Below are 43090 nucleotides of genomic sequence, written 5' to 3'. Positions count from 1 at the left end.
ACTTTCCTTCTGGCCTCCCTCGCCCCGCGAATTGACGATGCCGTCCGCCCGGTTGGGCTCGCGCACATCTCCGCAAAGGCTTGACCGTAGCAACGACGGCCAGGACCACACGGTTTTGCCGTACGCGTTCAGCGTCGCTCGTCCGCACGCGGTTTCGGACTCACAGGGACTACCCGCCCTGCCCGCACCTCTCATGCCGACGCTGCCGCGTCCACCGCAAGCCCGGCTCGCGATCAAGACGACCTCGAGATCGCCCCTCCTGGATGAGCCGGGATGGGCGACACATACGATAAATCCGAATTTCGGTAAAGTGGAATATTTTTGCGCGAGCGGGTTGACGGCCTCGCAGCTGTTTTGCCCGTCGGGCAACGCGAGACCCGTAGCCCGGATGGAGCGAAGCGAAATCCGGGGAAGCATCACATATGGAAAGAGCTGTCCCGGATTGCGCTGCGCTCCATCCGGGCTACGGGACCTCGCCTACGCGTCTTCCACACCCGCTTCGTCCGGCGTGAACTGGTACACCGAGCTGCAGAATTCGCAGGTCACGACGACCTTGTCGTCCTTGACCATGGCGGCGCGGTCGTCGGACGAGAAGCTCTTCAGCATCGATGCGACCGCATCGCGCGAGCAGGAGCATTGCGCTTTCAGCGACAGCGGATTGAACACGCGGACGCCGCGCTCGTGGAAGAGACGGTAGAGCAGCCGCTCGCCGGACAGTTCCGGATCGATCAGCTCGACGTCCTCGACGGTCTCGATCAGCGAGCGCGCCTCGACCCAGGCGTCGTCCTCGGCGACAGCATGCACCTCGACGCCTTCGGGCACATCGCCGGGATGCAGATCGGCCTGCCGCGCGCGCTCGGGCGCCTTCGGCAGGAACTGCATCAGCATGCCGCCGGCGCGCCAGCGATGCTTGCCGCCGTCGTTCGAGCGCCATTCCTCGCCGACCGCGAGGCGCACCTTGGTCGGGATCTGCTCGGAGCGCAGGAAATATTCGTGGGCGGCGTCTTCCAGGCTACCGCCGTCGAGCGCGACCAGGCCCTGGTAGCGGCTCATGTCGGGGCCCTGGTCGATGGTCATGGCGAGATGGCCGCGGCCGAGCAGCGTGCCGGAATCCCTGGTGTCGCCGAGACGCTCGGCATCGAAGCGCGCATAGGCGCGCAGGCGATCCGGCGCCTGATAGTCCACCACCAGGAACGACACCGGGCCATCGGTCTGGGCCTGCAGGATGAAGCGGCCCTCGAATTTCAGCGCCGAACCGAGCAGCGTCGTCAGCACGATCGCCTCGCCGAGCAGCTTGCCGACCGGCGCAGGATAATCGTGCTTGGTCAGGATCTCGTCGAGCGCGGGCCCGAGCCGCACCAGGCGGCCGCGCACGTCGAGCGCGTCGACCTCGTAGGGCAGCACGGCGTCGTCGATCGGAACCGCGGATGGCGCGCGAACCGGGCCCTCGGGCCCGGTTTTCATGTCAGGGGATTGGGAAACCATGGCGCATTATCTGGGGTCGGAGGTGGGAAATGGAAGGGGTGGGACGCGGCCAGGATCGCACGAAAGCACGACGAACTCAGTGTCGTCCCGGGGCGCGCAAGGCGCGAGCCCGGGACCCATAACCACAGGATGACGTTGTAACCGGCGCTGACAACTCCGAGTCATCGCCAAACTCAATCCTGTGGTTATGGATCCCGGATCTGCCCGCCGCTGCGCGGCGCTTGTCCGGGATGACAGCGGAGAATGGGGGCATCGACGCGACCCCATGACCGCGATCACTTCACCGCGTCAAAGCACCAGGCCAGAATGCCCTTTTGCGCGTGCAGGCGGTTTTCGGCCTCGTCGAACACCACCGATTGCGGGCCGTCGATCACCTCGTCCGTGACTTCCTCGCCGCGATGGGCGGGCAGGCAGTGCATGAACAACGCATCGGGCTTGGCCAGCGACATCAGCTGGGAATTGACCTGATAGGGCTTGAGCACGTTGTGGCGGTGCTCGCCTTCCTTGTCGCCCATCGACACCCAGGTGTCGGTGACGACGCAGTCGGCGCCCTTCACCGCGGCCTCGGGATCGGTGCCGAGCATGATCGGCGCGCCGGTGGCCTTGATGAAGTCGCGCATCACCTTTTTCGGCGCGAGCTCCGGCGGGGTCGCGACATTAAGCTGGAACTTGAAGCGCTCGGCCGCATGGGCCCAGGACGCCAGGACGTTGTTGTCATCGCCGGTCCAGGCCACCGTCTTGCCCTCGATCGGGCCGCGATGCTCCTCGAAGGTCATGAGGTCGGCCATCACCTGGCAAGGGTGCGAACGCCGCGTCAGGCCGTTGATCACGGGCACGGTGGCGTTCGCCGCCAGCTCGAGCAGCGCATCGTGGTTGAGGATGCGGATCATGATGGCGTCGACATAGCGCGACAGCACCCGCGCGGTGTCGGCGATGGTCTCGCCGCGGCCGAGCTGCATCTCGGCGCCTGTGAGCATGATGGGCTCGCCACCGAGCTGGCGCATGGCGACGTCGAACGAGACACGCGTACGGGTCGAGGGACGCTCGAAGATCATCGCCAGCGTCTTGCCTTCGAGCGGCCTCACCGGCTGATGCGCCTTCTGCTTCGCCTTCATGGCAGAGGAGGCCGCGAGCATGCTCTTGAGCTCCGACAGCGGCAGCTCGTTGATGTCCAGAAAGTGCTTCGGGGACTTGCTCATCAGCTTGCCGCCCGCTTGGTCTGGCTGGAGGAGATCGCCGCGCAGGCGCGCTCCAGCCGGGTGACGCTGTCCTCGATCTCGGCTTCGGTGACGATCAGAGGCGGCAGGAAACGCACGACGTTGTCGCCGGCGCCGACCGTGAGCAGTTTTTCGTTGCGCAGCGCCGCGCCGAGATCGCCCGAGGGCACCACGGCCTTGATGCCGATCAGAAGACCTTCGCCGCGCACCTCGCTGACGACGTCGGGATAGCGGTCGATCACGGAGGCGAGCTTCTGCTTGAGCAGCAGCGACATCTTCTGCACATGGTCGAAGAAGCCGGGCTTGAGCATGACGTCGAGTACGGCGTTGGCCGCCGCGATCGCGAGCGGATTGCCGCCGAAGGTCGAGCCGTGCGAGCCGGGGCCCATGCCGGCCGCCGCATCCGCGGTCGCCAGGATCGCGCCGATCGGGAAACCGCCGCCGAGCGCCTTGGCCAGCGACATCACGTCCGGCGTGACGCCGGTGCGCCGGTGCGCGAACAGATCGCCGGTGCGGCCCATGCCGGTCTGCACCTCGTCGAAGGCGAGCAGCAGGCCCTTCTCGTCGCAGAGCTGGCGCAGCGCCCTCAGGAACGCGGGCGTTGCCGAGCGCACGCCGCCCTCGCCCTGGATCGGCTCGATCAGGATGCCGGCGGTCTGCGGACCGATCGCCTTCTTCACGGCCTCGATGTCGCCATGCGGGACCTGGTCGAAACCGTCCATCGGCGGACCGAAACCTTCGAGATATTTTGGCGAGCCGGTCGCGGCCAGCGTCGCCAGCGTGCGGCCATGGAAGGCGCCTTCGAAGGTGATGATGCGATAGCGCTCCGGATGCCCCTTGGAGAAGTGATGATGGCGGACCAGCTTGATCACGCCTTCCAGCGCTTCGGCGCCGGAATTGCAGAAGAACACGAAGTCCGCAAAGCTCTCGTTGCAGAGGCGCGCGGCGAGCTTCTCGCCGTCAGGGCTCTGGAACAGGTTCGACATATGCCAGAGTTTCGTCGCCTGCTCCTGCAGCGCCTGGACCAGCGCGGGATGGGCATGGCCGAGCGCGTTCACGGCGACGCCGGAGGTGAAATCGAGATAGCGATCGCCATTGGTCGCAATCAGCCAGCAGCCTTCGCCGCGCTCGAAACCGAGGTCGGACCTGGCGAAAACGGGGAGCAAATGCGGCGCTGCGCGGTTAGTCATGACGGTCACTTGATGTTGCGGACGGTGTGAGCGTGCATTGCGCAACGCACCATTGACCGGCCCGGAAAACGAAACGTGCCGCCTTTTAAGGGCGGCACGTGACACTATCTTATGCCGCGGAAAACGGGTGTCAATGCCGCCCGAAAGCCTCGCGAAACGCAGATTCCGTAGTCTTGCGGTGCCGAATTTGCGGGGTTTTGGCCACGGAACATGTGGAAGCGAGTCGGCGGACTCTTGCGCGTGAGTCACGCCATATTGTAGCGTTTGGCTTGTCAGATACGACATCTCGTGCAGTGTTTCTGATCCTCTAAGTCCTCATGTACCGGCGTAAACGTTCGGGCGTTCCAGCTACGCCCGGCGAGCCTTAAGGGATTCTGGCGGCACGGGTTTTTCGAGGCTTAGGCATTCGCCGCGAGGCGCCAGGATGGCAGCCGCACGGCGAGGGAAAGGGTGCAATGACGGTTTTGACCTGGTCCGACGATCGCGTCGAGCAGTTGAAAAAGCTCTGGGAGGCCGGACTATCGGCCAGCCAGATCGCGGCTGAGCTCGGCAACGTGACCCGTAATGCCGTGATCGGCAAGGTGCACAGGCTCGGCCTGTCCGGCCGCGCCAAGAGCCCTTCATCGGCAGCTCCACGGCCGCGCAAGGCGCGTCCCGCGCAGCACATGATGCGGGTCAGCCGCCCCATTGCACGCGGCAACACCGCGCTGGCCCAGGCCTTCGAGGTCGAGGTCGAGGCCGAACCGGTTACCTACGACAACGTGGTGCCGATGAGCCAGCGGCTGTCGCTGCTGGAGCTGAACGAGGCGACCTGCCACTGGCCGGTCGGCGATCCCTCGAGCCCCGATTTCTTCTTCTGCGGCGGCAAGGCGCTCTCCGGCCTGCCCTACTGCGCCCAGCACTCGCGGGTGGCGTATCAGCCGGCGGCGGATCGCCGGCGCGCACCGGCAAAGCCGTCGCGCTGAGTTAGGGATTTCGTTTCTTGAAGACGGCAGCCGTCACAGGACGACGGCTCGAATCACTCGGTGTCATCCCCGCGAAGGCGGGGATCCATAACCACGGGGCGCAATTGTTGCGCGAGATGGTCACTCCGAGTCTTCGCATAACCACGTCCTGTGGTTATGGATCCCGGGCTCGCGCTGCGCGCGCCCCGGGATGACGGCGGAGATTGTTGCCGCAGCTCGTTAAGCCAACGGCCGCTAAACCACCTTACGTCTGCTCCGCCTTCGCGAACCGATCGTCGAGGGCATAACCGGCGCCGCGGACGGTGCGGATCGGGTCCTGCTCGCGGCCGAGATTGAGCAGCTTGCGCAGGCGGCCGATATGAACGTCGACGGTGCGCTCGTCGATGTAGATGTCGCGGCCCCAGACGCTGTCGAGCAGCTGCTCGCGCGAGAACACGCGGCCGGGATGCTCCAGGAAGAACTCCAGCAGCCGATATTCAGTCGGGCCGAGATCGATCGGCCGGCCCGAGCGCGCCACGCGGCGCTTGTCGCGGTCGAGCTCGATGTCGCCATAGGCCAGCACCGTCGCGAGCCGCTCAGGACTGGCGCGCCGCAGCAGGCCCTTCACCCGCGCCAGCAGCTCCGGCACCGAGAACGGCTTGACGATGTAGTCGTCGGCGCCGGTCGCAAGGCCCCGCACCCGCTCGCTCTCCTCGCCGCGCGCAGTCAGCATGATGATCGGGAGCTGCTTGGTCTCGGGGCGGGTGCGCAGCCGCCGGCACAGCTCGATGCCCGACAGCCCCGGCAGCATCCAGTCGAGCACGATCAGATCGGGGATGTGCTCCTTGAGGCGGGTGTCGGCGTCGTCGCCGCGCATGACCGTCTCGACGTCGTAGCCGTCGCCTTCGAGGTTGTAGCGGAGCAGCTCGGTGAGAGCTTCCTCGTCCTCAACCACCATAATGCGTGCGCCCATCAGGTCGTCGCTCCTTAAGTCTTCAGGTATTCGGGACCGTCGTGGCGAAGGTCGTCATGTCGCCCTTCGGCCGCTTGTCGGTGATCGCCTGGCCCTCGATCATGTAGAACACGGTCTCGGCGATGTTGGTGGCGTGGTCGCCGATCCGCTCGATGTTCTTGGCGCAGAACATCAGATGGATGCAGAACGAGATATTGCGCGGATCCTCCATCATGTAGGTGAGGAGCTCGCGGAACAGCGAGGTGCAGATGGCGTCGACTTCCTCGTCGCCCTTCCACACCGCCATCGCCGCCGGCAGATCGTGCGCGGCGTAGGCGTCCAGCACCGACTTGACCTGCTGCTGCACGAGGTCGGTCATGTGCTCGAGGCCGCGGAACAGCTTGAGCGGATGGAAATCCGTCTCCAGCGCCGCCACGCGCTTGCCCATGTTCTTGGCGAGGTCGCCGATCCGCTCGAGATCGGTCGCGACGCGCATGGCGCCGACGATCTCGCGCAGATCGACCGCCATCGGCTGGCGGCGCGCGATGGTGAGCACGGCGCGCTCCTCGATCTTCTTCTGCAGCGCGTCGAGCTCGGTGTCGATGGCGACGACGCGCTGGCCGAGCGCGACGTCGCGGCGGATCAGCGCGTCGACGGAATCGACGATCATGCGCTCGGCGATGCCACCCATCTCGGCGACCAGGCGCGTGAGTTCCTGGAGGTCGGTGTCGAAGGCCTTTGCGGTATGTTCAGAACCCATGTCCCGTCTCCTCAGCCGAACCGGCCGGTGATGTAATCCTGCGTGCGCCGGTCGCTCGGCGACGTGAAGATCTTGCTGGTGTCGTCGAACTCGATCAACTCGCCGAGATACATGAAGGCGGTCTTGTCGGAGACGCGCGCCGCCTGCTGCATGTTGTGGGTGACGATCGCGATCGTGTAGTTCTCGGACAGCTCCTGGATCAGCTCCTCGACCTTGGCGGTCGAGATCGGGTCGAGCGCCGAGCAGGGCTCGTCGAACAGGATCACTTCGGGCCGCACCGCGACGGTGCGGGCGATGCAGAGACGCTGCTGCTGGCCGCCCGAGAGCGACAGGCCGGAGGCGTTGAGCTTGTCCTTGACCTCGTTCCACAGCGCGCCGCCGCGCAGCGCCTTCTCGACGCGGTCGTCCATCTCGGACTTCGAGATCTTCTCGTAGAGACGGATGCCGAAGGCGATGTTCTCGTAGATCGTCATCGGGAACGGCGTCGGCTTCTGGAACACCATGCCGACGCGGGCGCGCAGCAAATTGAGGTCGAGCCTGGGGTCGAGGATGTTGGTCTGGTCGAGCATCAGCTGACCGGTGACGCGCTGGCCCGGATAGAGGTCGTACATCCGGTTGAAGATGCGCAGCAGGGTCGACTTGCCGCAGCCGGACGGGCCGATGAACGCCGTGACGCGGTTGGTGCCGAGCGCCAGATTGATGTTCTTCAGCGCGTGGTGCTCGCCGTAATAGAAGTTGAGGTTGCGCACGGTCACCTTGGCCGGCGCTTCGGGCAGCACCGGCGCCTGCGGCAAACCACCGGCCGCGCTCATCGATACGGAAAGCTCACTCATTTTGCGGTCCTCTCGGCGCCGAGGATGCGTGCGCCAATATTCAGGGCAAGAACGGTCAGGGTGATCAGCAGCGCGCCGCTCCAGGCAAGCTGCTTCCAATAGGCGTAGGGGCTCTGCACGAAGTTGTTGATGGTGACCGGCAGGTTCGCCATCGTCTTGTTCAGGCCGAGGCTGAAGAACTGGTTCGACAGCGCAGTGAAGAGCAGCGGCGCGGTCTCGCCGGCGACGCGGGCGGTGGCGAGCAGCACGCCGGTGATGAGACCCGACCGGGCGGCACGATAGGCGATGCGCTTGATCACCAGCGAGCGCGGCAGGCCGAGGGCGGAGGCCGCCTCGCGCAGCGCGTTCGGCACCAGCAGCAGCATGTCCTCGGTGGTGCGCAGCACGACCGGAATGACGATGACGGCCAGCGCCAGCGCGCCTGCGATCGCCGAGAAGCCGCGCATCGGCACCACCACCGCGCCATAGATGAACAGGCCGATGATGATCGAGGGCGCCGACAAGAGGATGTCGTTGATGAAGCGGATCACCGAGGTCAGGCGATCGTTGCGGCCGTATTCGGCGAGATAGGTGCCGGCGAACAGGCCGAGCGGCGCGCCGATGCCGACGCCGAGCACGGTCATGATGATCGAGCCGACGATGGCGTTGCGCAGGCCGCCTTCGGTCGAGCCCGGCGGCGGCGTGTCCGCGGTGAAGAGCTCCAGGTTCAGGCCGGCGATGCCGTTGTAGAGCAGCGTGATCAGGATCAGCGCGAGCCAGGTGACGCCGAAGGCGGCGGCGGCCATGCAGAGTCCGCGGATGACGAAGTCCTTGCGGCGGCGGCGTGCATAGATCGGGTTCATGGCGTCAGTTCCCCGCCTTCTTTTCCAGCCGCATCAGCATCAGCCGCGCCGCGGCGAGCACGAAGAACGTCAGCACGAACAGCAGCAGGCCGAGCAGGATCAGGCCGGACTGGTGCAGACCGTCGCTCTCGGCGAACTCGGAGGCGATCGCCGCCGAGATCGTGGTGCCCGGGGCAAAGATCGAGGACGAGATCCGGAACGAGTTGCCGATGATGAAGGTCACCGCCATGGTCTCGCCGAGCGCCCGGCCCAGCGCCAGCATGACGCCGCCGATGACGCCGACGCGGGTGTAGGGGATCACCACGCTGCGCACGACTTCCCAGGTGGTGCAGCCGACGCCGTAGGCGGCTTCCTTCAGCACCGGCGGCACCGTCTTGAACACGTCGACCGAGATCGAGGTGATGAAGGGCAGCACCATGATGGCGAGGATCAGCGCGGCGTTGAACAGGCTGAGATAGGACGGGGGACCTGCGAAGATCGCGCCCAGCACGGGCACGCCGTCGAAGATCTTGATCATGAAGGGCTGGAAGGTGTTGGCCAGGAACGGCCCCAGCACGAAGAAGCCCCACATGCCGTAGATGATCGAGGGGATGCCGGCGAGCAGCTCGATCGCCATGCCGATCGGGCGGCGCAGCCATTGCGGGCAGAGCTCGGTGAGGAAGATCGCAATGCCGAGGCCGACGGGAATGGCGATCAGCATCGCGATGAAGGAGGTGACGAGCGTGCCGTACATCGGGCCGAGCGCGCCGAGCACGGGCGGGTCTGCCGACGGCGCCCAGCGCTGCGTCCACAGGAAGGAGAGGCCGTATTCCTTCATCGCCGGGAAGGCGCCGACGATCAGCGAGATGATGATGCCGCCGAGGATCAGCAGCACCGAGATCGCGGAGAGCCGCGTGATCCAGTAGAAGGTGACGTCGCCGAGCTTGAAGGCGCTCAACGCCTTGGCGCGGTCATACGGTCCGGCGTCGTCGACGATATCGCTCTGAACGGCCATCTCTGCCACGCCGATCCCCTGTACCAGTTCATATACGCTTGTTTTTGGTCCCGCGCCCCGGATGCGGCGCGACGCTGATCCGGGGCCTGGTCTGTTGTGGGTCCCGGCTCTGCGGAGCAGCACTGCGTGCCGCACCGCGTCCAGGACACGAGAGAGATCGTCTCAGCTCTTGATCTCGGCCGCCCAGGTCTTCTCGACCAGACCGACGACGCCTTCCGGCATCGGGATGTAGTCGAGCTCTTCAGCCGCCTTGCCGCCGTTCTTGAAGGCCCAGCGGAAGAACTTGATGGCTTCCTGCGAGGCCGCCTTGTCGGTGGCATCCTTGTGCATGAGGATGAAGGTCGCCGCCGTGATCGGCCAGGACTTCTCGCCGGGCTGGTCGGTCAGGATGACGTAGTAGCCGGGCGCCTTGGCCCAGTCGGCATTGGACGCGGCCGCCTGGAAGGCTTCGACGGTCGGCTGCACCGGCTTGCCGGCCTTGTTGACGAGACCGGTGTAGGTCAGCTTGTTCTGCTTGGCATAGGCGTACTCGACATAGCCGATCGAGTTCTTGGTCTGGCTGATGTTGCCCGACACGCCTTCGTTGCCCTTGGCGCCGACGCCGACCGGCCACTCGACCGCGGTGCCCTCACCGACCTTGCTCTTCCAGTCCGCGCTGGCCTTGGAGAGGTAGTTGGTGAAGTTGAAGGTGGTGCCCGAACCGTCCGAGCGGCGGACCACGGTGATCGCGTCCGACGGCAGCTTCACGTTCGGATTGAGCTTCTTGATCGCGGCATCGTCCCATTTGGTGATCTTGCCGAGATAGATGCTGGCCAGGGTCTCGCCGTCGAACACCAGTTCGCCCGGCTTCACGCCCTCGATGTTGACGACGGGAACGATGGCACCCATCACCATCGGCCACTGGACGAGGCCGTCCTTCTCGAGCTGCTCGGCCTTGAGCGGCGCGTCGCTGGCGCCGAAGGTCACGGTCTTGGCCTGGATCTGCTTGATGCCGCCGCCGGAACCGATCGACTGGTAGTTGAGGCCGTTGCCGGTCTCCTTCTTGTAGGCGTCAGCCCATTTGGAATAGATCGGGAACGGGAAGGTCGCGCCGGCGCCGGTGATGTCGGCAGCAAAGGCCGCCGTCGTCGATGCGGCGACCAAGCCGGCAACGACGATCGTTTTGATGAAATTCATGCTGGTCTCCATACAGGGGAGCGAAGCGCCATCAGCGCCCGATCGCGCTCCCCGTGCCGCCCCTTTAGGAGCGGTCGGCTGTGCTTTTACGAAGGTTTCGTGACAGCTGGATGACACCCCCAAGCGATTGAAATCGCTTGAATTTCAGCTTTGTGTCAGGGTCTTCATCTGGGGAAAACAGGCGGTGAAAGTGGCACCCTGCTTGGGCACGCTTTCGATCAAAAGCCGGCCGCGATGGCGGTTAAGGATATGTTTCACCAGCGATAATCCGAGCCCGGTGCCGCCTTGCGAGCGGCTGTCGCCGACATCGACCCGGTAGAACCGCTCGGTGAGCCGCGGCAGGTGCTCGGGCGCGATGCCGGGGCCGAAATCGCGGACCATGATCCGGACTTCCTGGGTTCCGTCATTGGCCGTGCCCGAGGCGAGCGAGACAATGACGCGACCGCCCGAGGCGCCGTATTTGAGCGCGTTCTCGATCAGATTCTCGAACAGGCGGAGCAGTTCCTCGCGGTCGCCCGCGATCAGCACCGGCTGTTCCGGCAGATGGATCTCGACCTCGACCTGGCGCTCCCGCGCCAGCGGCTCGAGTCCGTCGGCGACCTGGCGGATGATCGGCAGCAGGTCGACGAGGGTGTCGGGCCGCACATGGGCCGACAGTTCGACCCGCGACAGCGAGAGCAGATCGTCGATCAGGCGCGCCATGCGGGTGGCCTGGTTGTGCATGATGCCGAGGAAGCGCTCGCGCGCCTTGGGATCGTCCTTGGCCTGGCCCTGCAGCGTGTCGATGAAGCCCGACAGCGCCGCCAGCGGCGTGCGCAGCTCGTGGCTGGCATTGGCAACGAAATCGGCGCGCATCTCCTCGACCCGGCGGAGCGGCGTCTGGTCGTGGAACGTCATCAGCATGCATTTGTCGGCGCCGCCAAAACTGGTCGGCACCGGCACCGGCGTGATGATCAGCTCCATCCAGCGGTCGACCGGGACGTGGTCGAGATAGGTCGCGCGTCGCGGCTCGGTGGTCGCAATGGACTCGCGCAGCGCCGTGATGATCTCCGGCGAGCGCAACGCGAACTGAGCGAGTTCGTTGCGGCGCAGCGCCGGCGCGAGCTGGGCGGCGGCGGCATTGAGATGGATGACGCGGCCGGCGCGGTCGAGCAGCACCGCCGGATCCGGCATGCCGGCGACCACCGCCGCCACCGCGGCACTCTCGACCGGATTGATGCGCCTGATATCGTCGCGCGAGGCGGCGGTATCGTGTAGACGCCAGGGGATCAGCGCCGCGGCGGCAATGCAGAAAAACACGGCAATGGCGTGCAGCACCGACAATTCGCCGAGCGAGACCACCACCGACAGCGCCAGCGCCGCGGCGATCAGAATGATCGTCGAGTGCCGCAGCCGGTCGGACCAGGGCTGCGCTGCTGGAGAAGAAGGGGCATCGATCGCCATCGGGGCGGACTTCTCCTAGGGGGCCTTACCCAGAAACGCTGGCCGGTTCAGGCGCCGCTGTCGCTGCGCTCTCTCACATAGGCGGCTTCAGGGGCCGGGCCGGGGTCGAGCTTGAGCGCCGCCTGCTGCAAACGCTTCGATCGAGCGCCGATGATAACTTCGCGAAACGTCAGCAAGATTACAGATATGACGAAGGGCGAGAGATAATAGAGGACGCGGAACAGAAGCATGCCGCCGAGCAGCTCCTCCCGGTCCATCTGCCAGAGGCCGACCAGCATGGCGGCGTCGAACACCCCGAGCCCGCCGGGCGAGTGGCTGGCAAAGCCGAGCAGCGTCGCCGAGACGAAGATGACCGCGACCACGACGAAGCCGAGATTGGGCTCGTCCGGAACCAGCACATACATCGCGAGCGCGCAGAAGCCGAGATCGATGATGCCGATCGCGATCTGGAGCAGCGTCAGCGGACCGCCCGGCAGCACCACCGTCCAGGGCCCGCGGCCGACCACGCGCGGCTGGGTCCAGACCCAGACCACATAGCCGATCAGCGCCACGATGATCATCAGCGCCAGCGTCCGGTTCAACCAGGCCGGAAGCTGGTCGATCGAGGCCGCCGCCTCCGGATGATAGGAGATGCCGAGGCCGAGCACGGCGGCATTGCCGAGCCAGAAGGTCAGGCCGGCCAGGAAGCAGATCTTCGCGACGTCGATGGCGTTCAACCCGTAGGCCGAATAGATCCGGTAGCGCACCGCGCCGCCGGTGAAGACGCTGGCACCGACATTGTGGCCGATCGAATAGCTGGTGAAGGCCGCGAGCGCGTTGATGCGGTAGGGCACATGGGTGTGGCCGATCGCGCGCACGGCGAACAGATCGTAGAAGGTCAGGGTGAAATAGCCCGCGGCCACGAACAGCGCCGCCATCGCAATCTGGCTCGGCTCGGTGCTCTTGATCGCCTCGATCACCTCATTGGTGTCGATGCCGCGCAGCATGTGGTAGAGCACATAGCAAGCGATACCGATGACCGCGACGCTGATCACAACTCCAAGCTTATGCAGGATTTGCTTCTGGCGCAGCAACGTCATCGCCCTGCGTATGGCTTCCAGCATCTAGACCTCGAACAACGTTTCAGCGGCCAGGTTGGCCGGCGAACGGGCAGACGACGCACAGGCACTCAACGAACAAGGAGTCGACGAATCCTTGCCGCCGGCTCCGGCCTCGCGCATGCCCCCTGCCCCTCCACTAGCGCGTTTTGCGGCCGAGTGGAATTCGCCAGTTCGAACAAAAACTCGTGCCTTCAATGTTTTAGGCAGGTTGCGGGCTCCTGATGCACGGTTTGACGCTTTCGGCGGCAGCACGTGACGCGAATCTCCATGGCAATCCTGCGCAGGCGCCATGAAGTTTTGATGATTTCGGCCGCACAATGTTCCGTCACGCCTTAAGCCGAAATCAATCTATGGCGCGCACCCGCCCGTTGAAAGAGGGCGAGGGGCTCCTTGTTCACGGTTTTCCGATGTACGAAAGGCCGTGGCGGCCAGGACCTGACTTGGTGGCCAGGTTGCATGGCAACATCACAGAGCGGCCGGCGGCGCGGTGCGCGCGACCACCCGGTCGCGCAGCCATGCGCCGATGGTGCAACCGACGAGGTAGCAGGCGAACATGATGAGGCCGAGGTCGAGCCAGTAGCCGAAGCGGCCGGGGACCACATGCGCGAACGAGGCCGCGACCAGAGCGACGGCAAGCGCCGCAAGCCAGTATGCGGTCACCTTCGAGGTGCCGTTGCCACGCTGGACCACCGAAATCCAGCCCATGCAAAAACCAAGCAGCACCGAGCCGATCAGCCAGCCCATATGAAACGAAACCAGATAGGGCATCGTCACCTCACCAGAAATTCGATGCGGCGGTTTTGCGCCTTGCCGTCGTCGGTATCGTTGCCGGCGACGGGCTGCGTGGCACCATAGCCGACCGCGGTGAAACGGGTAGCAGGCAGAGCGGCCTTGACCAGATAGTCGATCACCGCCTGCGCGCGCTTCTCCGAGAGCGCCTGATTGAACGTGTCGTCGCCGTCGGCGTCGGTGTGGCCTGCGACCTCGATATTGGTGGTGGGGCAGCGCAGCGCCGTCTCGATCAGATGATCGAGAATGCCCGCGGAGTCCGGATCGATGTCGGCGCGCTTGGTGGCGAAGCGGATCTTGCCCTTGGTCAGGAGCTCGGAGAACAATTGCTGGCAGACGGTGCCGTCGACCGGGCCTGCCGCGGGCTTCACCGTGATCTCCGGCTTGTACTGCCAGTTCTTGGGAAAGTCCTTGCCGAGGCTCGCGCGGATGTCGTTGGCGGCCCCTTCATAGAGTGCATCGCCCGACAGCTTCACCTCGCGGTCGGACACCACGAGCGTGCCGGTCGACAGCCGCGACAACGCGCCGAGCGCTGCGACCACGGCCGTGTTGAAGGAGGCGGGCGCGCCGACGCTGGCCTTGAGATTGTCGACGACCTTCTCGGTGAAGAACTTTCGCGACGCGCTGGTGGCGATCGCCGCATGAACGTTGTTATCGGGCACGTAGCCGGTCAGCGTCACCGTCGCCGCAACCGGATCCTTGTAGGCCTGGAAGATGTAGGGCGGTGCCTTGACGTCGTTGGCGGCGATCGAGAAGCCCTCGGGCAAATTCTTCACCGCGGCGGCAATCGCCTCGCGGCCGCCGAGGTCGCGCGCCATGCCCGACAGATTGACCTTGGTATCCGAGATCGTGATCTTGCCGTCCTTGAGCTTGCCGATCTGGTCGAGCAGCAGCATCGCGGCCGCCTCGAAGCGCGGCGGCGCGCCGCGGGCCAGACCCATCTGATCGGCCACCTCGACGCCGCCGACCTCCTTGCGGGCCGCCTCGGTCAGGCGGGCCTTCATCGACGGCAAAGGCGCCGAGCCGGACAGCGTCACCCGCACCACATCGCGCTCGGCATTCCAGACGAAGGGTTTTGCCTCGGGAACCAGGCGGGTGCGGTCGTCCACGAGGCGCACGCCCGGGACCATCTCGACCGCCACCACGGCGTCGCGGCGGCCTTCCTCGGAAAAGGCCTCGGCGGCCAGGCCGACGTCGCGGCCGTCCACGGCGATCCGGGTCTTGTCCAGGACGGTGTCCTTGAGGGCGGCCGAACTGCGGGCGGACAGGTCGGCCTCGACCGGCAAAGTGTTATTCCAGGCCGCAAATCCCCACATGACGGCCAGGGGGATCAACCCTGGCCACCATTTACTGGCCCACCTGAAAAGCTTTTGCATTCGACGACCCGAACTCTGGAACCGGAGACAAAACAAACCCTTGGCAGGCTGTCAAACCGGAAATGAGGCCCTTTCGGGCACCTTGCGTGAACAATTGGAATAACTTTTTCTTCAAGGGTCACACCCTAAGTTGAGGGCGGAATGCCAGGGGTCTGGCCAGGCGGTCATGAAACAACTCCGTAACAACGTCATCCGCGCCGGGCTGGGAGCACTCTATTTCAGCGGGGCGCACCACCTGCTGCGCCCGCTTTTGTCGGGCGTCGGCGCCATTTTCATGCTGCACCACGTGCGGCCGGCCCGCGAGGGCGCCTTCCAGCCGAACCGGCATCTCGAAGTCACCCCCGAATTCCTCCGCGCCACGCTCAACCATCTGCGCTCGCGCGACATCGACATCGTCAGCATGGACGAGCTGCACGAGCGGCTGGTGCAGGGCCGGTTCGAGCGCCGCTTCGCCGCCTTCACGCTCGACGACGGCTATCGCGATAATCTGGAGTTCGCACTCCCAGTGCTGCGCGAATTTGACGCGCCGCTGGCTGTGTATGTCGCCAGCGATTTCGCCGAAGGCACCGGACGCCTCTGGTGGACGGCACTGGAGGCCGTGATCGCCAAGGCCGAGCAGATCGAGGTGCAGATCGGCAATTCCGCACTGCGGCTCGATGCGACGACGCCGGCCGCAAAACAGGCGGCATTCGACCGTCTGCACGACTGGCTCCGCGCACTGCCGGGCGAGCACGATCTGAAGCGCGAGATCGAGGCGCTCTGCGCAAGACATGGCGTCGACATGGAAGCGCTGTGCCGCAGCCTCTGCCTGTCGTGGCACGAGGTGAAGGCATTTGCCGGCGATCCCCTGGTGACGATCGGCGCGCACAGCATCAGCCATTGCAATCTCGCCAAGCAGAGCGAGGAGATCGCCGCGCAGGAGATGGCGGTGAGCCGCGTGCGGATCGAGCACGCGCTGGAGCGTCCCGTGCTGCATTTCGCCTATCCTTATGGCGACCGCGAGGCGGCGGGCGAGCGCGAATTTGCCTTGGCCGCGTCCGCCGGCTTCAAGACAGCGGTGACGACGCGCCCCGGCATGCTGTTCGCCGAAAACGCCGGCCACATGACCGCATTGCCGCGTGTCTCGCTCAACGGCAATTACCAGGACGCGCGAATCCTGCCCGTGCTGACCTCGGGGGCTGCGACCGCGATGTGGAACGGCTTTCGCAGGTTTGCGGCGGCTTGATCTATCCGCACGCTCCCCTTCCTTGACTCCCCTCCCCGCTGCGCTCAAAACGTCGCCAAACAAGGGAGGCACCATGTTCAACGATCTGTTCTCGCTCAAAGGCCGCGTCGCGCTCGTGACCGGCGGCTCGCGCGGCATCGGCAAGATGATCGCGGCGGGATATCTCGCGCAGGGCGCGGCGAAGGTCTACATCACCGCGCGCAAGGCGGGACCTTGCGAGGCCACCGCGAAAGAGCTGTCAGCGCAATATGACGGCGAGTGCATCGCGCTGCCGATCGACATCTCGACGGTCGAAGGCTGCGACAGGCTCGCTTCCGAAATCATCAAGCTGGAGCCGAAGCTCGACATCCTCGTCAACAACGCAGGCGCGGCCTGGGGCGCCGAGTTCGACGAATTCCCCGAGAGCGGCTGGGACAAGGTGATGGACCTCAACGTCAAGTCGCTGTTCTTCCTGACCAAGGCGCTGGCCAAGCCGCTGCGCGCGGCGGCCTCGCACGAGCGGCCCGCAAAAGTCATCAACATCGCCTCGGTCGACGGCATCTTCGTCAATCCGAGCGAGACCTATTCCTACGCCGCAAGCAAGGCCGCCGTGATCCACCTGACGCGGCGCATGGCGACGAAGCTGATCAAGGACAACATCAACGTCACCGCGATCGCGCCGGGTGCGTTCAAGTCCGACATGAACCGGGCCGCGCGCGACCATGGCGATGACGTCGCCAAGCGGATTCCGGCGCGGCGGATCGGCACCGACGAGGACATGGCGGGCGTTGCGATCTATCTCGCCTCGCGCGCGGGCGATTACGTCGTCGGCAACACCATCGCGGTGGACGGCGGCGTGGTGTACGCGAATGCCGGGCTGGAGATTGCGGGGTAGATTGCGCGCTAAAGCGGCGCTCTCGCCTCACACTCAGCAGCCATGCCCCGGCTCGACCGGGGCATCCAGTACGCCGCGGCGTCTCGATTTATCCCTGCCGCCTCTAGAATACTGGATCACCCGCTTCCGCGGGTGATGACGCCATTTGTGGCGGCGCGGCCGTTGCGCCTCGCTGGCAGTCGTTACGACTCGATCTTCACATACTCGAAATCGCCGGGCTTGTTGTCGATGCCGACTTTCGGCGGCGAGATCCAGGAGGCGAACTGGCCGGTCTCGGTGACCGGCTGCATCAAGGAGGTGATGAAGTCGCCGTCGGCGGTCGAGGGCAGCCACTCGTCCTTGCGCTTGGCCCAGGTCACATCGTCGATCAAAATGCCGTCGGGCGTGGCGTGGATGTCCTTGAACTCGCCGATGTGGCGGTGGAAGGCGACGTTCGGCAGCTTGAGCTGGAAATTGTAGCCGGCGGTCGAGATGACCTTGTTCCAGCGCAGCATGCCCTTGACGCAATCCTGGCTGTAATCGTCGCGCAGGCGCATGTTGAGCGCGGTCAGCGCCGGCTCGTCCACCAGCTTGATCTCGCCGTCGATAAACTTGAGCACCGGATAGGTGGCGTTCTTGAGCTGGTGGTCATCATCGATTTGCGTCTCGTGATAGCGGCCCTTGATGCCGGTGTTGAAGGCGTTCGCCGCGTTGGTCGAGACTTCCGAGCCGAACAGATCCAGCGACAGCGTGTAGTGCAGGTTCAGCTTCTTCTGGATGGTCGGAAGATCGATCACGCCGAGCGCGCGGACCTTGGCGATATCAGTGGGATCGGTGATGCCGGCTTCGCGCATCGCATCGCAGGTGCGCTGCACGACGCGGGTGATGCCGGTCTCGCCGACGAACATGTGGTGCGCTTCCTCGGTCAGCATGAAGCGGCAGGTGCGCGACAAGGGATCGAAGCCCGACTGCGCGAGGCTGTGCAGCTGCATCTTGCCGTCGCGGTCGGTGAAGTAGGTGAACATGAAGAAGGACAGCCAGTCCGGCGTCGCCTCGTTGAAGGCACCGAGCATGCGCGGTGCGTCGGCATCGCCGGAGCGGCGGCGGAGCAAATCGTCGGCCTCTTCACGGCCGTCGCGCCCAAAGTACTTCTGCAGCAGATAGACCATCGCCCAGAGATGACGGCCTTCCTCGACGTTGACCTGGAACAGGTTGCGCATGTCGTAGAGCGAGGGCGCGGTCTTGCCGAGATGGCGCTGCTGCTCGACCGAGGCCGGCTCGGTGTCGCCCTGGATCACGATCAGACGGCGCAGCATGGCGCGATATTCGCCGGGGACTTCCTGCCAGGCCGGCTCGCCATAATGCTCGCCGAAGGGCACGACGCGGTTCTCTTCCTGCGGCGCAAGCAGGATGCCCCAGCGATAGTCGGGCATGCGGACGTAATCGAACTTGGCCCAGCCGCGCGGATCGACCGAATACGCAGTGCGCAAGTACACCAGCGACTCCTGGAAACCTTCCGGCCCCATGTCGCTCCACCAGTCCATGTAGCCGGGATGCCAGCCTTCCAGCGCCTTGAGCACCTGGCGGTCTTCAGCGAGGTTCACGTTGTTCGGAATCTTGGTCGAGTAGTCGACGTTCATGATGTTCATGTTCATGGCCGTGCTCTCCTTGATCGGTCTCGTGTCCCGGACGCAGTACGGCGCGAAGTGCTGCACTGCTGAGCCGGGACCCATTGTTCGGTCCCTGTGGGTCCCGGTTCTGCGCAGCGGCACTCCGTGCCGCAGCGCGCCCGGGACACGAGGGTCGTTAAACCCGCGTCATATCGAATTTTGGCTTCTGTCCGCTGCCGTAGCGGCGCAGCGCGCCTTCCTCGCCGACCGCGTTGGGGCGCTGGAAGATCCAGTTCTGCCAAGCGGTCAGGCGCGAAAAGATTTTTGATTCCATGGTCTCGGGTCCGACGAAGCGGAGGCTGGCTTCCATGCCGGTGAGGCTGTCGGGCGAGAAGCTGGCGCGCTCTTCGAGGAAGACGCGGACCTCGTCGTCCCAGTCGATGTCGTCGAGCGCGAAGGTGACGAGACCGAGCTCTTCGGCCTGCTCGGCATCGAGCGCGGTGCCCATCGTGGCTTCCGCGCGCTCCACATCGGCCGGATCGGCCTGGAAGCGCGATTCCAGCCGCGTCAGGCCATGGCTCATCGGATAGGGGCCGAAATTCATCGCCGACAATTCGATCGACGGCGGCGGCTGGTTGTCGCCCTGGCGCGTGCCGATCAGCATGTAGGAGCGGTCGGCGGCGAACACGAGCTCGGCGAGCGTGCCGGCAAAGCAGGAGCCGGGCTCGACCAGCGTCACCAGCGTGCGCGAGGTGACGTCGATGCGCTTGAGCACGCGCTTCCAGTAATGCCTGATCTCGTTGACCAGCCAGTGCGCCTTGTTGGCTTCGAGGAAGGCATCGGATGCCAGCACATGGGCGCGCTCGCCATGGCTCTTGAACACCAGCATGGCGATCTCGAGCTCGTTGATGCGCAGGTGCAGGATGGCGTCGTCGAGCTCGCGCGCCACTTGCAGCGGCCAGAACGACGCGCCCTGCGCCATCATGCCGTCGATGTCGGCGGGCGGCGCCGCCTCAGGCGCCTTGATCGAGATGGTGGCGATGCGGGCCGCGCGGTCGATATCGACATTGACAAAACCGTAGCGGATGCTGGCCTCGTCGATGACGCGCGTGAGCGGCGTCAGCGCGATGCCCTTGCCGCCGCCGGCGCGCTTTGACTTGCCGGCAAACTCCTTGGCGCGCTCTGCGACCTTGGCTTCGAGCTTCGAATTCGGCGCGATCTCGTCGACGAGGCGCCACTGTACGGCACGCTTGCCCTTCACGCCTTCCTCGATGGTGCAGAAGAAATCGGCGTGGTCGCGGCGCACCTTGCGCTTGTCGACGACGCGCGTGAGACCACCGGTGCCGGGCAGCACCGCGAGCAGCGGCACTTCGGGCAGCGCGACGGCCGAGGCGCCGTCGTCGGCGAGGATGATGTGGTCGGTCGCAAGCGCCAGCTCGTAGCCACCGCCGGCGGCCGAGCCGTTCACGACGGTGATGAAGCGCTGGCCGGAATTTTCCGAGGAGTCTTCCATGCCGTTGCGGGTCTCGTTGGTGAACTTGCAGAAGTTCACCTTGTGGGCGTGGGTCGAGCCCGCGAGCATGCGGATGTTGGCGCCGGCGCAGAACACGCGGTTCTTGGCCGAGCGCATCACAACGACCTTCACTTCCGGGTGCTCGAAGCGGAGGCGCTGGACCACATCGGCAAGCTCGATGTCGACGCCGAGATCGTACGAGTTCAGCTTGAGCAGATAGCCCTCGAACAGGCCGCCGTTCTCATCGACGTCCATGGTCAGCGTCGCGACGTCGCCGTCGACCGCCAGCTTCCAGTGCTTGTAGCGGGACGGTTCGGTCTGGAAATCGATGAATGTCGCGCCGCCTGCGAGGCGCCGATCTTCCCCGGCCATGGGCCACCCTTGAGCTCGTCTTGGTTTTACCGTTATATGCACAATAATGCACATTCTGGAGTGAGTCTAGTCCTTAACGGTCAATACATGCACTTTGTTTCATGAGGAGTCTAGGACCGCACGATGGCGCCCAGCGCGATCCAGTCGGCCTTGGAGAGCTGGGGACGGCCGAGCTTGGCCTGGAGCAAGGCCGTCAGCGCCGGAATCGGAAAACTCTCGACAAAGCCGTCGCCGGCCGGGGCCGCCTTGCGCGAGGTCAGCGACCGCAGCTCCGTCAGCGCCTCGCCGAACAGCCGCGCTGCCGAATGCGACTTCTGCATGCGCAGCCGCAAATTCGCGTTGGCGATGAGGATGCAGGCGCGCAGCAGAATGCGCTCGCGGCCGTTTTGCGGCGCCGCGGCCCACACCGCCTCCAGCACCTCCTGCGCCTCCCAGAAATAGCCGCGGTCGTTGAGCGCGAGGCCGTAGCGCAGCGCCGGATGGCGCGCCGGCACATGGCCGCGAAAGGCCGAGGGCACCAGCGCCTTGGCCATGTCGAGCGTCTGATAGTCGGCATCCAGCCCGGCGGCCTCGCCCGGCACATAGGCCCATTGCGGCCACGGCAATTGGCCGCTCGCATGTGACGGCACATTCATGGATGTGCCTCCACATGATCATGCGGCGCGTCCCTGGAGTCCCTGATCGTCGCGCAGGGCCGCTTTTGCAAATTGCTCAATTGCGTCAAGCGTCGCCCCCGGCGCTTCACGATGCGGGGAATGGCCCGCGTCTGAAATCATTTTTAAATCTACCGGACAGTAGCACTCTTCCTGCGCAATTTCGACCTGTCGCAATGTCCCATATTGGTCGCCCTCGCCCTGCACGACCAGGATGGGGACGCGGACATAGGCCAGATATTCGGAGATGTCCCAGTCGCGGAATTTCGGGTCGAGCCAGGCGCCGTTCCAGCCGTGGAAGGCGTTATCGACGTCCTTGTGCCAGCGCGCCAGTTTTGCCTTCAGGTCGGTGGTCTCGAAGGTGGTCCTGATCGCGGCGATGGATGTCACCGAGATGTCCTCGACGATGAAATGCGGCGCGATCAGAACGAGGCCGTTCAGGCGATGATCCTGATGCGCGCCGGCATAGATCGTCGCGATCGAGGCGCCGTCGGAATGGCCGAGCAGCAGGCCGCGCTTGAAGCCGATCATATCGAGCAGCTTCGGCAGCACGTCGAGCGCCTCGCGCTGCATGTAGTCGAGCGGCCGCGGCAGCGCGACCGGGCTGGATTGGCCATAGCCTGCGCGGGAATAGACGAAGATGCCGGCGCCGGTGGCCTGCTGGAGCTTTTCCGGGAAGTCGCCCCAGAGGCCGACGGAGCCGAGGCCCTCGTGCAGCATGACGATGGTAGGTGCGTCGGCACTCTGCGGCGCAAGCCATTTGTATTCGAGGCTGGCGTTGCCGATGCTGAGGAAGCCGGTGGGGGTGAGGTTGGTCATGCTATCACTCTTCTCTCGGTCGTCGTGCCCGGGCTTGACCCGGGCATCCACGTCTTCCTCAATTGCGGTAACGCGAGGATGGCCGGGACAAGCCAGGCCATGACGGCTCGTTGCTAGTTCGCGCCGTCCCGCAGCTTGAAGCGCTGGATCTTTCCCGTCGCGGTCTTCGGCAGCGAGTCCACCACGTCGATCCAGCGCGGATATTTCCACGGGCCGATCTTCTGCTTGACGTGCTCCTTCAGCATCTCCTGCAGGTCCGTCGTCTTCACGCCGGGGCGCAGCACGACGAAGGCCTTTGGCTTGAGCAGGCCCTCCGGATCGGCCTCGGGCACGACGGCGGCTTCCAGTACCGCGGGATGCGTGATCAGCGCGCTCTCGACCTCGAACGGTGAGACCCAGATGCCGGAGACCTTGAACATGTCGTCGGCGCGGCCGCAGAAAGTGTAGCGACCGTCGGCGTCGCGGACATATTTGTCGCCGGTGCGGGTCCACGGACCCTCGAAGGTGCGGCGGCTCTTGTGGCGCTGGTTCCAGTAACCCTCGCCGGCCGAGGGCGCATCGACGAGGAGCTCGCCGACCTCGCCGTCGGCGACGTCTTGCCCGGCTTCGTTGACGAGCCGCACCGCATAGCCCGGCACCGGCTTGCCGGAGGAGCCGTATTTGATGTCGCCCGGCGCGTTCGAGAGAAAGATGTGCAACAGCTCGGTCGAGCCGACGCCATCGAGAATGTCGACGCCGAAGCGCGCTTTCCAGCTGTTGCCGACGGATTCCGGCAGCGCCTCACCGGCCGAGGTGCAGATGCGCAAGCTCTTGCCGCCGCGCTCGCTCTTCATCGTCTCGTCGTTGAGCATCGCTGCGAACAGCGTCGGCACGCCGTAGAAGATCGACGGATTGTAGCGGTTCATCAGGTCGAACATCCGCGCCGGCGTCGGCCGCTCGCTGTTCAGGATCGTGGTGGCACCGACCGACATCGGGAAGGTCAGCGCGTTGCCGAGGCCGTAGGCGAAGAACAGTTTTGCCGCGGAGAGGCCGACGTCGCTCTCGCGGATGCCGAGCACCTTGCTGGCATAGGTATCCGCAGTCGCCTGCAAGTTCGAATGGATGTGGCGCACGCCCTTGGGCATGCCGGTCGAGCCCGACGAATAGAGCCAGAACGCCGGCTCGTCGGGATGCGTCGCGGCGGTGGCGAACCGATCGCTCTCATCCGCGATCTCTTCCGCAAGCTGCTTGTGGCCGTTCTGCTTAGCGCCGCTGACGACGACATGCTCGAGATCCGGCATGCGGCCGACGACGTCCTTGATCACGGGATACAGCGCCTCGGACACGAACAGCACGCGCGCGCGGCAGTCGGCGAGGATGTAGGCGTATTGGTCCGCGGTCAGCAGCGTGTTGAGCGGCACCGGCACGATGCCGGCGCGGATCGCACCCAGGAACACCACCGGAAAATCGACCGTATCCAGCATGATCATCGCCACGCGCTCTTCGCGGCGGACGCCGAGCCGGCGCAGCATGTTGGCGGCGCGGCGCGTCTCGCGCTGGAGTTCGCCGTAGGTGAGCCGCGAGACGGTGTCGTCGAAGGCAAGCTTGTCGCCACGCCCATCCTCGACGTTGCGGTCGAGCAGCCAGGTCACCGCGTTGTAGGATCCCTCGCTCACGGTCGTCTCCCCAGATTTTAGAATTATAATTCATAGAAAGACACTGCAGCGGCTTGCTGTCAATGCTATCAGGCATTATGTTTCATTTAAATGCGCCGCAGGACATCCGCTAAAGAAAGTCCATGACCGACAGTCCCGACGCCGAATCCCGCTTTCTCGAACAACTCGGCCAGCGCGTGCGCACCATGCGCGCGCTACGCGGCATGTCGCGCAAGGTGCTCGCCAAGGTATCAGGGATCTCGGAGCGCTACATCGCGCAGCTCGAGAGCGGCAAGGGCAATGTCTCGATCGTGCTGCTGCGCCGCGTCTCCGACGCGATGGGCGCGCATCTCGAAGACCTGCTTCCGAGCCCCGATCCGACGCCGGACTGGCAGATGTTCCGCGATCTTCTGCGCAAGGCGACACCGGCGCAGATCGCGCAGGCAAAAGACGTGCTCGCCGGCGGCAGTGCCTCTGCACCGCGACGCGCGCCGTTCTGCGGCATCGCGCTGATCGGCCTGCGCGGTGCCGGCAAATCGACGCTTGGTCGGATGCTGGCAAAGAAGATCGGCTGGAGCTTCGTCGAGCTCAACAAGGAGGTCGAGCAGCAGAACGGCCTCTCGGTCGCCGAGATCATCGCGCTCTACGGCCAGGAAGGCTTTCGCCGCATGGAGCAGGCCGCGCTTCAGCAGCTGCTCGCGCGCAACGAGCTGATGGTGCTGGCGACCGGCGGCGGCATCGTCTCCGAGCCCCTGACCTTCGACCAGATCCTGTCCTCGTTCTACACGATCTGGCTGAAGGCCGAGCCCGAGGAGCACATGGCCCGCGTCCGCCGCCAAGGCGATTTGCGCCCGATGGCGGATGACCGCTCCGCGATGGCGGAGCTGCGCAACATCCTGCTCAGCCGCGAGCCGCTGTATTCGCGCGCGACGGCGGTGGTGGATACGGCGGGGCTGAGCGTCGACGCCGCGGCTGCAAGGCTGATCGACGCGGTGCGGCCGGTGCTGCAGAACGAAGCGCGCAGTTTTGGGCTGCGGAGCGTGGCGCTGTAGGGTTGGCCAGTCGCCGGAATGACAATATATCCGAGCCTACAAGCTTGGGAATGAGTCATGACCGATAGCGACGTCGCAATCTCCATGTTCGAGCGGATCGGCGGCAGCGCCACGATCGATCGCCTCGTCGACCGCTTCTACGATCGCATGGTTACGCTGCCGGAAGCGCAAGCGATCCGCGCCATGCACGCGGCCGACCTTGGCCTGATCAGGGACGTGCTGAAGCGCTATCTCACCGAATGGACCGGCGGTCCGCGCCTTTACACCCCCGAGAAAGGTCATCCGCGGCTGCGGCAGCGGCACATCGGCTTTGCCATCGGCGATGCCGAGCGCGATGCGTGGCTGCTTTGCATGCGCGGCGCGCTGGAGGAGACGGTGACCGATGCTGCCGCACGGCAGGATCTCGACAAGGCGCTGTCCGGCCTGGCCGACTGGATGCGCAACCGCTAGCAGAGCCGTAGCCCGGATGAGCGCAGCGACATCCGGGATTCTCCGCTTGAATTGACCCGGGATCGCCTCGCTCACCCGGGCTACAGGAGCTGCGAACGCACCGATTCCGCACCTTCGCGCAAAAGCGGCAGGAAGCGGTCGATCAATTCCTGCGCCGGCACGCGGTCGACATGCGCGCCCATGTTGATGGCGGCAACGATCACATTGTCGTAGCGACGCACGGGAACCGAGATCGAGCGGAAATGCGGCTCGGCTTCGCGATCCACCAGCGAATAGCCTAGCGCGCGATCGGCGATGATGCGCGCGAGCAGCGCCTTCGCGTCAGTCACCGTCTGCGGCGTCAGCGCCTCGCGCTTCATCGCCTTCAGGCGCGCGGCGAGGTCGGCATCGTCGAGCTGGCCGAGCATGGCGCGCCCGACCGAGGTGCAGAACGCCGGCAGGCGGTAGCCGATTTCGAGGCCGCCTGAGAACATGCGCGCCGGGCTGCTGCGCGCGATGAACACGACGTCATCGCCATCGAGCACTGCAAGCGAGGAAATTTCGTTTGCTGCGATCGCGACACGATCGAGCACCGGTTGCAGAACCGTGACCAGCTGATTTGAGCGCAGATAGGACGCAGCGAGCGTCAGCACATGCGGCGTAAGTGAAAACAGCTTGCCGTCGCCGCTGACAAAACCACCGCGCTGGAGCGTGAACAACATGCGCCGCGCGGTCGCGCGTGGCAGGTCGGCGGCCCGGGCGAGATCGCTCAGCGTCATCGGGCCTGTCGTCGTGCCGAAGCACTGCAGCAGGCGCAGGCCGCGGTCGAGGGCTTCGACGAAATCCGTCGCGCGCTCGTCGCTCTCGCTTCGCTTCAGCTTGGGCATGGCCTCGGACAATCCTGCAAAATAGTGCTTGCTGCCAATCCAAGGCATGTCATAATTCGCCCATTCGTTCAATAGGCGAACAATCGCCTTGGATAGTTTCGGTCAGGGAAGCTCGATTCCTCACTCCCTCGCCCCGCTTGCGGGGAGAGGGTGGGGTGAGGGGGAGTCTCCACAGGGACGGTGAGAGCTGCCCTCGCGGAGAATCCCCCTCACCCGGATCGCATCTGGCGATGCGATCCGGCCTCTCCCCGCACGCGGGGAGAGGCGAAGAAGAGCGCGCTTTGCTGATCGACAACGATCCTCGTCAAGAAGGACGCGACCGCCATGATGAGCCAGGAGCAGAACGACCTGATCACCCGCACCGGGCCGAAGGATCCCTGTGGCAAGCTGATGCGAAGCTACTGGCAGCCGGCCGCACTGGTGGACGAGCTCGAGGGCGAGCGGCCGATCCGGCCCGTCAAGCTGCTCGGCGAGAATCTGGTGCTGTTTCGCGACGAGACCGGGCGCTACGGCCTGATCGATCGCCACTGCGCCCATCGCGGCGCCGACCTCGCCTTTGGTCGGCTCGAACATGGCGGCCTGCGCTGCGCCTTCCATGGCTGGCTGTTCGACGCGACCGGCCAGTGCATCGAGACGCCGGCCGAGCCGAAGGAGTCGAAGCTCTGCCAGAACATCCGCCAGCGCTCCTATCCCGTGGTGGAGAAGAGCGGCATCCTCTGGGCCTATCTCGGCGAAGGTGAGCCGCCCGCATTCCCGGAGCTCGACTGCTTCGTTGCACCCGGCACGCACACTTTTGCGTTCAAGGGCCACATGGCCTGCAACTGGCTCCAGGCGCTGGAGGTCGGCATCGATCCCGCGCACGCCTCGTACCTGCACCGCTTCTTCGAGGACGAGGACACCTCGACCGCTTACGGCAAGCAGTTCCGCGGCGCGTCCGCCGGCAGCGACCTGCCGATGACGAAGATCCTGCGCGAATACGACCGTCCGATCATCAATGTCGAGCACACCGAATACGGATTGCGGCTGATCGCGCTGCGCGAGATCGACCAGGAGCGCACCCATGTGCGTGTCACCAATCAACTGTTCCCGCACGGCTTCGTCATCCCCATGAGCACGGAGATGACGATCACGCAGTGGCACGTGCCGGTCGACGACGAGAATTGCTACTGGTACGCGATCTTCACCAGCTATTCGAACCCGGTCGACAAGCAGAAGATGCGCGACCAGCGGCTTGAGCTCTATGAGCTGCCCGACTACGTCTCGCGCAAGAACCGCAGCAATGATTACGGCTTCGATCCGCACGAGCAGCAGACCGCGACCTATACCGGCATGGGCACCGACATCAACGTCCACGACCAGTGGGCGGTGGAATCCATGGGCGCGATCCAGGACCGCACCAAGGAGCATCTCGGCACGAGCGACAAGGCGATCGTGCAGTATCGCCGCCTGCTGCGGGCCGAGATCGAGAAGGTCGGCGGCGGCGAGAAGCCGATGCTGTTTCTGGACGAGAGCAGAGCACGCAGCATCCAGGGGCCGGCCACGATGGACGGCATCGGGCCGACCCAGGGTTGGGAGCTCTACTGGATGGAGGTCGACGTCAAACGCCGCCGCGGCGCACCTTGGGCCGCACCGGTGCCGAAGGAAATCGCCGACAACGTGCACCGGTTGACGGCGGCTGAATAAGAGTGGCGGCCCATCCTCGTCATTGCGAGCGCAGCGAAGCAATCCAGGCTGCCTCTCCAGAGGGACTCTGGATTGCTTCGTCGCTACGCTCCTCGCAATGACGGAGGATGTGGCAAGTGTTTTGCACACATCGAGCAGCAGTGATTGAGGGAGTGGCCAAGTGACTTTCGTCGCGCGTCATGCGCTGTGGTCGGATGAGCAGAAGGACGCCGCGGCGCGGATGCGCCGTCTCGTCGAGGAGAAGAATCTCGAGGTCATCCGCCTCGCCTTCCCCGACCAGCACGGCATCTTGCGCGGCAAGACCATCATCGCTTCGGAGGCGATCGCGTCGCTGGAGAGCGGCTGCTCCATCACCACGACCATGCTCGCCAAGGACACCTCGCACCGCACGGTGTTCCCGGTGTTCACCGCAGGCGGCGGCTTCGGCATGAAGGAGATGGAGGGCGCGGCCGACGTGCTGATGGTGCCTGATACCACCACCTTTCGCGTGCTGCCGTGGGCGCCGGCCACGGGCTGGGTGCTGTGCGACCTCTATTTCCAGGACGGCCGCCCGGTGCCGTTCGCGACGCGCGGGCTCTATCGCAAGGTGCTCGACGAGCTCGCAAGCCGCGGCCATGACTTCGTCGCGGGGCTCGAGGTCGAATTCCACATCTTCAAGCTCGACGATCCGCATATGCGGCCCGAGGACGCCGGACAGCCCGGCACGCCGCCGTCGGTGAGCCTGCTCAGCCACGGCTATCAATACCTCACCGAGCAGCGCTTCGATCAGATGGAGCCCGTGCTGGAGATCCTGCGCCGCGACATCGTCGCGCTCGGGCTGCCCTTGCGCTCGGTCGAGGTCGAGTTCGGGCCGAGCCAGTGCGAATTCACCTTCGCACCGAAGAAGGGGCTCGAGCCCGCCGACAACATGGTGCTGTTTCGCTCTGCCGTGAAGCAGATCGCGCGCCGCCACGGTTACCACGCCACCTTCATGTGCCGGCCGAAACTGCCGAACCTGTTCGCGAGCGGCTGGCACCTGCACCAGTCGATCGTTTCGCGCGCGAGCGGTGAAAACCAGTTCATGGCGAAGGACAGCAGCGAACCGCTCAGCGCATTCGGCAAGTCCTACCTTGCCGGCCTGCTCGACCACGCCCGCGCCTCGACCGTGTTCACCACGCCGACCATCAACGGCTACAAACGCTACCGCTCTTATTCACTGGCGCCGGACCGCGCGATCTGGGGCCGCGACAATCGCGGCGTGATGATCCGCGTACTCGGCGGTGCAGGCGATGCCGCAACGCGCCTGGAAAATCGCATCGGCGAGCCCGCCGCCAATCCCTACCTCTACATGGCCTCGCAGATCCTCTCAGGCCTCGACGGCGTCGACCGCAAGCTCGATCCCGGCCCGTCAGCCGACACGCCCTACGAGACCAAGGCGCCGCTGCTGCCGAAAAGCTTGCGCGATGCCGTCTCCGCCCTGAAGGACGATCCGTTCTTCCGCGAGAAGCTGGGCGCCGAATTCGTGGACTACTATACCCACATCAAGAATGCCGAGATCGACCGCTTCCTGTCCGAGGTGACCGATTGGGAGCATCGCGAGTATTTCGAGGTGTTCTGAGGATCACATCTCTCTCCTCCGCCATTGCGAGGAGCGAAGCGACGAAGCAATCCAGAATCCCTCCGCAGAAAGACTCTGGATTGCTTCGCTTCGCTCGCAATGACGGCGAGAGAACGGGGGCTCAGATCCCCAAATACTTGTGCTGCAGATCCGGCTCGGCCATCAGCTCGTCCGAGGTGCCGCTCCACACCGTCTTGCCGCGCTCGATAATGAAGTGGCGGTCGCAGATGCGGGCGAGGTGGTCGACGTTCTTGTCGACCACCAGGATCGACTGTCCGCGGCTCTTGAGCAACGACAGGCAGCTCCAGATCTCTTCGCGGATCAATGGCGCGAGGCCCTCGGTCGCCTCGTCCAGGATCAGAAGCTTCGGGTTGGTCATCAGCGCGCGGCCGATCGCGAGCATCTGCTGCTCGCCGCCGGAAAGCTGGTTGCCCATGTTGGACGCGCGTTCGGCGAGGCGCGGGAACATCACGTAGATCGCGGCGAGCGTCCAGGGATTGCTGCTGCCAAAACGATCCGCGGCCGCAGCGACGAGATTTTCGCGCACGGTGAGGTTCGGGAAGATCTGGCGTCCCTCGGGCACAAGGCCGACACCGAGCTTCGCGATCCGGTAGGACGGCTGCGTCCGCACCTCCGTGCCCGCAAAACGGATCGTGCCTGTGCGCGCCGGCGTCAGGCCCATGATGGAGCGGATGGTGGTGGTCTTGCCCATGCCGTTGCGGCCCATCAGCGAGACCATCTCGCCTGATTTGATCGACAGCGACAGGCCGAACAGCACCTGGCTGAGGCCGTAGCAGGTCTCGATGCCGTCGACGTCGAGCAGGGTGTCAGCCATCACTTTTTCAGCCATGGTGCGTCACCACATGCTGGTCGCCGAGATAGGCGCGCTTGACGTCCTCATTGGCGCGGATCGCGGCCGGATCGCCGGAGGCAATGACGCGGCCATAGACCAGCACCGAGATGCGGTCGGCGAGCGCGAACACCGCCGGCATGTCGTGCTCGACCAGGACGATCGAGACTTCCTTGCGCAGCTCCTGGAGCAGCTTCACCATGCTCTGGGATTCGGTGACGCCGAGGCCGGCCATCGGCTCGTCGAGCAGCAACAGCTTCGGCTTGCTGGCGAGCGCGACCGCAAGCTCGATCTGGCGACGCTCGCCATGGCTGAGCCTGGACACCAGGACATCGGCGCGGTGCAGCAGGCCGACGCGATCGAGCGCGGCATGTGCGGCATCGCGCAGGCCCTTTTCCTTGCGGGCATTGCCGAAGAAGCGGAACGAGGTGCCGGCATGCGCCTGCGCCGCCAGTGCGACATTGTCGGCGGCGGTGAAGTCGAGCAGCAGCGAGGTGATCTGGAACGAGCGGGCGAGGCCCAGCGCGCAGCGGCGATAGGCCGGCAGATAGGTGATGTCGCGCCCGCCGAGCGAGACGCTGCCGGAATGCGGTTCGAGATGGCCGGTGAGCTGGCTGATCAGCGTGGTCTTGCCGGCGCCGTTCGGGCCGATGATGGCATGCAGCTCGCCGGCCGCGACGTCGAGCGAGACATTGTCGGTCGCGATGATGCCGCCGAAGCGGCGCACCAGCTTTTCAACACGGAGCAAGGGTTCAGCCACGGCCAGCCCTCCCCAGCATGCCCATGATGCCGCCGCGGCCGAACAGCACGATCAGAAGCAGCAGCGGGCCCATGATCAGCGCCCAATATTCGGTGATCTGCGACAAAAACTCTTCCAGCAGCAGGAACACCACCGCGCCCATAACAGGACCGAACAGCGTGCCCATGCCGCCGAGGATCACCATCACCATGAGGTCGCCGGAGCGGGTCCAGTACATCACGGCCGGGCTGATGAAATCGGTGTTGTTGGCAAGCAGCGCGCCGGCAAGACCGCACATCATGCCTGAGATGACGAAGCAGACCAGCTGATAGCGTTTTGCCGGAAAGCCGATCGCCTGCATGCGCTGCTCATTGGAGCGCAGGCCCTGCACGACCAGGCCGAAGCGCGAATTGACGATGCGCCAGATCAGGAGGAGCACGACGAACAGGCAGGCGAGGCAGAGATAGTAGAACTGCGTGCGGTTCGACAGGTTGATCAGCCCGGAGAAGTCGCTGCGCTTGTAGACGGTGAGGCCGTCATCGCCGCCGTAGCGCGCCAGGCCCGAGGCGACGTAATAGGCCATCTGCGCAAAGGCGAGCGTGATCATGATGAAATAGACGCCGCGGGTGCGCAAACTGAGCGCGCCGATCACCAGCGCATAGAGCGCGGAGGCCGCCAGCGCGACCGGAAACTGGATGAAGCCGGAACCTACGCCTTCCTGCGCGAGCATGCCGACGGCGTAGCCGCCAATGCCGAGATAGGCGGCGTGGCCGAAGCTCATCATGCCGCCAAAGCCCATGATGAGGTTGAGGCTCGCGGCGGCCAGCGCCAGGATGACGATGCGGGTGAACAGCGTCAGGATGAAGATGTTGCCGGACATGGACGAATAGAGCGGCAGCAGCACGAGGCCCGCCAGCATCAGGGCCGTGACGGCCTTAGCTACCGTGAAAGCCTTCATCGACGGTTGGCCGGAAACAGCCCCTCCGGCCGCACCACCAGCACGATCGCCATCAGCAGGTAGATCAGCATGGAGGACAGCGCGGGCGCGGCGGTGGAGGCAGCGGCGCCGCTCAGCACCTGCCGCAGCAGGTTCGGCAGGAAGGCGCGGCCGAGCGTATCGATCATGCCGACGAAGATCGCGGCGAGGAACGCGCCGCGGATCGAGCCGATGCCGCCGATCACGATGATGACGAAAGCGAGGATCAGAATGTTTTCGCCCATGCCGATCTGCACGGTGAGGATCGGCGCCTGCATCAGGCCGGCAAGGCCGGCAAGCGCGGCGCCGAGGCCGAACACCAGCGTGTAGAGCAGCTTGATGTTGATGCCGAGCGCGCCGATCATCTCGCGGTTGGACGCACCGGCGCGGATCAGCATGCCGATGCGGGTGCGCATCACGCCGAGATAGAGCAGTAGCGCAACAAGCAGTGCGACCACGATGATGGCGAGGCGATAGGCGGGATAGTGGATGCCGGGCAGGATCGGCACCGGCACCGTGAGCCAGGCCGGCAGCGGCAACGCGAGACCCGCGGGTCCCCAGATCAATCGCACCGCTTCATTGAAGAACAGGATCAGGCCGAAAGTCGCGAGCACGTGGTCGAGATGATCGCGGCCATAGAGATGCCGCAGCGCCGACATTTCCAGCACGATGCCGAGCACCAGCGTCGCGCCGAGCGCCAGCAGCGCGCCGAGCAGAAAGCTGCCGGTCCAGGCCGCGAAGGTCGCGGCGAAATAGGCGCCCATCATGTAGAGCGAGCCGTGCGCGAGGTTGACGAGATCCATGATCCCGAACACCAGCGTCAGGCCCGCGGCGAGCAGGAACAGCAGCAGGCCGAACTGCAAGCCGTTCAGGAACTGTTCAACGACGAGCAACATCAGAACTCTTTCAGGCGCACGCGGAATCGCGCCGATGTTCGAACACAGTCGCCATCAGTGAAAGAGCTCCCCCTGCCTCTACAAGGCGGAAAAATGGGTAATGGCAGTATCGTTCCGAGGCAAGAGCGATTCGACACCAAATATGCACTTTGTTGCATGCGGGTGCATGCGGTCAGCATCGGCCTTGCAAGAAGGTTGCCGCATCAGATGAGGCAACCTGCCGCACCCAAACGATCACCCTCCCCCCGGCAGGCCGAGGGGAGGGTGTGAATGTCGTCTGAATGGAGAGGACGCGCCTAGTGCGACGTCATCTGCCGGGGGAGATCGTCCGGTTCGGCGAGCACGCTGTTGGCCGTCGAGGCCTCCAGTGCCGCCATCCGGAACAGGTAGGCGAGCGTCGTCAGTCCGGAATCATCCGCCATCTGCGCCAGTTCCAGCGCCATGTCGGACATGTATCCGAGATTCTCGTCCTTGGTTTGCGCCATGATCTGGCTGTCCCGCATCATGTTCGACATTTCAGGCGCTCTTTCGTTGCGCGGCAGCAAGGCCGCAGAGGTTGGCACGGGCGATACAGTCGATACGCGGTCCGTCCTGCTGGATGACATTCGTCATCCCGATACGTTCCCGCACGATGTCCAGCGATTCCTGGCGGACCTCGATCGTTGCGGCCATGGTCCAGGACCCCTCGACCAGCGCCGGCAATCCGAGTGGCGTGACGACAAAGCCGATGTCGTGGAAGCGCGGCAGCCACCAGGTCTCCATGACCAGGCAGAGACGCTCGATACCCTGATCGAGGCAGAACTCCTGCGCCGCCGCCATCAGTTGCAGGTTGAACGCGCCGTCGCGCCGCTCGCGCGTCACGAAGAAGCGTGACCATTCCCAGACCTGCGGATCGACCGGGCAGCCCCGCACTGCAGCGAGATGAGGGAAGACCTCGCTCATCATGGTCGGCTTGGTAGTTGGATACAGGCGGTAGCCGCCGAGCACGCGACGGTTTTCGAGCGCCAGCAGATAGATCGCATCGTCATTGTCGTAGGTGTCGATCTCGCGGCCGTCGGGCTTGCGCAGCCCCTCCCATTTCCGCTCTTCGACGAAAATCTCGTGGCGAACCCTGAAATGCTGTTCGAGCACGTCCTCGTAGAGATGCCGATTGACGGCTGAAATTACATGAATCATCTATTCCCCCATTGCTTGAAACAATGGGGGAATCCTCATGGAAAACCGCCAGACCGACTATTGGGAAATTTCCCAGTAGGAGCGGATTTCAGGGATTGATGATTCTTTGGCGGATCGCGAGCGCGACCGCATGCGTACGGTTGACCGCACCGAGCTTGCGCGCCGCAGTTGCAAGATGTTCTTCGGCGGTGCGCTGCGTGATGTGCAGGATCTCGCCGATTTCCCACGCCGACTTGCCTTGCGAGGCCCAGGTGAGCACCTCGCGCTCGCGCGGGGTGAGACGCGCCAACGGGTGCGGCGCGGGAGCGAGCAGGCGTCGAATGTGGTCGAAGCCGTACATCGCGACAAGGTGCAGCGCAGGCTTGCTGCGGACGTTGAGATCGAGGTTGACGCCGCCGAGCGAGACGCCCGCTTCATAGCCGGTCAAGCCGTGGATCGGCACGACGAAACCGCGCGACATCCGAAAATCGGCAGCGCGCCGCATCACTTCGGCCGCCCCCGGTTCGAACTCCGCATCATAGGGAGCTTCCGACCATTCGAAGGGATTCACCGTCTGCCGGCACTTGCGGATCACGGGATCCACGCGGTCGTAGCTCTTTTCGGTGTAGAGGTTGAACCACTCCGCCGGCCACTTCTTGGCGAGCACCATCTGGGAAAAGCGCTGATCGGGATTCGGCAAGCCCGTGACGATGATGTGCTCGAAGCCGTACCGGCCGAATGCAGCCGCAAGCGCATCCATGGCATCAGGAACCTTGGTGTAGGCTCCCAATCCCTCGATAAAGTCGAGCGCTTCCCGTCCATAATCCACGGCGGACATCGGTGCGTTTCCTGACCCTCGCTGTCGGGTATAGCACGTCTTTGGGGGCTGCCTCAATTCACCGCTTCCGTAGTTTTCCGGTATCCCATTGACCTCGAAGCTTTAATCTACTTGTGGAAGAAGTGACGTCAAGATACACCTAGGGCGTCGGAAGCGGGAAAACCACGATGCAAGACGAGGACATCGCCCTCAACAGCGTACTCGGCCTGGAATTGAACCGCGTGTTCTTCGCCGTCCGCGAAACGGCAAACAAGCAGAAGATCATCGAGTTCGCGCGCGAGGTGCTGCAAGGCGAACGCAGCGAGCTCGCAGACAGCGTGTCGCCCGAGGGGCCGGCGAGCTAGAACGCAGTTGCAGCAAGCGGCGCGGATGCAACAGATCGCGCGACGTCGCCACCCTTCGATATCGACGCGCTGATTTTAATCGAAACAATCTGACCGGGAAGTTGGCTTCGAACGCAGCTTAGCGTCTCCTCGACGATGCGCTGCAGCGCGTCCGGGACACCAGCCTGGTTTGCCGCCTCCATCCACATCAGCACACTTGGCGCTGGATGACATCGCATCTGTCGTGAGATGATCGGTGTCACGATCGTTTTCGGATGCCGGAAGATGCCAAGAACATGATGACGCTGCGCCAGGTTGAAGTGATCCGTGCCGTGATGGTGACGGGCACCATTGGCGGCGCGGCGAAGCTGCTCAATGTGTCCGCGCCGGGCATCAGCCGACTCGTCAAATACACCGAGCGATCGCTCGGCATCCGCTTCTTCCAGCGCCAGAACGGACGCTATTTCCCGACACCGGAAGCCGAGAACATTTTCGAGCAGATCAACGGCGTCTACAAAAAGGTCGACGATCTCTCCGAAATCATCTCCAAGATCGGCCGCGGCGGTCTGTCGGAGCTGCGCATCGGCTCGGTGCCGAGCATCTCGCAGGTGATGGTGCCGCGCGCGATCGAGCGGGTTCGCCGCCGCTATCCCGATCTCGGCATCGACATCAACATCCTCAAGCTCGAGGAAGCCATCGACTATCTCATGCTCGGCCGCGGCGAATGCGTCGCAATGAGCTACCGGCTGGAGCATTCCGGGCTCGACTTCATGCCGCTCGCCTCGGGCGAGCTCTATTGCATCGTGCCACCGGGCCACGAGCTCGCCGGCCGCAAGCAGGTCTCCGCCGCCGAGATCACCCGCTATCCGCTGATCGGCATCGACCCCAACGACCCCTACGGACGGATCATGGCCGAAATCTTCGCGCGCCACCGCCTCGACTACAACATCACCATCCGCGCGCGCTTCGGCACCACGGTCTGCGCGCTGGTGAAAGCGGGGCTCGGCATCGCCATCATCGACCAGTTCACGGTGGCCCATGGCGGCTATCCCGGCATCGAGCTGATCAAGATCACCGAGCCGACGCGGTTCGACACCTATATCGCGGTGAAGCGCGGCGCGCCGCTGTCGCTTCACGTCGAATATTTCATCGAGTCGCTGCGCGCCGAGATGCGCGCGGTCGAGCCGGCCCGCGGCAACGGCAAGGCCGCGCCGGTGCGCGGGCGGAAGAAATAACATTATGTTAGGTTTGCGGGATGAAAGGGTAATTGTGTTAGGCAGGGGAAAGGCTATCGTCCCCCTTGGAATTGCGCGGATTTCCCCGCTAATGGCCGGACATCAACGCGCCCTGAGAGACGATAGTGGATCATGTCTAGCCGCGGACCCGCCACACCCAAAAAACTCCTGACCGGCCTGATCGGCGCGCCGATCGCGCACTCCGCCTCCCCTGCCATGCATGAACGCGCCGCCGAGGCGCTGGGCCTGCGCGGCCACTATCAGCTCATCGAAGTGGCTGGCGCCGACGCAGCGGGGCTGAGGATGATGCTCGAGGGCGTCCGGCGGCTGGGCTTTGCCGGCACCAACGTCACCTTTCCCTACAAGGAAGCCGTGGTCCCGCTGCTGGACGAGCTGGCGCCGACGGCAGCGACCATGGCTGCGGTCAACACCGTCGTCGTGAGGGACGGCCGGCTGATCGGCCACAACACCGACACCACAGGCTTTGCGCGTGCGGTCGCGCCACTGCTGGCCCCCTCCGGAAATGCGGTCGCCGTGATCGGCACCGGCGGGGTCGGCAAGGCGATCGCCTTTGCGCTGGCGAGCCTGAAGGTTTCCGACCTCCGCATCTTCGACAGCGAGCCGGCGCGGGCCGAGAAACTGGCCGCGCTTCTGGCCCCGCATGGCGGCGCGCGGGTGGCCCGAAGCGTCGAGGACGCGCTCGACGGCGCAACCGGGCTCGTCAACGGCACGCCAGTCGGCATGCTGCCGAACCGGGACACCCCGGTCGCCGCGACATTGCTGCGCGAAAACCTCTGGGTCGCCGACGCCGTCTATTCGCCGCTGATCACACCCTTGCTGGCCGCGGCGCGGGCCAAGGGCGCGCGGATCATGACCGGACGGGAGCTTGCGATCTACCAGGCCGCGGATGCATTCGAACTGTTCACCGGCCTCGCCCCATCGACCGAGATCATGGGAGAGGCCTTTGACGAGGTGATGGCGGCACGCAGTTCGGCCTATCACGCAGCGTAACCAAAGCGGCCGGACACAAGGCCGCGGACAAATCAGAGAAAACGGGAGGAGAGACCATGAAATCGACACTACTGGCGGGCGCCCTGCTTGCCTTCGCGACTGCAACCAGCGTCCAGGCACAGGCGATCAAGCTCGCCGACGTTGCCGAGCTCTCGGGCGGCGGCGCCACCGTCGGCACCAACTGGAAGAACGGCATCGACCTCGCGATCGAGGAGATCAACGCCAAGGGCGGCGTGCTCGGCCGCAAGCTCGAGGTCACCCACGCCGACTCGCAGTCCAACCCCGGCGTTGCCCGCGCCCAAGTGCAGAAGGCGCTCGACGCCGAGCCCTATGTGCTGCTCGGGCCCGGCTATTCCGGCTCGGTGAAGGTCACCGCGCCGCTCGCCGCCGAAGCCGGCATCGCGCAGATCATGGGCGGCGAGGCCGCCGAGCTGACGCAGGCGGGTAACAAATTCCTGTTCCGCACCTCGTTCGGCCAGCAATCGTCGATGCCGAAGGTCGCAAAGTACATCCACGACGAGATGAAGGCGAAGACGGTCGCGGTGGTCTGGGTCAACAACGACTTTGGCCGCGGCGGGCGCGATGTCGTGGTCAAGGAGCTGGACCGGCTTGGCTCCAAGGTGGTCGCCGACCTCTCGACCGAAGCGGGCCAGGCCGATTTCGCCGCCGACGTCGGCAAGATCAAATCCGCCAATCCCGATGCCGTCTTCGTCTATCTCAACGAGGAAGAGAGCGCGCGCATCCTGAAGGAGCTGAAGCGCCAGGGCGTCACCGCGCCGCTGATGGGCGAGACCACGCTGATCGGCCAGAAGGTGATCGAGCTCGCCGGCGATGCCGCCAACGGCGCGCGCGGCCATGTCGGCCTCACCACCGACGCGCCGGTCGACTTGATCAAGGCGTTCCGCGAGAAGTTTTCCAAGAAGTACAATTACGTCCCTGACCATAACGGCCTGAAGGGCTACCTCGCCGTCTACATGGTGAAGGCCACCACCGAGAAAATGGGCAAGGTCGATTCCAAGGCGTTCGCCGACACGCTGCATGGCCTCACCATCAAAGCCGCGGACGAGCCGGGCATCCTGATGGACGTCACCTTCAGCGACACCGGCGACATCGACCGCCAGAGCTTCCTGGTCGAGGTGGTCGAAGGCAAGCAGGTGGTGAAGCAGGTGCTGCCGAAGGTGAAGTGAGGCGCGGCCCTTCTCCCTCGCCCCGCTCTTCGCGGGGAGAGGGTCGGGGTGAGGGGTGCTTCAGCAAAGACGGTGAGAGATAGGCTCGTGGATAGAACCCCTCACCCCGCCCTCTCCCCGTAAGAACGGGGCGAGGGAGACGACAGAGCGGGACGAGCGACACGAGAGGGGAAAATGTCCAATCTGTTCGATCTACTGGTCGCAGGACTTGCCACCGGCGCGATCTATGCGCTGGTCGCGGTCGGCTTCACGCTGCTGTGGCAGACCTCGCAGACCATCAATTTCGCGCAAGGCGAGTTCGTGATGCTGCCGGCGTTCCTGATGCTGGCGGCGATGCATGCCGGTGCGCCGTTCTGGCTCGCGATCATCCTCGGCATCCTGCTCTCGATGATCCTGCTGGGCCTCGCCTTCAAGCTGCTGCTGGTCGATCCGATGATGCGCCACGGCGTACTGCCGCTGGCGATCGCGACCATGGCACTGGCGATCGGCCTCAAGGAAGCCGTCAAGCAGTTCTTCAGCGCGGAGGCCTCGCCCTTCCCCTCGATCGTGCCGACCGGCGACATCTCCATCCTTGGCCATGCCGTCTCGCTGCAAAGCATCGGCGTGCTCGTCGTCGCCATCCTCGCCGTGTTCGGTCTGACCACGCTGCTGAACCGCACCTCGCTCGGCCACCAGATGCAGGCGGCGGCGCAGAACCCGACGGTGGCGCGGATCATCGGCGTGCCGGTCGAACGCATGATCCTGCTGACCTTCCTGATCAATGCTTTCCTGGTCGCGCTGGCCTCGCTGCTGATCACGCCGATTTACCTCGCCAAATTCTCCTCCGGCGAGGTGCTCGGCCAGGCCGCCTTCATCGCCGCGATCGTCGGCGGCTTCAACCAGGTGCGTGGCGCGATCGCCGGCGGCCTGTTGATCGGCGTGCTCGACAATCTCGCGGCGAGCTACGTTTCCACCCAGTATCGCGCGGCGGTGCCGCTGATCTTCCTGATCGTCGTGATCCTGTTCCGGCCGCAAGGATTGCTCGGCCGCGCCGAGGAGCGCACGGTATGACCAGCTTCGCCAAACCCCTGAAGATCGCGCTCGGCCTCATCGTCATCGCCGGCCTGATCGTCGTCCCCATGAACTTCAACCGTTATGGTCTGTTCATCCTGAGCCAATGGGCGGTGATGACGATCGCCGCGATGGGCCTCAATCTCACGCTCGGCTATGCCGGCCAGGTCTCGCTGGCGCAGGGCGCCTTCGTCGGCATCGGCGCCTATGCGGCGGCGATCATGACCACCCATGGCTGGCCGCTGCCGGCCGCAATCGTGGTCGCGATCGTCCTGAGTTTTGCGGTCGGCTGGGTGCTCGGCTATCCCGCGCTGCGGGTGCAGCACCATTACCTTGCCTTCGTCACGCTGGCCTTCTCGACGCTGGCCTTCCTGGTGTTCCGCAACGAGAGCTGGCTCACCGGCGGCATCTACGGCATCTCCAACATTCCGCGCCCGCACATTTTCGGGTTCGCGACCAACAAGCCACTGCCCTTCTACTATGTCTGCCTCGGCTCGCTCGCGATCGTCTCGGCCGCGGTATGGTGGCTGATCCGCTCGCCCTGGGGCCGGGCCTTCATGGCACTGCGCGAGAATCCCTTGCGCGCGCAGTCGCTCGGCATCGACACACGACGCTACACGCTGATGGCTTTTGCGATCGGCTCGGCGCTCGGCGGCATCGCCGGCGCGCTCTATGCGCCGCTGACGCAATATATCGATCCTGTTCCCTTCAACCTGTCGCTCTCGCTCGACCTCCTGATGATGGTGATCGTCGGTGGCGCCGGGTTCTATTTCGGTCCCTTCCTGGGCGCGATGATCGCAGTGCTGCTGCCGGAATGGCTGCGCTTCACGGAAGGCTATTATCTGATGATCTACGCGGTGGCGGTGATGCTGCTGCTGATCTGGTCGCCGACGGGCATTCTGGGAATCCTCGACCGCTATCTCGCCGAGCGCCGCACCAAGGCGGCCTCCGCGTTGCGCGCCGTCGCGAAGTCGCGTCTGGAGACGGTGCAATGAGCGCAGTCCTCGAAGTCACCAGCATCAAGAAGAATTTTGGCGGCATCAGCGCCGTCGCCGACGTCAGCTTCGATGTCCGCGAAGGCGAGATCCTCGGCCTGATCGGACCGAACGGCTGCGGCAAGTCGACCCTGTTCAACTGCATCCTCGGCCAGCTCACGCCGTCGGGCGGCGAGGTCAAGCTCGACGGCAAGGTCGTCACGGGCTTGCGGCCCGCCGAGCTCAACAAGCTCGGGGTCAGCCGCACTTTCCAGCTGTTGCAGGTATTCCCCAAGCTCTCGGTGCGCGAAAACCTGATCCTTGCGGGACAGGAGCACCAGGGCAACATGGCCTCGCGCCTGGTCGGCCGCTCCGATGCCGGGCTGACGGAAGCCGCCAACCAGATGATCGGCTTCTTCAAGCTCGATCATCTCGCCGATGAGCCGGCCGGGGGTCTCTCCTACGGCCAGCAGAAGCTGCTCGATGCCGCCATGGCCTTCATGGGCGGCCCGCGCCTGGTGCTGCTCGACGAGCCCGCCGGCGGCGTCAACCCGTCGATGCTGTCGGACCTGAAGGAACGCCTGATCGCGATCAACCGCGAGAAGAACGCCACCTTCGTCGTGATCGAGCACAACATGGAATTCGTGATGTCGCTGTGCTCGCGCGTGATGGTGATGGCGGAAGGCAAGGTGCTGGCGATGGGACGCCCCGACGAGGTGCGAAAAAACCCCGCCGTGATCGAAGCCTATCTCGGACATTAGGGAGAGCGAGCATGAGCGACCCGATCCTCTCGGTTCACAATCTCGTCGGCGGCTACGGCAAGATGACCATCCTGAACGGCACGACCTTTTCGGTGCCGCCGGCGACCATCACCACCATCATCGGCCCGAACGGCGCCGGCAAGTCCACCGTGTTCAAGGCGATCTTCGGCCTGCTGAAGCTGCGCGATGGCAAGATCAGCTTTGCGGGCCGCGACGTCACCCATTTGAGCCAGCGCGCGCTGCTCAATGCCGGCATCTGCTACGTGCCGCAGGGGCGCAACATTTTCCCGGAGCTTTCGGTCCGCAGCAACATCGAGCTCGGCGGGGTCTCAGCCGGGAAAGGCATCGACCTGCCCAAGCGGATCGAAGCCGCGCTCGACCTGTTTCCGGCCCTCCGCCGCAAGTCGACGCAGCAGGCCTCGACATTGTCCGGCGGCGAGCAGAAGCAGCTCGAGATCGCCCGCTCGCTGCTGCTCGAACCAAAACTCGTGCTGATCGACGAGCCCTCGATCGGCCTGTCACCGCTAATGGTGCAGCAGACTTTCGACATCCTCAAATCCCTGCGCGATCGCGGCGTCACCATCCTGATGATCGAGCAGAACGCGCGCTCGGCGCTGGAGATCTCCGATTTCGGCATCGTGCTCGAACTCGGCCAGACCCGCATGGTCGACAGGGCGGAGCGCATTTTGAACGATCCCCGCATCGGCCAGCTCTTCCTCGGGGGAGCCATGGAGGAGACAGCAGCATGAACAAGCGCTCGATCGCGACCGTCTCTCTCTCAGGCGCGCTGGACGAAAAGCTCCGCGCCATCGCAGCCGCCGGCTTCGACGAGGTCGAGATCTTCGAGAACGATTTGCTGTCGTTCGGCGCAGGGCCGCGCGACATCGCAAAGCTCTGCCACGATCTCAATCTCAAGATTTGCGCCTTCCAGCCGTTCCGCGATTTCGAAGGCATGCCGGAGCCGCAGCGTGCCCGCAACTTTGCCCGCGCCGAGCGGAAGTTCGATCTGATGCAGGAGCTCGGCACCGATCTGCTGCTGATCTGCTCCAACGTCTCGCCCTCATCCCTCGGCGGCATCGACCGCGCCGCGGATGACTTTCGCGAGCTCGGCGAGCGCGCCGCCAAGCGGGGCCTGCGCGTCGGCTACGAGGCGCTGGCCTGGGGCCGCCATGTCAACGACTACCGCGACGCCTGGGAGATCGTGCGGCGGGCCGATCATCCCGCGATCGGAATCATCCTCGACAGTTTTCACGCGCTGGCGCCGGGCTTTCCGGTCCGCGCCATGGCCTCGATCCCCGGGGACAAGATCTTTCTGGTGCAGCTTGCCGACGCACCGAAACTCGAGCTCGACATTTTGTCGTGGAGTCGGCACTTCCGCTCCTTCCCCGGCCAGGGCGACCTGCCGGTCGGCGAATTCATGCAGGCGGTCGCGGCGACCGGCTATGCCGGGCCGCTGTCGCTGGAGATCTTCAACGACCAGTTCCGCGCCGGCTCGGCCGCGCAGACGGCGGTCGACGGCCTGCGTTCGCTGATCTTGCTGGAGGACCAGCTCGCGCCGGATTGGCCGAAATTTTCCGGCGAGCCGCTGGCGCCGAAGGCCAAAAGCGGCGGCACCGGCTTCATCGAATTTGCCGTCAACGAGACCAAGGCGGGCGAGCTCGCCCGCC

Annotated in this window: 43 protein-coding genes; 16 read left to right on the top strand and 27 right to left on the bottom strand. The window is 64.8% G+C overall.

Translation table 11 applies throughout. The features are described 5' to 3' along the window. Nucleotides 1-477 precede the first annotated feature (477 nt). The 3 genes from PMI42_RS33700 to PMI42_RS33690 all read right to left on the bottom strand — a co-directional run bounded on the left by PMI42_RS33700 (nt 478) and on the right by PMI42_RS33690 (nt 3892). Complete coding sequence (locus PMI42_RS33700; protein WP_008143484.1) at nt 478-1485, bottom strand: Hsp33 family molecular chaperone; 1008 nt, start codon at nt 1483-1485, stop codon at nt 478-480. Nucleotides 1486-1760: 275 nt separating this feature from the next. Next, on the bottom strand, nt 1761-2684 hold the full coding sequence (gene argF / locus PMI42_RS33695; protein ID WP_008143483.1) for an ornithine carbamoyltransferase: 924 nt from the start codon (nt 2682-2684) through the stop codon (nt 1761-1763). Beyond that, nucleotides 2684-3892 (bottom strand): aspartate aminotransferase family protein, encoded by a 1209-nt coding sequence (locus PMI42_RS33690; RefSeq protein WP_008143481.1) that lies wholly within the window; start codon nt 3890-3892, stop codon nt 2684-2686. The genes argF and PMI42_RS33690 overlap by 1 nt, the downstream gene beginning before the upstream one ends. A 455-nt stretch (nt 3893-4347) precedes the next feature. Between PMI42_RS33690 and PMI42_RS33685 the strand changes: the two genes are divergently transcribed. Further along, nucleotides 4348-4857 carry a GcrA family cell cycle regulator gene (locus PMI42_RS33685; protein WP_008143480.1) on the top strand — a complete coding sequence of 170 codons (510 nt, stop codon included), beginning with the start codon at nt 4348-4350 and terminating at the stop codon, nt 4855-4857. 244 nt (nt 4858-5101) lie between these two features. Here the strand turns inward: PMI42_RS33685 and phoB are convergent, their stop codons facing one another. The 10 genes from phoB to PMI42_RS33635 all read right to left on the bottom strand — a co-directional run bounded on the left by phoB (nt 5102) and on the right by PMI42_RS33635 (nt 15101). After that, nucleotides 5102-5809, bottom strand: coding sequence for a phosphate regulon transcriptional regulator PhoB (gene phoB, locus PMI42_RS33680; RefSeq protein WP_008143479.1), 708 nt, complete (start codon nt 5807-5809; stop codon nt 5102-5104). Nucleotides 5810-5831: 22 nt separating this feature from the next. Further along, nucleotides 5832-6548: a phosphate signaling complex protein PhoU gene (phoU, locus tag PMI42_RS33675; RefSeq protein ID WP_008143478.1), complete on the bottom strand. Its 717-nt coding sequence runs from the start codon at nt 6546-6548 to the stop codon at nt 5832-5834. A gap of 11 nt (nt 6549-6559) precedes the next feature. Then, entirely contained in the window at nt 6560-7381 is an 822-nt protein-coding gene (gene pstB, locus PMI42_RS33670) for a phosphate ABC transporter ATP-binding protein PstB (protein WP_008143477.1), read from the bottom strand. Further along, complete coding sequence (pstA, locus tag PMI42_RS33665; protein ID WP_008143476.1) at nt 7378-8223, bottom strand: phosphate ABC transporter permease PstA; 846 nt, start codon at nt 8221-8223, stop codon at nt 7378-7380. Before pstA ends, pstB begins: the two co-directional genes overlap by 4 nt. A 4-nt stretch (nt 8224-8227) precedes the next feature. Further along, entirely contained in the window at nt 8228-9217 is a 990-nt protein-coding gene (gene pstC / locus PMI42_RS33660; RefSeq protein ID WP_008143475.1) for a phosphate ABC transporter permease subunit PstC, read from the bottom strand. Nucleotides 9218-9379: 162 nt separating this feature from the next. After that, nucleotides 9380-10393, bottom strand: coding sequence for a phosphate ABC transporter substrate-binding protein PstS (gene pstS, locus PMI42_RS33655; protein WP_008143474.1), 1014 nt, complete (start codon nt 10391-10393; stop codon nt 9380-9382). 144 nt (nt 10394-10537) lie between these two features. After that, the gene (locus tag PMI42_RS33650) at nt 10538-11836 is read right to left on the bottom strand and encodes an ATP-binding protein (protein ID WP_008143473.1); all 1299 of its coding nucleotides are present in this window, start codon (nt 11834-11836) and stop codon (nt 10538-10540) included. 47 nt (nt 11837-11883) lie between these two features. Continuing rightward, nucleotides 11884-12939, bottom strand: coding sequence for a lysylphosphatidylglycerol synthase domain-containing protein (locus tag PMI42_RS33645; RefSeq protein WP_008143467.1), 1056 nt, complete (start codon nt 12937-12939; stop codon nt 11884-11886). 462 nt (nt 12940-13401) lie between these two features. After that, nucleotides 13402-13704, bottom strand: coding sequence for a hypothetical protein (locus tag PMI42_RS33640; protein WP_008143465.1), 303 nt, complete (start codon nt 13702-13704; stop codon nt 13402-13404). Between the two features lie 2 nt (nt 13705-13706). After that, a complete protein-coding gene (locus PMI42_RS33635; RefSeq protein WP_008143463.1) occupies nt 13707-15101 on the bottom strand; it encodes an OmpA family protein in 1395 nt (464 codons plus the stop codon). Between the two features lie 166 nt (nt 15102-15267). Here PMI42_RS33635 and PMI42_RS33630 point away from each other — a divergent pair, with 166 nt between their 5' ends. After that, entirely contained in the window at nt 15268-16326 is a 1059-nt protein-coding gene (locus PMI42_RS33630; RefSeq protein ID WP_008143460.1) for a polysaccharide deacetylase family protein, read from the top strand. A 73-nt stretch (nt 16327-16399) separates the two neighbouring features. Beyond that, entirely contained in the window at nt 16400-17200 is an 801-nt protein-coding gene (locus tag PMI42_RS33625) for an SDR family NAD(P)-dependent oxidoreductase (RefSeq protein ID WP_008143457.1), read from the top strand. Between the two features lie 182 nt (nt 17201-17382). Here the strand turns inward: PMI42_RS33625 and boxB are convergent, their stop codons facing one another. The 5 genes from boxB to PMI42_RS33600 all read right to left on the bottom strand — a co-directional run bounded on the left by boxB (nt 17383) and on the right by PMI42_RS33600 (nt 23801). After that, nucleotides 17383-18834 carry a benzoyl-CoA 2,3-epoxidase subunit BoxB gene (gene boxB, locus PMI42_RS33620; protein ID WP_008143455.1) on the bottom strand — a complete coding sequence of 484 codons (1452 nt, stop codon included), beginning with the start codon at nt 18832-18834 and terminating at the stop codon, nt 17383-17385. Nucleotides 18835-18985: 151 nt separating this feature from the next. Continuing rightward, nucleotides 18986-20674, bottom strand: a complete 1689-nt coding sequence (gene boxC, locus PMI42_RS33615) for a 2,3-epoxybenzoyl-CoA dihydrolase (RefSeq protein WP_008143452.1) — start codon at nt 20672-20674, stop codon at nt 18986-18988. A 110-nt stretch (nt 20675-20784) separates the two neighbouring features. Then, nucleotides 20785-21309: a DUF309 domain-containing protein gene (locus PMI42_RS33610; RefSeq protein ID WP_008143450.1), complete on the bottom strand. Its 525-nt coding sequence runs from the start codon at nt 21307-21309 to the stop codon at nt 20785-20787. A gap of 18 nt (nt 21310-21327) precedes the next feature. Next, the gene (locus PMI42_RS33605; protein ID WP_035967383.1) at nt 21328-22146 is read right to left on the bottom strand and encodes an alpha/beta fold hydrolase; all 819 of its coding nucleotides are present in this window, start codon (nt 22144-22146) and stop codon (nt 21328-21330) included. 113 nt (nt 22147-22259) lie between these two features. Beyond that, entirely contained in the window at nt 22260-23801 is a 1542-nt protein-coding gene (locus PMI42_RS33600; RefSeq protein ID WP_008143446.1) for a benzoate-CoA ligase family protein, read from the bottom strand. A 122-nt stretch (nt 23802-23923) separates the two neighbouring features. Here PMI42_RS33600 and PMI42_RS33595 point away from each other — a divergent pair, with 122 nt between their 5' ends. Beyond that, on the top strand, nt 23924-24832 hold the full coding sequence (locus PMI42_RS33595) for a helix-turn-helix transcriptional regulator (protein WP_008143443.1): 909 nt from the start codon (nt 23924-23926) through the stop codon (nt 24830-24832). A gap of 57 nt (nt 24833-24889) precedes the next feature. Then, nucleotides 24890-25282 (top strand): group II truncated hemoglobin, encoded by a 393-nt coding sequence (locus tag PMI42_RS33590; protein WP_008143441.1) that lies wholly within the window; start codon nt 24890-24892, stop codon nt 25280-25282. Nucleotides 25283-25362: 80 nt separating this feature from the next. Here the strand turns inward: PMI42_RS33590 and PMI42_RS33585 are convergent, their stop codons facing one another. Beyond that, complete coding sequence (locus tag PMI42_RS33585) at nt 25363-26148, bottom strand: IclR family transcriptional regulator domain-containing protein (RefSeq protein ID WP_008143439.1); 786 nt, start codon at nt 26146-26148, stop codon at nt 25363-25365. Between the two features lie 324 nt (nt 26149-26472). On the opposite strand from PMI42_RS33585, the gene PMI42_RS33580 reads away from it, so the two are divergent. Next, on the top strand, nt 26473-27831 hold the full coding sequence (locus tag PMI42_RS33580; protein ID WP_008143437.1) for an aromatic ring-hydroxylating dioxygenase subunit alpha: 1359 nt from the start codon (nt 26473-26475) through the stop codon (nt 27829-27831). Between the two features lie 160 nt (nt 27832-27991). Next, nucleotides 27992-29428: a glutamine synthetase family protein gene (locus PMI42_RS33575; RefSeq protein ID WP_008143435.1), complete on the top strand. Its 1437-nt coding sequence runs from the start codon at nt 27992-27994 to the stop codon at nt 29426-29428. Between the two features lie 121 nt (nt 29429-29549). Here the strand turns inward: PMI42_RS33575 and PMI42_RS33570 are convergent, their stop codons facing one another. The 7 genes from PMI42_RS33570 to PMI42_RS33540 all read right to left on the bottom strand — a co-directional run bounded on the left by PMI42_RS33570 (nt 29550) and on the right by PMI42_RS33540 (nt 34882). Next, nucleotides 29550-30278, bottom strand: coding sequence for an ABC transporter ATP-binding protein (locus tag PMI42_RS33570; protein ID WP_008143433.1), 729 nt, complete (start codon nt 30276-30278; stop codon nt 29550-29552). Then, nucleotides 30271-31038, bottom strand: a complete 768-nt coding sequence (locus PMI42_RS33565; protein ID WP_008143431.1) for an ABC transporter ATP-binding protein — start codon at nt 31036-31038, stop codon at nt 30271-30273. The genes PMI42_RS33570 and PMI42_RS33565 overlap by 8 nt, the downstream gene beginning before the upstream one ends. After that, entirely contained in the window at nt 31031-31975 is a 945-nt protein-coding gene (locus PMI42_RS33560; RefSeq protein WP_008143429.1) for a branched-chain amino acid ABC transporter permease, read from the bottom strand. Before PMI42_RS33560 ends, PMI42_RS33565 begins: the two co-directional genes overlap by 8 nt. Beyond that, nucleotides 31972-32889, bottom strand: a complete 918-nt coding sequence (locus PMI42_RS33555) for a branched-chain amino acid ABC transporter permease (protein WP_008143427.1) — start codon at nt 32887-32889, stop codon at nt 31972-31974. Before PMI42_RS33555 ends, PMI42_RS33560 begins: the two co-directional genes overlap by 4 nt. 296 nt (nt 32890-33185) lie before the next feature. After that, complete coding sequence (locus PMI42_RS33550) at nt 33186-33404, bottom strand: hypothetical protein (protein WP_008143426.1); 219 nt, start codon at nt 33402-33404, stop codon at nt 33186-33188. A gap of 1 nt (nt 33405) precedes the next feature. After that, nucleotides 33406-34065 carry an acyl-homoserine-lactone synthase gene (locus PMI42_RS33545; RefSeq protein ID WP_008143424.1) on the bottom strand — a complete coding sequence of 220 codons (660 nt, stop codon included), beginning with the start codon at nt 34063-34065 and terminating at the stop codon, nt 33406-33408. 88 nt (nt 34066-34153) lie between these two features. Further along, nucleotides 34154-34882 carry a LuxR family transcriptional regulator gene (locus tag PMI42_RS33540; protein WP_008143421.1) on the bottom strand — a complete coding sequence of 243 codons (729 nt, stop codon included), beginning with the start codon at nt 34880-34882 and terminating at the stop codon, nt 34154-34156. A 167-nt stretch (nt 34883-35049) separates the two neighbouring features. Between PMI42_RS33540 and PMI42_RS40220 the strand changes: the two genes are divergently transcribed. After that, nucleotides 35050-35226 (top strand): hypothetical protein, encoded by a 177-nt coding sequence (locus PMI42_RS40220; RefSeq protein WP_008143419.1) that lies wholly within the window; start codon nt 35050-35052, stop codon nt 35224-35226. Here the strand turns inward: PMI42_RS40220 and PMI42_RS33535 are convergent. Continuing rightward, nucleotides 35223-35468 carry a hypothetical protein gene (locus tag PMI42_RS33535; RefSeq protein WP_157195862.1) on the bottom strand — a complete coding sequence of 82 codons (246 nt, stop codon included), beginning with the start codon at nt 35466-35468 and terminating at the stop codon, nt 35223-35225. The two genes, PMI42_RS40220 and PMI42_RS33535, sit on opposite strands and share 4 nt — an antisense overlap. A 33-nt stretch (nt 35469-35501) precedes the next feature. Between PMI42_RS33535 and PMI42_RS33530 the strand changes: the two genes are divergently transcribed. The 8 genes from PMI42_RS33530 to PMI42_RS33495 all read left to right on the top strand — a co-directional run. Continuing rightward, on the top strand, nt 35502-36440 hold the full coding sequence (locus tag PMI42_RS33530; protein WP_035967381.1) for a LysR family transcriptional regulator: 939 nt from the start codon (nt 35502-35504) through the stop codon (nt 36438-36440). 132 nt (nt 36441-36572) lie between these two features. Next, nucleotides 36573-37451: a shikimate dehydrogenase gene (locus tag PMI42_RS33525; RefSeq protein ID WP_008143415.1), complete on the top strand. Its 879-nt coding sequence runs from the start codon at nt 36573-36575 to the stop codon at nt 37449-37451. A 56-nt stretch (nt 37452-37507) separates the two neighbouring features. Then, nucleotides 37508-38638: an ABC transporter substrate-binding protein gene (locus PMI42_RS33520; RefSeq protein WP_008143412.1), complete on the top strand. Its 1131-nt coding sequence runs from the start codon at nt 37508-37510 to the stop codon at nt 38636-38638. Between the two features lie 174 nt (nt 38639-38812). Next, nucleotides 38813-39688, top strand: coding sequence for a branched-chain amino acid ABC transporter permease (locus PMI42_RS33515; protein ID WP_008143410.1), 876 nt, complete (start codon nt 38813-38815; stop codon nt 39686-39688). After that, nucleotides 39685-40683, top strand: coding sequence for a branched-chain amino acid ABC transporter permease (locus tag PMI42_RS33510; protein WP_008143408.1), 999 nt, complete (start codon nt 39685-39687; stop codon nt 40681-40683). The genes PMI42_RS33515 and PMI42_RS33510 overlap by 4 nt, the downstream gene beginning before the upstream one ends. Continuing rightward, a complete protein-coding gene (locus tag PMI42_RS33505) occupies nt 40680-41423 on the top strand; it encodes an ABC transporter ATP-binding protein (RefSeq protein WP_008143406.1) in 744 nt (247 codons plus the stop codon). Before PMI42_RS33510 ends, PMI42_RS33505 begins: the two co-directional genes overlap by 4 nt. An 11-nt stretch (nt 41424-41434) precedes the next feature. Next, the gene (locus PMI42_RS33500) at nt 41435-42172 is read left to right on the top strand and encodes an ABC transporter ATP-binding protein (protein ID WP_008143404.1); all 738 of its coding nucleotides are present in this window, start codon (nt 41435-41437) and stop codon (nt 42170-42172) included. Then, on the top strand, nt 42169-43090 hold a 922-nt coding region (locus PMI42_RS33495), incomplete at its 3' end, for a sugar phosphate isomerase/epimerase family protein (protein ID WP_008143401.1). The genes PMI42_RS33500 and PMI42_RS33495, both read left to right, overlap by 4 nt.

The organism is Bradyrhizobium sp. YR681 (assembly GCF_000282615.1).
Taxonomy (GTDB): domain Bacteria; phylum Pseudomonadota; class Alphaproteobacteria; order Rhizobiales; family Xanthobacteraceae; genus Bradyrhizobium.
Note: the sequence above shows the minus strand (reverse complement) of the source record. Positions and strands in the feature narration are given on the sequence as shown.

Excerpts from the sequence above, each read along its gene's own strand:
- pstS (WP_008143474.1), bottom strand. The coding sequence starts at position 10,393 with ATGAATTTCATCAAAACGATCGTCGTTGCCGGCTTGGTCGCCGCATCG.
- PMI42_RS33505 (WP_008143406.1), top strand. The coding sequence starts at position 40,680 with ATGAGCGCAGTCCTCGAAGTCACCAGCATCAAGAAGAATTTTGGCGGC.
- PMI42_RS33525 (WP_008143415.1), top strand. The coding sequence starts at position 36,573 with ATGTCTAGCCGCGGACCCGCCACACCCAAAAAACTCCTGACCGGCCTG.
- PMI42_RS33515 (WP_008143410.1), top strand. The coding sequence starts at position 38,813 with ATGTCCAATCTGTTCGATCTACTGGTCGCAGGACTTGCCACCGGCGCG.
- PMI42_RS33570 (WP_008143433.1), bottom strand. The coding sequence starts at position 30,278 with ATGGCTGAAAAAGTGATGGCTGACACCCTGCTCGACGTCGACGGCATC.
- PMI42_RS33645 (WP_008143467.1), bottom strand. The coding sequence starts at position 12,939 with ATGCTGGAAGCCATACGCAGGGCGATGACGTTGCTGCGCCAGAAGCAA.
- PMI42_RS33630 (WP_008143460.1), top strand. The coding sequence starts at position 15,268 with ATGAAACAACTCCGTAACAACGTCATCCGCGCCGGGCTGGGAGCACTC.
- phoB (WP_008143479.1), bottom strand. The coding sequence starts at position 5,809 with ATGGGCGCACGCATTATGGTGGTTGAGGACGAGGAAGCTCTCACCGAG.
- PMI42_RS33510 (WP_008143408.1), top strand. The coding sequence starts at position 39,685 with ATGACCAGCTTCGCCAAACCCCTGAAGATCGCGCTCGGCCTCATCGTC.
- PMI42_RS33540 (WP_008143421.1), bottom strand. The coding sequence starts at position 34,882 with ATGTCCGCCGTGGATTATGGACGGGAAGCGCTCGACTTTATCGAGGGA.
- PMI42_RS33545 (WP_008143424.1), bottom strand. The coding sequence starts at position 34,065 with ATGATTCATGTAATTTCAGCCGTCAATCGGCATCTCTACGAGGACGTG.
- PMI42_RS40220 (WP_008143419.1), top strand. The coding sequence starts at position 35,050 with ATGCAAGACGAGGACATCGCCCTCAACAGCGTACTCGGCCTGGAATTG.
- PMI42_RS33520 (WP_008143412.1), top strand. The coding sequence starts at position 37,508 with ATGAAATCGACACTACTGGCGGGCGCCCTGCTTGCCTTCGCGACTGCA.
- PMI42_RS33595 (WP_008143443.1), top strand. The coding sequence starts at position 23,924 with ATGACCGACAGTCCCGACGCCGAATCCCGCTTTCTCGAACAACTCGGC.
- pstC (WP_008143475.1), bottom strand. The coding sequence starts at position 9,217 with ATGGCCGTTCAGAGCGATATCGTCGACGACGCCGGACCGTATGACCGC.
- PMI42_RS33635 (WP_008143463.1), bottom strand. The coding sequence starts at position 15,101 with ATGCAAAAGCTTTTCAGGTGGGCCAGTAAATGGTGGCCAGGGTTGATC.
- pstA (WP_008143476.1), bottom strand. The coding sequence starts at position 8,223 with ATGAACCCGATCTATGCACGCCGCCGCCGCAAGGACTTCGTCATCCGC.
- PMI42_RS33590 (WP_008143441.1), top strand. The coding sequence starts at position 24,890 with ATGACCGATAGCGACGTCGCAATCTCCATGTTCGAGCGGATCGGCGGC.
- PMI42_RS33550 (WP_008143426.1), bottom strand. The coding sequence starts at position 33,404 with ATGTCGAACATGATGCGGGACAGCCAGATCATGGCGCAAACCAAGGAC.
- phoU (WP_008143478.1), bottom strand. The coding sequence starts at position 6,548 with ATGGGTTCTGAACATACCGCAAAGGCCTTCGACACCGACCTCCAGGAA.
- boxB (WP_008143455.1), bottom strand. The coding sequence starts at position 18,834 with ATGAACATGAACATCATGAACGTCGACTACTCGACCAAGATTCCGAAC.
- PMI42_RS33530 (WP_035967381.1), top strand. The coding sequence starts at position 35,502 with ATGATGACGCTGCGCCAGGTTGAAGTGATCCGTGCCGTGATGGTGACG.
- pstB (WP_008143477.1), bottom strand. The coding sequence starts at position 7,381 with ATGAGTGAGCTTTCCGTATCGATGAGCGCGGCCGGTGGTTTGCCGCAG.
- PMI42_RS33555 (WP_008143427.1), bottom strand. The coding sequence starts at position 32,889 with ATGTTGCTCGTCGTTGAACAGTTCCTGAACGGCTTGCAGTTCGGCCTG.
- PMI42_RS33500 (WP_008143404.1), top strand. The coding sequence starts at position 41,435 with ATGAGCGACCCGATCCTCTCGGTTCACAATCTCGTCGGCGGCTACGGC.
- PMI42_RS33640 (WP_008143465.1), bottom strand. The coding sequence starts at position 13,704 with ATGCCCTATCTGGTTTCGTTTCATATGGGCTGGCTGATCGGCTCGGTG.
- argF (WP_008143483.1), bottom strand. The coding sequence starts at position 2,684 with ATGAGCAAGTCCCCGAAGCACTTTCTGGACATCAACGAGCTGCCGCTG.
- PMI42_RS33585 (WP_008143439.1), bottom strand. The coding sequence starts at position 26,148 with ATGCCCAAGCTGAAGCGAAGCGAGAGCGACGAGCGCGCGACGGATTTC.
- PMI42_RS33605 (WP_035967383.1), bottom strand. The coding sequence starts at position 22,146 with ATGACCAACCTCACCCCCACCGGCTTCCTCAGCATCGGCAACGCCAGC.
- PMI42_RS33650 (WP_008143473.1), bottom strand. The coding sequence starts at position 11,836 with ATGGCGATCGATGCCCCTTCTTCTCCAGCAGCGCAGCCCTGGTCCGAC.
- PMI42_RS33690 (WP_008143481.1), bottom strand. The coding sequence starts at position 3,892 with ATGACTAACCGCGCAGCGCCGCATTTGCTCCCCGTTTTCGCCAGGTCC.
- PMI42_RS33625 (WP_008143457.1), top strand. The coding sequence starts at position 16,400 with ATGTTCAACGATCTGTTCTCGCTCAAAGGCCGCGTCGCGCTCGTGACC.
- PMI42_RS33560 (WP_008143429.1), bottom strand. The coding sequence starts at position 31,975 with ATGAAGGCTTTCACGGTAGCTAAGGCCGTCACGGCCCTGATGCTGGCG.
- PMI42_RS33700 (WP_008143484.1), bottom strand. The coding sequence starts at position 1,485 with ATGGTTTCCCAATCCCCTGACATGAAAACCGGGCCCGAGGGCCCGGTT.
- PMI42_RS33685 (WP_008143480.1), top strand. The coding sequence starts at position 4,348 with ATGACGGTTTTGACCTGGTCCGACGATCGCGTCGAGCAGTTGAAAAAG.
- boxC (WP_008143452.1), bottom strand. The coding sequence starts at position 20,674 with ATGGCCGGGGAAGATCGGCGCCTCGCAGGCGGCGCGACATTCATCGAT.
- PMI42_RS33610 (WP_008143450.1), bottom strand. The coding sequence starts at position 21,309 with ATGAATGTGCCGTCACATGCGAGCGGCCAATTGCCGTGGCCGCAATGG.
- PMI42_RS33580 (WP_008143437.1), top strand. The coding sequence starts at position 26,473 with ATGATGAGCCAGGAGCAGAACGACCTGATCACCCGCACCGGGCCGAAG.